The organism is Methylobacterium nodulans ORS 2060 (genome assembly GCF_000022085.1).
Classification (GTDB): domain Bacteria; phylum Pseudomonadota; class Alphaproteobacteria; order Rhizobiales; family Beijerinckiaceae; genus Methylobacterium; species Methylobacterium nodulans.
Genome location: NC_011894.1, coordinates 3,031,352 through 3,085,516, shown reverse-complemented (window position 1 = coordinate 3,085,516; position 54,165 = coordinate 3,031,352). Strand labels below are relative to the sequence as shown.

Sequence of the window (54,165 nt, the reverse complement as noted above, 5' to 3'; positions counted from 1 at the left end):
GCCGTGTCCCTGCGCGATCCCCTCCCGTCCGCCACGGTCGCCGGACGCATCCCGTGGTGGCCATGGAGTGGGGGGGCTGTTCGGCGCGATCTTCATCGGCCTGGCGATCTTCCTCGTGCCGCAGTTCGGGGCCGCGACGTTCATCGCGCTGCTCATCACCGGCCAGATGCTCGCGTCCGTGACGTTCGATCATTTCGGCTGGCTCAGCCTTGCCCAGCGGCCGATCGACGTGCCGCGCCTGGTCGGTGTTGCGCTGCTGATCGGCGGCGTGGTGCTGATCCAGCGCTGAACCATCATGCCGGTCAGCCGGCCTTCACCGCGCCGGTGCGCAGGATCGTGGTCAACTCCTCCTCAATCGCGGCGGGGAACCCCAGCGCTTGCAGCTTCGCCACAGTGTCCTCGACCGGGTAGGGGAAGGACCGCAGCGTGAAGGTGCCGTCCTGCCAGACGGCATAGCTCGCGCGGGGTTCCCCTGCGCGCGGCTGGCCGAGGCTGCCGGGGTTCAACACGGTCTGGTTCCCGAACCGGCCGAGGAATGGCATGTGGCTGTGGCCGACGAGCAGCACGTCGGCCGTCACGGCCTCCAGCTCGCTCCCCCGTCCTTCGGGCGCGCAACGCCCATACAGGGGGGGTCCGAGGGTGTCGCGTGCGTCAGGTGAAAGCGCACCCCTTCCCGCACCGCCTGGGCGTGGAGTGGCAGGTCGCGCAGATAGGCTTTCTGCCAGTCGCTCAGTATGGATGACGTGTGCCGGCGGGTCGTCTCAGCCAGGACGCGATAGCGCGCGCTCCACCGGCTGTCGTCGTCGTGGCCAACCGCGTGATCGTGGTTGCCCTGAACGATCAGCGACGCCTTCTCCCTGATCTCCTCGACCACCTCCCGCGATTGCGGGCCGTAGTTCACCAGATCTCCGAGCACCCAAAGCTCATCATACCCTTCCGGGAGTGCCTGCAAGGCGTCCAGGTTGCCGTGAATGTCGGAGATGATGACCAGCTTCATGCCTGTAATCTTTGCCTAAATTGCGATTGGTGAACATCATATTGTTCAGAACCTGCGGCCAGAGCTTAGGGTGATCACGTGTCCAGAAAACGACCGGACACTGTTGGCGAATTCCGGGGGGTGCTGGGTGTAGGCTGACCGTCCCGCTCGGAGGTCGCTCATGTCGCTCCGGCCGCACCACCCACTCCCACCGGTCCCTGAGGACACCGCCCGGGTGGCCCAAACCGCGTTCCGGCGCGGCAACCCCTACCTGCTCCTGCGCACGCGGCTCGGCACAATCTTCGCTGATGCCGCGTTCGCCGACCTCTATCCCGCACGCGGCCAGCCCGCCTACGCGCCCTGGCGCTTGGCCCTGGTCACGCTCTTGCAGTTTCGGGAGAGCATGAGCGATCGCCAAGCCGCCGAGGCGGTCCGGGCGCGGATTGACTGGAAGTACCTGCTGGGACTTGATCTGGCCGATCCCGGCTTCGACTACAGCGTCCTGTGCGAGTTCCGCGGTCGGCTGCTGCAGCACGAGGCCACCGGGCGGCTGCTGGCCCGCATCCTCGATGCCGCGCGCGACCAGGGCGTGCTCAAGGCGCGCGGGCGCCAGCGCACCGACAGCACCCACGTGCTCGCCGCGGTGCGCGACCTCAACCGGGTCGAGCTGTTGGCCGAGACGCTGCGGGCGGCTCTCAACGCGGTCGCGGCCCTCGCCCCCGACTGGCTGCGCCGTGTCGCCCCGCCCGACTGGCACGAGCGCTACGATCGCCGCATCGAGGATGCGCGACTGCCGGAGACCGGCCCCAAGCGCGAGGCCTACGTGCTGCAGGTCGGGGCGGACGGCTACCGCCTGCTCGACGCGCTGGATGGCGCGAGCGCGCCGCCACTCGCTGTCGCCTTGCCTGCCGTGGCCGTGCTGCGCCGGGTATGGGCGCGGCACTTCGAGCGCGCAGGGGACGGAAGTCCACCCGCCGGCACCAGCGTCCGGCTGCGCCCGGTGCAGGGACGCGGGCCCGGCGACCGGGTCGAGTCGCCCTACGACGTCGAGGCGCGGTTCCGGGCCAAGTCTGGAACGGAGTGGACCGGCTACATGGTCCACCTGACCGAGACCTGCGACCCCGACCTGCCTCGGTTGGTCGTTCACGCCGACACCACTCCGGCCAATGTGCATGAGGCGATGCGCACCGGCGTGATCCATGCCGCCCTGGCGGGCCTGGATCTGATCCCCTCCGAGCACCTGGTCGACGCGGCCTATATCAGCGCCGAGCATCTGGTCGCGGCGCACGAGCGGCACGGCATCGCCCTGATCGGCCCCGCGCGGTCGAACCAGAGTTGGCAGACGCGTGAGGAGGGGGCGTTCCACGTCACGGACTTCGCGGTCGACTGGGAGCGCTGTCGCGTGTGCTGCCCCGAGGGCCGCGAGAGTACGAGTTGGGGCACGTACAGGGACAAGGTGAGCGGACGCGCGTTCATACGCGCAGGCTTCAGCCCCGCCGTCTGCCGCGTGTGTCCAGCCAAGCCGCGGTGCACCCGGGCGGGGAGCCGCCGGCTCAGCCTGCATCCGCGTGCGGAGCACGAGGCGCTGGCGGCCGCGCGGATGCGGCAGGAGAGCGAGGAGGGCCGGCAGCTCTACGGGCAGCGACAAGGCATTGAGGCGACGATCGCGCAGGGCGTGCGGAGCTTCGGCTTGCGCCGAGCGCGCTATCGCGGACTGGCGAAGATGACCCTGCAGAGCGTGGCGACGGCGGCCGCTCTCAATCTTGATCGTCTCGCCGCTTGGTTCTCGCACCGCCCGCTGGCCCCCACGCGCACCTCACGCTTCGAGGCTCTCGCTGCATAGCGGCCGAATTCGCCAACAGTATCCGACCGGATACTGCTGCGGAAATAGGGTTGGCCGCTCGGTCCCGGGCCAGACTCAGCCGTCCCATTTCCTCCCCATGATGGTGCGCGCCCGCGCGCGGCCCATCTGTTAGCGAATTCCCACTGGCGCCCCACGAAGCACGCCGGCGCGGGGGCTTGATGCTCGTGATGCAGCCGCGCGAGACGCCAAGCCGGAGGGCCGCTGGAAACCGTTTGATGGACACGCCGGCCGAGGCTTGTTGAAGCCTCTCCCCGGCCCGCCTTTCTGTCCAGAAAATATGTCCGGAAGTCTATTGTCCGAAATACGGTCCAGCTGCACAGACCGGACATGCTGATCGGCTACGGGCGGGTCTCGACCAAAGACCAGAACCTCGACCTACAACGCATGCCCTCAAGCGGGCGGACGGTGTGCTCGTGCGCAAATTGCTCACGATTGCCGACGCTAGAGAAGAGGCGTAGCCTGCTGCTCAAGCAGCCGCGCATCCGAGGCGTCGGCCTGCACGGACGCCCCTCACGGCTGCACGATCCGGCACCGGAGAGTTTGTCATGTCGATCGCACCGACGCTCCAACGATATCTGGCCGACCAAAATGTCGCTTTCGACGTGGTCGACCACAGGCCGACCATGTCGGCGATGCGCACCGCCGAGGCGGCCCATATTCCGGGCGACCATCTCGCTAAAGGTGTCGTGCTGCGGAACGGCGGCGATTACATGCTCGCCGTTCTTCCCGCCTCCCATCACATCAGCCTGCCTGATCTCAGAGCGCAGCTTGGCGAAGATATAACCCTGGCTAGCGAGGACGAGATTGGGCAGGTGTTCCGCGATTGCGCCTCGGGTGCAGTGCCGGCTCTCGGGACCTGTTATGGGTTAAAGACCATCATCGATGATAAGCTCGCGGGGCAGCCCGAAATCTACTTTGAAGCCGGCGATCACGCCACGCTGATCCACATGAACCAGGCGGACTTTGCACGCCTCACTGCTGCCGCGCGCCATGGGCGCTTCAGCGTCCATTAGGACCGAGAGACGATGCGATTGCGCCGCGCAAGCTTGATGGCGCGGCCGGGCCGCGTGGCCATCCGCCCAAGCGCCATTCATCCCGTGCAGAGACCGCGCCGACGCGACCTCTGCGACACGGTCTGGGATTGCCCGGTTTTCGTGGTTCTTCCGCACTTTGCGTGGATCAGGCAGCGATGAGGATGCGGCTACGGAGGAGTGCGAAGCTGGCGCGACCGTACATGGTGCGCTTGAGCATCTTCAGCCGACTGATCTGCCCTTCCGCCTGAGCATTGCTCCAGGACGTCGTCAGCGCCGCCCGAACGGCCGCCCCATCCTGCGCCAAACCGGCCGCGAAGGTCTCCAGCGCAGCGACACCGCAGTTCCGGGTTTCGAGCAGCCATCTGTCGAGCTCGCTGGCAGGGTCCGCCGGCCGGTCGCCGCCCAGGCCACAGGCACGCACGAGCATCGTGAACCGCCGCGCCAGATCGGCGATCCGTGCGGCTTCAGGATCCTGCCGGATGCGGGCGAGGTCAGCCGCGGCGCGGGGCTGCAGTGTCGCGAGGGGCTGCACCAGGATCCAGGCCAGTTGCTTGGGTGAGGCGATGGGTGAGGGTCTGATCGCCTCAGTGCTCGTCGAGGCGGGCTGCGACAGCCATTTGCGAGCCGTGCGCCGCTCGGCGACGAAGCGGTGCACCTGCCGATGGGTTCCCGCGAAGCCCTGGCGGCGGATCTCGCGCCAGAGCGCCATAGCGTTCTCGCAGCCCTCGGCCATGCGCTGCTCCAGATGGGCGAGGTAGGGATCGAGGCGAGAGGGATTGGGTCTGCGGATCGCGCGCTCCGGGAAGCTCTCGGCCTGGGCGTACTTGCGCACGGTCGCTCGCGCCAGACCCGTGGCGCGGCCGATCGCCAGGAGGGTCTCGCCAGCGAGATGGCGTCGGCGCACGTCCTCATAGGCCGCCAGCCGGCGGGCGCGGCTGTCGAGGCTGACGGCAATCTCGGCTGCGCTGCGGCGATAGGCGCGCGGGCGCTCCCCTGGCTGTCGTCCGTCACCACTCGCAAGAGGAGGGAGCTGTCGCAGCCGGCCATGGACGCGGCCAAGCCAGCGTTCGAGAACCTGGCGCAGGTTGAGGAGCAGGTGCCATCGGTCGGCGACCTGGAGGGCGGCCGGCGCGCCCGCGGTGGCCGCTCGGGCGTACTCGGTCGAGCGGTCGCGGGCGACGATCTGGATGCTGGGATGGCGACGCAGCCATGCGGCAACGGTCGCCCCTGAGCGGTCGGGCAGCAGGTCGATCGGGCATCGCCGTTCGAGGTCGACGAGAAGCGTGCCGTAGCTCCGACCTTTGCGGATGGCCCAGTCGTCGATGCCCACGGCGCGCGGCGCGTTCGCTCTCGGCAACGGGAGGCGGTGCACGAGGCGCAGGATCGTGTCGGGGCTGGTTTGCATCCCCAGGTGGCCGGTCAGGCGCGCGCCGGCCTCGCCGCCGACTGCAAGCCCGATCCGGGTCTGGGCCTGAGCGAGGCGGCGGGTCCGGCGCGCTCGCGGCGGTATCAGCCGCGGAAGAGGCTCGGCGAACGTGCGGCGGCGGCAAGCGGGATGATGGCAGTAGAAGCGTCGGATACGCAGGCGCAGCGTCACAGGCTGGCCCATGCTCGGCAGATCGGCCGGACGGCGATCATAGCGGCTGTGAACGGCGGAACTGGGCGTGCCACAGGTCGGACATCGACCATGACAACGGCGGCCATGGGCGATGACGACAAGGTGATCGGTGTGGCGAAAGACCCGCTCGATCGTGCAGCCCGGCAGGGATGAGGACAGGATCATCCGCCTCGTGAATCAGCCTGCGCTTCCCGCGTCACCGCGACCGTTCCACGCAAAGTGCGGAAGAACCACCAATCCGGGGCAATCCCAGTCCTCGCCTTTGCAGTTGCGCGCCGCTGGCCGGATGTGCTCTCGAACGGGGCCTGTCGCAAACTCGATCGCGCCGGCATTCACGGGTCGTGAGGCACACCCACCGAGCTTGCCGGCTCCGTCCCGGAGCCGGCCCATGATCCTGAACGCTCTCGTCCTTAAGCAGAAGCGCAAGCCCGCGGCGACTTCAAGGGCCGGCACGTCGAGGCCACCCTGATCGTGCAGGCCGTCTCCTGGTCCCTGCGCTATGCCCTCAGCTATCGCGAGATCGAGGAGATGCTGCTCGAGCGCGGCTTGGAGGTCGACCACTCCACCCTCAACCGCTGGGTGCTTGCCTACGCGCCTGCCATCGAGCGTCGGCTGCGCATGTTCCGCAAGCCGCATTGTGGATCAGTGCGCGTCGACGAAACGTACAAAGACAGAAGAGACAGAGCAGCCCAAATAGCAATGGCGCAGCAAGCTGCTTTGGCGAGGCAGCAAGCCGGCCAGCAATGCTAACGCCTACCAGTCAGCGAGCGGGAAAGGCCACCTCAGCCGGGTCTTCATCTGGCCGTGCGGGTCGGGTTTACAGCCCCGCATGCCCACGATCATGGTGATGCTGATCGCCTCCTCGAAGGACGACAGGTTGGGCTTGCGGATCTGGATCCAGGACTCCGGCAGTTTCTCCGCGCACCAGTCCAGGAAGGTCCCCGCGGTGTCGCCCGCCGGCCACTCGCAGCCGGTCAGGTACTCCATCAGGCTCACGCGGTGCGTCACCTTGATCGCCAGCCCAGGCCACCTGCGCGGATGCCCGTGGCGGGCGTCGTCGCGCAGTTCACGGATCACCAAGCGGACGCATGCCATGGCCGCGAGTTGGCTCGCCGCCCCTTGCGATTCGGTTATCCGGCTTCCCCTGGACGACGGATTCGGCGCGGCGTGAAATCCGCGTCGAGGGCGAGCGCGCCCGGCAGCAGGCGCCGGACGGCGCCCGCCTCCCGCGGCGCTCGGAGCAGGGCCGCGCTCCCATCCGGGGTGAGGGCCTCCAGGATCCCGAGCGCGCGGTGCCGCCCGGCCGCGTCGAGGAGGCCGACGAGGAGCCCCGCCGGCCAATCGGGGCGCGGTTCCTCCGCCCCGGCCACGCGCAGCGGAACGGCATCGGCGAAGTAGCGCCCGAACGCCACGCGGCGGGCCTCCCGCCGCTCGCCCGCGGGCTTGCGCCGCGCCTGCGGCGGCACCGCGAGCCGGATTGTCGCGCAGCCGAGATCCGGGGCTGGCTCCAGCCCCAGTACCAGCACGAGGTCGGGGGCGAGCGCAGCGAGCTTGCGGGCCTTGAGGACGCGCCCCGGCCCCGCCACGAGGCCGCTGGTGTTGACGAGGACGAGGTCCGTGGCCGCGGCGTCGGCGAGGATGGCCGCGCCGGCGGCCAGGCGGCGGGAGACCGGGACCGGGTCGGTGTCGCCAACGAAGATTAGGCGCGCGAGGTCCGGCGCCGCGCCGGTGCCGGTGCCGAGCGTGACGCAGGCGGGCGGGCCGACGAGCTTCTGGCCCGGATCGGCATCGACGAGGGCTACGGAACGACCGGCCGCCAGGGCCGCGCGCCGCAGGGCGAGGCAGAGCATGCTCTTGCCGCTGTCGGCCGGTCCGAGCACGACGACGCGCCGCGCAGGTCCCGACGCGACCCGTGCTGCGGCCGTCCGCCAGTCCGCCGGGAGTTCGTCGGCCTCGCGCATCCTTCGACCTTCAAGCGTGCTGCCGCGCTGCGCGGGGGTGAGCAGGCAGGCGCGCCTGCGGCAGGAGATCCGGCCCCGGAAACCCTCGATCTGGGTCGAGGTTGCCCGGCCGGCCGCTCACGGACTGCTCGGTGTCGCAGAGCACGCTTCCGTGGCCGATCCGGTCTTCCTGGGTCGACCGGCGGCTCGCATGGCTCGCAGCGGATGGCGTGCCGCTGGTGGTGCCGATCGGGAAGGACGAACGCGAGATGCTGGTTGCGGCCGACCCCCATGACCTTTTCGGTGGCGGGCCACGCCCGCGGGCACCCACCGATGCGGGTCCACCTCGCCTACGTGGACGCGGGCAGCCTCGCGCTTCATCATCAGAACAAGGAAGACCTCACCGACAGTTCTCGGGGGCTCGGCGATGAGTTGCAAGATCAGACGTTAGCGGCAGAAATGCGCCACGAGCGAACATTCACGTCTCGATCGCAAAGCGTCGGCAATTAAGGCGTCAGCAGACATTCGGCCCATGGCACACCACTGGTTCACACAATGCGGCTGTTACAGTTTTCCATACCAGAGTCGCTATGACAGCCAGACTGCTCTGAAGCGGGCTCCCACAGGGCGTCATTTCGCTCTATATTCTTTCGCAAGCTTTACGATCTCTTCGCGATCGAAGGCGTTGATGTCGCCGATTAGATCGTTGGTGATCACATCTGCAGCCTTCACTGGTGTCTTGATTACGCCAAATTTTAACAGAAAATCAAGGTAATCTTGGTAATTTTTTTCGGAATTTTCTCCCCACATGGTGACGCCGCCAGCCTCCAGTCTCCAATTCTTGGCACGGGCCTCAAGGGTCTTTAGGTCATCCCGGATCGCCGCTGTCTCATCACGGCCAGTGCCACGAACCTGCGGGAACACCTCGTATGTGATGCGCAACGCGGCTTCAGGGTTAGCGAGCGCGAAAACCGTGCCCTTCGCGTAACCTTGCGCCAACGCGATGGCCTGAGCGCGGTGGCTCTTCAGGGTCTCATCGAGCGCAATCAGACCGTTTGAAGGGAACTTGGATATCGCGCGATTGTCCTCTTCAAGAAAGCGCAGCTTCGCGCCGGCATTCTCGGCGAGCGCATACTGCGTGTCGAACTGTGATAGCGCGTCGAGCTGGTTCGAGCGAAGCAACGCCGCCGTCTGGCCAGCCTCGCCGGCGACGACGATAGTGATGTCACGGTCGGGATCCATGCCGTTGTTCGCGGCGAGCGCACGGGCAATGATCACACCGCCTGACGCCATCGACGTTACGCCGATCTTCTTGCCCTTGAGATCCTTGAAGCTTCTGATCGGACTCGCTTCCGGCACGGCGATTCCGTAGATGTTGCCCTGGTAGGCCGTGTAATAGTTCTTTGCCTTGACGCCTTGCGCGTGGATGATGGCAAGTGGTTCGATCGAGGGAAGAGAGTAGGGCAGATCTCTTGTCGCGACCGTCCTCATGCAGTCCGTCGAGCCAGGAAGTGGGACGAGTTCCACCTTGAAACCCGCCTTGTCGAACCAGCCCATCTTCTGTGCCACGGCGAAGGGGGCTGCCGCCGATGAAATGGTGCGGGCGCACCAGCCCACCCTCACAACGGCCTGAGCGTGTGCCGCCGTTGCGCATGCCATCATGGCGATCGCTGCCACAATCGGACTACATCTCATAAATTTCCTCCCTTTGCAGATAGATGATCAGTGTCTTTCTTCTGATTTTCGTCCCAAAATAGCACGCGTCTTCGCGCGAAAACAATCATACTGTTAAATGCCAGTCCCATAACTGACAATATAAGCAGGACAGAAAACTGACCAGCCACATCAAGAGAGAAGTTCATGCTTTGAATGAGCATGCCGAGGCCAGCCTGAGCGCCGACGAACTCGGCGACGATTGCGCCGATCAGCGCGAAGATCATCGCGATCTCAAGCCCGGCGAAGATATATGGCATGGCGTTCGGCAGCTGCAGCATCCAGAAGATCTGCGTGCGCGTTGCGGCAAGCGAGCGCATGAGGTTAAGGCGGTCCTCCTCGGCCGAGCGCAGGCCGACGATCGTGTTCACCATGAGCGGGAAGAACGCGACCAGGGCGGCGTTCACAACTTTCGAGGTTAGACCGAGACCGAACCACACGATGATGAGTGGCGCGAGCGCCACCTTGGGCATCGCCTGGAACATCACGATGAAAGGGTAGAGGAAGTACTCGACCGTGCGGTTTAGGGCGACAACCGTGCCGAGGACGACCGCGAGCGCGACACCAAGAAAGAAGCCGAGCAGCGTCTCGTATAAGGTGACCCAGATGTGCTCGAGGTAAAGCGTCGAGGCGAAGCCGCGGTAGAGGGCCGTCAAGACGGCGCTCGGAGGCGGTAGGATGTAGGCCGGGATGGCGAGGGTCCACACAGCCGCCTCCCACCCGAGCAGGAACACCGTGATGGCAACGAGGCGCAGGCCTAAGCCGCCGAGGCCCCGCGTTGTCCAGGAAGCGCGCTTCATTCGATCCCTCCGCCCGCAGCGTTGAGGTCCTTGCGGATTTGCCTGACATACGCGCCGAACTTTTCCGTATTCATCACATCGAGCGAGCGCGGCCGCGGCAGATTGATGACCAGCTCATCCTGAATGCGGCCAGGCCTGGGTGACATGACCAGCACGCGGTCCGCTAGGAACACGGCCTCGGCGGTGGAGTGTGTGATGAAAACGACTGTCTTGCGCCGCTCAAGCCAGATGCGCTGCAACTCCACGTTCATGCTCTCACGGGTGAGCGCGTCAAGAGCGCCGAATGGCTCGTCCATGAGTAGCATCGCTGGGTCGTGCACCAGCGCGCGGACCAGGGCGACGCGCTGCTGCATGCCGCCTGACAGTTGCCAGGGATACCGATGCTCGAAGCCGGAGAGGCCGACGAGGTTGAGAAGCGACAGTGCGCGCTCACGGATCCGCGCCTTATCGAGGCCTTGGACATCGCCGGGCAGAACCGAGTTGCCGAGCACCGTGCGCCAGGGGAACAGCACGGGCGATTGGAACACTACGCCTATGTCCCGCCGCGGACCGCTGATCCGTGTTCCATTGAGATAGGCCTCGCCGTCGGACGCGGGCAGTAGGCCGGCAAGGATCTTCAGGAGGGTGGATTTGCCGCAGCCCGACGGGCCGACGATCGATATGAACTCGCCATCGCGAACAGTAAAGCTGATGTCCTGTAAGGCAACAACAGAGTCTGAGGCGCCTCCGAAGCGACGAGATAGATGGTGCGCGGCAATAATGTCGCGCACAACCGGCACTGCAGAAGCCTGGGTCGCTGACCGGTCCAGCATTATTCCTCCCTCAGCCGAACTGCCATCGGCCATTCTGGGCAGATTGTCTGCTTTTTGGGCAGAGTTTCAAGGTCGTGCAGTGAGTTGCTCTCCTGATCGTGTGAGTGGGTGGAATCTTCGCGGATGGGCGACAATGTGGGCGCCAATCCCCTGACGATCTGGAAAGAGTATGGCTGGCCAACCGCCGACCGGCGTACCAGCATTGTAGTCGGGCTCGGGAGACACCCTCTAGCCGTTGAGATCGGCCCCAGCGGCACTGTGGCATACCGTCCTCGACCGAAGCATCCACGGGACGTTGTGAGCTCCGACGTGCTGATGCTGTAGCCTCGTGGTTATGGCCTGCTTCTCGCCTCGGAGCGGACGATGAAGCGAGAACTCCCCAAAGTCTGCAAGGGGTCAGCCCCGGTCATTGCAGGCGAAGGCGTAGAAAGCTGCTGCCCGCCCATCGCCGCCCTTCCATAACCAAGCTGGTTGGGCTTCCACCCTGATCCGCCCCGCGTCCGGAGCCGGCAGGCCCGCCCGGCCCCGCCGCGGCGGGCCGACGGAAACGAGCACGCAGGCCGATCAGGGCACGACCCGCAGCACAATTTTGCCGCGCGGGCGCGAGCGGACTCCTTCCAGCATCTCGTGCGCGGTGCGCGCTCCAGCCAGCGGCAAGACGGCTCCGATCTGTGTGACGACGCGGCCCGCGATGACATCGGCCGCGATCCGGCCGAGGAGGTCTGTAGTCACGTCAACGAAGAAGAATTTGGCCGAAACACCGTGGCGCACGGCCAAAGTGTCATCGGGTTCAGATACCGCGGAGACCAAAATCCCTCCCGGCCGCAGAACCGGAAACGAGCGTGCCTGCATCTCCCCGCCAACCAGATCGATCACGGCATCGACAGCATGTACCTTGTCCTCGAAGCGTTCAGCGCGAGCGTTGACGACCTTCTCGGCACCCAGGCTTCGCAGGTAGGCCTGGTCGGCCCCGCTCGCTGTGGCGATCACCCGCGCCCCCGCTGCACGAGCGAATTGGACTGCGTAGGTGCCGACGTTGCCGGCCGCTCCGTGAATGAGCACCGTCTGGCCAGTGTCGATCCCGGCATGGTCGAAGAGCGCCTGCCACGCTGTGACGGCAACGACCGGCAAGGAAGCCGCATCCACGTGCCCGAGAGTTGCCGGCTTCTTCACCAGCATCGCGGCCGACGCGAGGGCGTACTCGGCGTAGGCCCCGGTGAAGCGCTTGTTCGTCACGCCAAAGACCGCGTCTCCTACGGCGAGACCCGAGACCCCTACGCCGAGTGCCGCAACACTGCCCGATAGATCGGAGCCGAGGGTCAGTGGCAAGGGCTGCGGCAGCAGGCTTCGCCCCGCGCGGATCCAAGCATCCCACGGGCCGACCCCGGCCGTGTGGACCTGCACGAGGACCTCACCCTCTCCAGGTTCAGGGCGCGGGACGTCCTCCAGAGTGATGACGCTTGGCGGCCCGAATTGGTGGACCCGGCAGGCCTTCATGATTTGCGACGGGCGACCTGAGGGGTGAGATTGGCTGAGAACGGGTGTCGTCATGGCGGGTCTCCTTGTGCGCGCTTTGGACGAAGTAGCGTTCGATGGCTCAATGAGCGCCTCCGGCTGCGAGGTGACCGGGCTTTCTCAGGAGCAGACTTGCTAGAAGCGCCACCACGAGAGCCGCACCAAGCAGGAAGAAGGTGTCCCCGAAGGCCATGACGTTGGCCTGCTGGCGCACCCGCAGGCCAACCGCGATGATGGCCTTGTGGCCAGCCAGAGCCGGGTCGGCGATGCCGTGGCCGAGGAAGTAGCGGGTCAGGCCTGCAAGGCGGGCGCGGGTCGCCTCCTCGAACAACGAGACCTGATGCGTCAGAACATTCGAGTGAAACTGCTCGCGCTTCTGCAGGAACGTCTGCAGGGCCGCGATGCCGATGGCGCCGCCGAGGTTGCGCATCATGTTGAACAGGGCCGAGGCCGAGGCTGCATTCTCCGTCTCGATGCCGGCGGTCGCGACGGCGGACAGCGGCGCGAACACCAAGGCTTGGCCGAGAGCCCGTACCACGTTGGGCCAGAAGAGCTGGTCGGCCGCCGTGTCAGCCGTCATGTGGATGTTCATGAAGTTCGAGGCGGCAAACAGCGCGAAGCCGATCCCGATGACGAGCCGCGCATCAAGGCGCTGCATCAGGCGCGGCACCAGTGGGATCAGTACGAGCTGCGGGAAGCCGGTCCAGGCCAGGACCAAGCCGATCTGCTCGGCATTGTAGCCCTGGATGCGCGAGAGATAGACCGGCAGGATGAAGACGGAGCCGTAGAGGGCAATCCCGAGCAAAAAGTTCGCCAAGATACCGAAGCCGAAGTTCCGGCGTGCGAGAAGGCGCAGGTTGAGGAGCGGCTTCGTGCTTGTCAGCTCAATCCAGACGAACAGTGAGAGCGAGATCGCCGCGATCACGGACAGCCGCACGATGAAGGGTGAGCCAAACCAGTCATCCTTATTGCCCTCTTCCAGCGCCGTCTGGAGCGCGGCCAAACCGATGGCCATGGTCACGATGCCCGGCCAATCGCCCCGGCGCAGCAGCGACAGTTGCATCGGCTTGGTCTCAAGCGAGAACCAGAGCATGCCGAGCATCACGCCGCCGGGTGCGAGATTGACGTAGAAGATGTACTTCCAGCTGTAGGTCTCGGTCAGGTAGCCGCCGACGGTCGGCCCGATCGCCGGCGCGAAGGTAGCCGAGACAGCGAACAGAGCGAGCCCGATCGGCTGCTTGGTCTTGGGCAGGAGCGTGATGATGATGGTGAAAGCCATCGGGATCAGCACGCCCCCTGAGAAGCCTTGCACCGCGCGCAGGACGATCATCTGCGAGAGGTTTGTCGCGAAGGCACAAGCCACAGAGAAGACGAGGAACAGCACCGCGTTGGCGAGGAGGTAGCGGCGCAGCGAGAACACCTGCGCGAGCCAGCCTGACAGCGGGATCACGATGATCTCGGCGACGAGGTAGGAGGTCGAGATCCAGCCACCATCGTCGGTCCCGGCGCCAATTGCACCCTGGATATCGGCGAGCGAGGCGTTGACGATCTGAATATTCAGGACCGCCATGAAGGCGCCAAGCGTCGCCCCGACCACAGCGGACCAGATCCTGATCACACTCTGAGCGCTTGCGCCGGGCCGGTCGACGGCAGTCTGCGAGGACGCAAGCGCGGCGGGGTGAGAAGTGTTGCTGAGCGCGGCCATGGAAAACTCCTGCCTCGTCGAATGACGAGAGGATGCAATGCCGCCCGTGCGGCAAGAATGCCGATTATTGGAGAAGGATCATCCGCTCCTGGTTGAAGGTGCCGGCCTCTCAGGGCCGGGACCACTCCGCTAGGGCGGTCTCTCGGGTGTCGATGGTCGGCTCGACCGACATGCCGGCGCGCAGCATTCCAGCTGTCTTACGATCATCCAGCACGATCTTGACGGGGATACGTTGGACGATCTTGGTGAAGTTGCCGGTGGCGTTGTCCGGCGGCAGCAGGGCGAACTCCAGGCCGCTCGCCGGCGACAGGCTATCGACGTGCCCCTTGAGCTTGCGTCCGGCGAACGTGTCGACCTCGACCTCGACAGGCTGACCGGGGCGAACGTCGGCCAGCTGCGTCTCCTTGTAGTTCGCCACCACATAGGCCGCGTCGAGCGGCACCACCGCCATGAGCTGTGTGCCGGCTTGGACGTATTGGCCAACTCGCAGAGTGCGTGAGCCGATCGTGCCGTCCACCGGCGCCACGATGATGGCGTAGGACAGATTAAGCTCCGCCTGGCGCGCAAGGGCTCTGGCACGATCACGCTGCGCCTCGGCCCGGCCGATCTCGGTAGCCAGGACCTCGATCTGCTGTTGCGCGGCGAGCTTGGCGGCTCGGTCGCGGCGCAACTGCGCCGTCTTTTCACTCAAGCCGGCCTCGGTGGCCTGTGCCCGCTGAAGGGTGCCAGCGCCGGTTCGAACGAGGGCTTGATATCGCTCGGCCTCCTCGCTGGCGAACTTGAGCGACGCCTGTGTCAGGGCGATCTGCGCATCCTGCTGGTCGACGACAGCTTTCTGCAGGGCGATCTGCGCACCGAGGTTGCGGATCGTGGCCTCGGCCGCCTCGACCTCAGCCTGCACCTGGGCGAGCGCCGCCCGGAAGTCGCGGTCATCGATACGGGCGAGGACCTGCCCGGCCTTGACCGGCTGGTTATCAGCCACGAGGACTTCGGCGATGTAGCCGGGTACCTTGGGGGCGACCGTGGTATAGTCTGCCTTCACATAGGCATCATCGGTCGAGACGAGGTACTGTCCGCGCACCCAGTAATCGTAGCCGAAGTCCGCGCCGGCAGCCGTGCCGCCGAGGAGGGCAAGCGCGAGCGCGACGCGCTTGAGCGTACGCCGACCTGGGTGGACCCGGTTCGGCGGAGCTTCAGCCGGGGAATTCTCGGCGGCCTCGATCGCGGAGCGGAAGGTTTCGGTGCGCGGCATCTCCGACATGGCTTCCTCCTGGCACGCGAGGTGCGCCGCGTGTTGATCGGCGCCCTCGCCACATGTCGAACAGAGTGCGATCCGCGAGCTCCGATGATAATCCTGGAACCGCGACAATCACCGTCAACCAGGAGCGGACAATGCCGATGCTCCCGTGGACCGACTGACGAGCCTCACCGTGTTCGGGCGGGTGGTGGAAGCTGGCGGCTTCTCGGCCGCCGCACGCCGGCTCAACATGTCGGTGACTATGGTCAGCAAGCATGTCCAGGCCCTCGAAGACCGCCTCGGGGCGCGGCTCCTCAATCGCACGACGCGCAAGGTCAGCCTGACGGAGGTCGGGCAGGCCTACTATGAGCGCTCAAGCCAGATCCTGGCGGAGCTCGACGAGGCCGACCGAATCGCCAGCGCACTGCACGCAACCCCGCGCGGCCGGCTCCGACTGCATACGGCGGGGCACATCTCCCGTTTCATGGCTCCTGTCCTGCGTGAGTACCTTGCCCGCTATCCCGCCGTGACTGTCGACCTGACCGTGGGCGACCGCATGGTCGACCTGATCGAGGACGGGTACGACCTTGCGATCCGCACGACGCCCCCGCCGGACTCGGGCCTCATCGTCCGCCGCCTCACGCCCTGGCGGCACGTCCTGACCTGCGCACCGAACTACCTCGACGCGCACCCGGCTCCTTTCCAGCCTGGCGACCTGGCTCACCACAACTGCCTCCGCTACGCCTTCTACCCGTACGGCGACGAGTGGCACTTCGAGAGTTCCGACGGCGGGCCAACGGCAGTGAAGGTCACCGGCAACATGGTCAGCAACAGCGCCGACCTCCTGCGCCTGCTCGCCCTCGACGGCAGCGGAGTCTTCCTGGCACCGACCTTCCTCGTCGGCGAGGATGTGGAGGCTGGCAGTTTGGTGCGGCTCCTGCCTGAGTACAAGCCGGTCGAGTTCGCGATCAACGCGATCTACCCGCACCGTCGCCATCTCTCGACCAAGGTGCGCAGCTTCCTCGACCTCTTGTCCGAGCGCTTCGCCGAGCACCGTCACTGGGTGGACGCTGCTCCGGCAAACTCCTGATCGGCCAGCCGGCGGAGCGGCAGCCGAGAACGGTTAGGGGTCGGGTGCTGTCAGCGGATGGTCTCGCCGCGTGGCGGTCAAGTTCCTCGTCTTGGAGGCGTTGGCCGCTAAGAATCTGTACGCGAAATAAATACTTACCAACTCATGTTGGTGACCACTGCAGCATTGTGATATGTCAATAATTATCTTCGGCATCTAGGATCATTTCTTTATCGCCATAGCCTGGGCTGCAACCTCCCGGTCACCGTCCATCGGCCCCTTCGAACCTAACTTGTTGACTTTTCAGCGAATTTATTCGCGTACAGCTTCTGAGCTCGAGTTTGGCCCTTTTTGGTCAGTCGTTGATCCAGAAGAGCGGCGTTGAGGCGATGTAGTCGAGGGCTTGGTCGAGGGGCGTGGTGGCGATGCCGAACGGCCCTGCGGCGCCCCAGCGTGCCCCGTTCCACCACGGCACCTGAACCGTGTCGGCCTCGCCGGTGGGCGTGAGCCGGGCGAGGGGAGCGCCGGTGCGCTCGCTCAGCAGCGCGTAGCCGTGGCCCGCCTTGTGCACGGCGACGCCCCCGCCGCGGGCCTGGTGGAACGCCTCAAGGCGCGCCTGCAGAGGATCGGGTCTGGCTGGCATGAGGAAGCCCTTGCACGCGACGCCGGGTTGAGGGCGCCAACGACACCATCGTGAGCTCGCCATGGCAAGGTTAGCCCCCTCCGATGCCGCAAACCCTGCCGCCGCGGTCGTCCCGGCTGTCCTGTCCACCTGGATGGCACCCTTGGCGGCCTGTTTCCCGTGCCCGACCTTCGCCAACCTCATGGTGCTCGTCGCCGGGGCCGTGCTCGCGCCCGGGCGGCGGACCGTGACCGCGGCGCTCAGCCGCCTGGGCCTGCGCGAGGGCGTGACGGTCAGCACCTATCATCGCGTACTCAGCCGCAGGCGCTGGCGCGCCCAGGCGACAGCACGCGGCCTGCTCGGGCTGCTGACCGCGGCGTTCGCGCCGAGCGGGCCGGTGGTGGTCGGCATCGACGAGACCATCGAGCGGCGCTGGGGCGCCAGGATCAAGGCGCGCGGGATCGATCGCGATCCTGTGCGCTCCAGCCATGGCCACTTCGTCAAGGCGTCGGGCCTGCGCTGGATCAGCCGGATGCTGCTCGCCCCGCTGCCGTTCGCCCAACGGGTCTGGGCGCTGCCCTTCCTCACTGCTCTGGCCCCTTCCGAGCGCTCCGCCAAGGCGCAGGGGCGCCGCCACAAGCAGCTCACCGACTGGGCGCGCCAGCTGCTGCTCCTGCTCGCGCGCTGGCTGCCCGGCCGGAAGCTCATCGTGGTTGCCGAGACGAGCTACGCGGCCATCGCGCTGCTCACGGCGGTGGGCCGTCGCCTGACCCTGATCACGCGGCTGCGGCTCGACGCGCGCCTGTTTGATCCGCCCCCGCCGCGCCGGACCGGGACGACGGGCCGCCCGCGCGTGTCGGGCGCCCGTCAGCCGACGCTGCTGCAGCGCTTGGCCAACGCGAAGGCGACCTGCGCAGCCAGGTGCTCGACGACCGCGGGCGCGAGATCGGCCTCGACCTCGGGAAAGCAGATGTGCTCGCGCCAGAAGGCGAGCTGGCAGGCGAGGCCGAGCTTGCCTTGATCGGGGTGGTCGACGGTGAGCGTGAGGTCCGCGGGCGAGCGCGTCCAGCGCTCGGCCAGTTCGTGCGTCGACCACACCCCTCGCGAATAAGACGGGCTAGATGCCCCTTTCCTGACTATTAGGCGCCCGCTGGCCGGCTTTCGTGCACGCAGGCTGCCGGGCGCCCCCAGCTAAGGTGTAGAAAACGCCGCTGGCGGCGCTTCCAATCGCTTTACGGCGGCACTGTCACTGTCATCATGACGGCGCTCCAGGACGGAGGCCGCCATGATCCGCGCGCTCGTCTTCTCGAATTCTTTCTTCATCCTGCTCACCGGGCTCGTCATCGCCGTCTAGCGAGTGGGACGAGCTTCAGTCCGAGACGACGATGATCACGAAGCGGCCGGTGATCGGGTCGAGAACGCGTACCTAGGCCATGAGGGCGCCCCTGCGGTTGCGCCCAAGTCAGCGCAGCTGAGATCTTGACCCTTTCGCGGCCGCTGGCGCCAGAGGCCGCCGTTGTTCCCACTCTCCACGACAACAGACGGAATGCCCTTTCCCGGGCTTTGGGCGGGCTCTGGACGGCTGCTAAGCTTTGCGGGCTACCCCCCCCCCCTTGGCGGCCAAGGCTGATCGGCCGCCGACGCGGTCCTGATGGGCTCCAGCGGCAGCGCGGGGCCGCACACAGGACAGCTTCGTTCCAGCATGCAGCTGTAGGTGCTCGCCCATGGCCACCATCGCAGACCTCCGCACGGCCAAGCGCCTGACTGACGAGCAGGTCGACGCCGCCGTGATGGGCTACCTTGCCCACCCCTCGTCTGGGCCCCGCCAGATCGCCGCTGGTCTGACCCTCGACATCGACGCGGCCGTAGCCGCCTGCCGCCAAGCCGCGGAGGCCATGCGGCGCAAGGACGTCACCGTTGCACGGCGACGGGTGGCCGTCCGGACCGCGATCCTGCTGGCGAGGACGGGATGAGGCTCCGGTCTCACACACGACAGAGAGCCGCTCCATTCGCATAAGGCGCGGTATGGGACGAGAAGAGCTGGCCACGGCAGGACCGGGTGGGCTAGGGCAATGCCGAGTCTCACCGGATCAAGCGGCGTACACCGCAGCATGGCATAACGCAGATGCCCCGCCGCGATGGTCCGCGGCGGCGCACGCCCTCGATGGGCATCTCCTCCCAAGACTTCGGGCCGCTCCGCAAGGACGGCTTTTCCTTTTGCCCTACTGGCTGGATCGCCTCTTGCTCGCGCGAGGCGACGCGCTACGCGTAAGCCGGTTTATGGGAGCTGCTGTCAAATGCGGTGTGAGGGCTCCCGGACGAAGATGGTCACAGGCACGCCTTCGGCAGCAATCTTCTGTTTCCAACGTGTGATACCGCCGCATGTAGGTTTTGACTCGTTCTTGGTTTTCAGCGGCTTCTCGGCGTGATTCGCTGCCCCCTCTGAACCGTGGAGGAGCAGGTGACCCGTGCGGTGGCATTCCAGACCGACATCGCCAGTGCGGCTGAGCTGCGGCAGTTGGCCAAGAGGGAACCGCGCCGGCGCACGGCCCAGCGCATGCTGGCGCTGGCCAACGCCCTCGACGGGATGAGCCGGGCCGAGGCCGCCCGCGCGGCCGGGATCGATCCTTCGACAAGCTCAGGATGAGAGGCAATCCCTCTGCAACGCGGCCAAGCGCTTCAACGCCGAAGGCTTGGCCGGCCTGATCGACCACCCGCCCGGCCGCCGGCCGGAGCGCCTGACGGACGGCGAGCAGGCGGTGCTGGTCCACCACATCCTGCGCGGGCCCGATCCGGATCGCGGCGAGCCGTCCAGCTGGACCCTGCCGGACCTGTGCCGCTTCATCGAGGCCCGTTTCGGCAAGACGATGCTGCCCCAGTCGATGTCGCGTCTGGTGGTGCGCAGCCGTGCAACCGCCCGGACTCTCTTTATGAGGTGCATCACGGAACGCGTCGGTAGACGCGTACACAACAGGCGCCTGATCGGCTCGACTCGTAGCCGTGGGAAGCCAAACTGATGATTAAGATCGATCAGCCTGCAATGGCACTGAACTCACATGACGTGCCTCAGCCTTGGTACAAGATGGAGAACACGCGCATTGTCACGCCGGATGTGGGCGCGCGCGATCTCCTGAACAACGTTGCTTCCGTGCTGGCCGACTTCCGCAGCCGGTTCCCAGGCAGGCGGCGCACTCTGGTGATCAATTGCCATGGTGCGATGGATCAGCCGCTTCTCGACATCGGCAAGGGTATTCGCAAGGCGGATGCTGTCCACTTCGGACTGATTGCACCCTACGTAGACGAAATTCTTATTGCTGCCTGTTTTGCGGGTAGCCACCTCGACTTCATGGGCGCTATTGCAAAAAACGCCAAGGCCACAGTGAAAGCTGGCGTTCAAAAGCAATATACAAATTATTCCGACAGCAAGGACAAGCCTTGCCTTGCTTACTTTCCTCCTGGTTTCATTGATGATTGGGACGGCCCGCTCATGACATTCAACGGGTTCGGCAGCCTAGCGAATATTGAAAATGCTGGGCCTTAACGTCTCAGGACGAACGCGTGGCTGCCCAATATGGTGAACCAGGAGCAAGGAGTGCGCGCGAGGGCGGCCGATTCGCATAAGACCGGCGTATGGAACCAGGTGAGTAACGCAGCATCAGGTCTATGCGGGTATAGGACGCTTACCGCTATGTGCAAAGCCAAGCGGCAGTTGTGCATTAGCAAAGAGAGACAGAGAGAGTTTCTCATTTTTCGATCTCAGAAGTGGAAGTATTTACTTTTCATGCTGTGTTTCGGAAAGTACAACTGGCCGTGCAACAGCAATTATTCCGTTATCGTGGAAGGCGCGTTGCACAGCAGCAAGCGCGGCTTTGCGTATCCCAAATTGATGACCGGCGCGGGCCTTGAACTTGCCACGAATGACAAGTGTGCCATCCTCAACTGCGGCAATACCCTGACTCTTAAATGTTTCCAGAAGATCCATCTTAAATTCCGGATTGTCTGCGAGTTCTTGCCCGATCTGCTTAAAGAGTTTACGCACTTTTTCGACGTCTGTGTCGAAGGCGACCCGGAAGGCCAGTTTTTCAATGACCCAATCGCGGCTGTAATTCTGCACCTTTCCAATCTGACCATAGGGGATTGTGGCGAGCGCTCCTCTCGGGTGTCGAAGCGAGACTGAGCGGATCGATATCTTCTCTATCCTTCCTTTGGCACCAGCGGTCTCGATGTATTCGCCCAAGCGGAAGGCGTCATCGGCAAGGAAGAACAGGCCCGAGACCACATCCTTGACCAGGGACTGTGAGCCGAAGCCGATCGCGAGACCGAAAACCGACAGTCCGGTCACCAGGGGCCACACGTTGATCCCCAGCGCCAGGAGGATCGACAACGCCGCGAGCGCGGCGAGCCCCGCCTTCGCCGCCCCGGCCACGAGGGGCAGGAGCGTGCCGAGCCGCGAGCGCGGAGCCTGCTCGACCTCGTCGCCGACGTGTCCTCCTTGCGAGGCTCTCTCCTCGGTCAGGAGGCGGTCAGAGGCCACACCGATCAGGTTCCAGAGGTAGGCGGTCGCGAGCATGATGGCCGCAATCCCCAGAGTGGCCTGGGCCAGCGTCCCGAGCCGAATGCCGAACCCCGAGGCGGCGGGTGCCCCCCACATGGCGATGAGAGCTGCACCGATCAGCGCGGCGAGCGCGAGGCGAGCGGTGCGGCGAGCCGCGACGGAGGCCGCCGGCACCGCGTCAGCCCTGAAGCCCCGCTCGGCCCAGACCGCGATCAGCCCGTCGACGTGGGGCCACATCAGCACGAGGGTCAGCGTGACCAGGGTTGCGAGCGCCGGCAGGGGTTGACCAAGTGTGCGTGCCACTTGCAACACGACGACGGTTACGACGACGATGCTGACAGCGATCGCCGGCCAGCGGCGGGCGAGGAACCGCCGCCCGTGGGTTCGGGGGCGCGGGCCGGCGAGCGCGGCCGCGAGGGGTCTGCGTGAACGACCGTAGGCGGTGATGATCAGACCGGCGGTCGGCAATGCGACGAACGCCGTTCCGACGAGATCCCGCAGGCCGCTTCCGGCGCCCCAAGCTGCCAGGGTCGTCAGGACGGCAATGCCGCCGAGCGCCCATGCCACCGCCGCCGCGAGCCCGCTGGCGAGTGGGGAGAGGCGCTTGCGCGGCAAGGGGGGTGGCGCCGCGACCACCACCATGACCCGGATCAGCGTCGAGGCGAGCGCGGCCAGCGGGACGACGAGCGCCCACGCGCGGAAGGTGCGATGCGCGGCCTCGGCCTCGCCGGAGACGAAGTAGGCTGCGATGAGACCCGCCCCCAGTGCGGAGGCGGCCGTGAGAAGGGAGCGGGTGATCCACCTGTCGCGCCCCTCAATCGCCACACCGAGAGTGCGGGCTGCCACCAAGTGAGCCGCGAGGCCCGTGACCAAGACAGCGACGACGCCGGCCAGCAGCCTCGCCGGAGACCAGCCGGCGGCGGTGAGAGCGGACCCGACAACGTCGAGGTCGGCACCGGTCGCGCCGACCCGCGTGAGCCGCTCCCGCAGCCCCGCCGAGAACACTGCCACGACGTGCTCCAGCGGCTCGATCACCTCCTCGGACCAGTCAGCGGAGTTCGGGGAGGCACTCGCCAGACCATCCCTCGCGGTCAGGATGACGATCAGGAAGCCGAGTTGAACGGCCTTGGCTGTCCTCAAAACATCAGTCGGGTGTGAGCAGTTTCGATCGAACACAGCAGGGGGTGTCCCGTCTTCGAAGCTGGGACAGCTTCGAAGCTTACTTGACCAGGGCAGCGGGCGAAAGTTGCTAAGCAGGCATGGACGCTGGAGCTCATCGGGACACGCCCAGGGTTCACGCACGAGGCATGCTGCCAGCTGAGCAGTATGGCCTTCCCTTGACATACAGGCCGCCCGATGCCGCGAACTACTCTGCCAAGTCCTCGGTCAGATGTGCCAGTTCTCTTGGCGTGCCAGCCTATACTGTCGCTGGCACACTCGTGACGAGTCTTGCCAGCTCTCATGCATGAACCCTGGAGACACGCCCTACTCGACAGATCCTGAAATGGCCTGTTTAGAAAACGACGGGAAACCTTCCACGCGAATTGCGCCCTGCCAGGCGCTCCAGCCCCTCAGCCGTCTGTGTGAGGAAACCCTGTCAGGAAATCAAAGGTCTGGAAAACGCTCGCAACCGGACGTTCCCGACACGCGCCGCGAACGTCAGCAAGGGGTCAGCCCCAGCCATTGCAGGAAGGCGTAGAGGGCCTCTATCCACCCCTTGCGGCCCCTTCATGGCCAAGGCGATTGGATTTTGATCTTGATGCGCCCCGCGCCCCGCGCCAGCAAGCCCGCCCGGCGCCGCCGCGCCGGGCTTCTTCGTTTCAGCGCTTCTCATCCGGCCACGGCACGTCTCGCCCGACCACCTTGTGGTGCGCCGGCAGCGGGCCGGACGCCCTCATGCCCCAGCCGGTCTCGGCATGGATCTGAGCATAGTGGGCCAGGATGTCCCGGCGGACCTCCGGTCGGCGCGCCCCGCAGCGGGAGCAGCGCAGGCGGAAGGCGAAGCGATCCGAGGACAGATCATCCGGGAATCGATCCGTCGCGATGACAGCGCGGTGCCCGCAGCCGATGCGCCGGCAGTAGACCTCGACCGTGGTGATGCCCTCGGCGCACAACAGGCCTGCCACCCCACCCCTATGGGTCCAGACCCCAACCGCGCGGGCTTTGTCGCTCCCAGGGTGCTGCCCGACGCTTGATTGGCCAAAATTGGGGTCAGACGTTGCGCCATATCTGGCAGCACCACTTGACCTTGCACCAAATTGGCATTCTATTATTTCGGTTTTCACATGAGACTAGCGGATCAGAGCTTCCTCGTGATCACGCAATGATAACCGCTGCACAACGCGGAGGAAAAGATGGTGAATCTCAGCAGGCACCTTCAAAGGCGGATTGAGTTCATCAGGGACACAGCGGAGGAAGAGGTTCACGAGGTTATAGTAACAATAAAAAGTCCAGATGCGGACGACGATGATTTTACCACAGGGCTGTTGGAGACCCTTCAGCGGCGTGGCGTCTCAAACTCCGCGCGAGATCTACTTCCAGTATCTAGAAGATTTTTGAGCGATGCGAACAGCGACACGCCAAGGAAAAGAAATGCTGCCCTGGAGCAATTGAAGAATGAAGACCGCAGTTTGATTGCGTACCTAGCGCAAGCAGCCCCCAACCTTACTGGCGCGGCTATGGGAGCGCTTACCTCTGCTCCCTTTGCGGCGGCCCTCCAGAAAGTGGTAAGGCCTGCCGTCAATATGATTGCCAATTCAGACATTGTCCAGAATGCGGCGAAATTAGTTACAAATATGCCAGGACAGGAGCCTGCCTCCCAGCCCGTCGGCTTCTGGACATCTTCTAGCGTCCTCCTGAAAGTGCAAGATCAAGGCCTGCAGAGGCTGGTCGAGGACCTAGTTAGCTTTAACATGCCAATTCAGGATGTCTTCCCGAACCAGCGTTTATCGCTTCCACCCGTGGCGACCCCGAAGAGCGTCCCTGGTACTGTAGAGGATAATAGAATCAGTGCTTGGGGATTGCGCTCCATCGGTGCGCTATCATCCTGGGGTGCATTCGGCTGCCGTGGCCAGAATATCCTAGTAGGTCTCCTCGATACCGGCGTGGACCCGAATCATCCAGATCTGAAGGGCAAAATTGCTCACTGGGCTGAATTCGATGAGCAAGGACGGGTGGTGCCGGGCTCAGTTCCACATGACACGGACAAGCATGGCACGCACTGCGCTAGCACAATCTGCGGGGGGGACAAGAGCGGTCGCTGGATCGGTGTGGCTCCGAAAGCGAAACTTGCGGCCGGAATTGTCCTAAATGGGAGCAGGGGCGGCACACTCGCCCAAATTCTTGCTGGCATAGACTGGGCTGTAGAGCGCCAAGTAGACGTCATTAGCATGTCACTTGGCAGCGTCGAGCTCACGGCGGAGGTTCCGCCGCCTTACACCAGGGCACTAAGCAGGGCGCTCCGGCTCGGCATTCCTGTCGTTACCGCCATAGGGAATTCAGGCAGTCAGACCACAGGTGCCCCTGGCAATGATATTTTAGCACTCGCAGTTGGCGCCACAGACCACATGGACCGGGCAGCAGGATTTAGCGGCGGTCGCACTGTCGTAATCCGGGATTCTCAATTCTTTCCGGCCAACCAGTTGCCGATCATTTACTCAAAACCGGAAGTGTCGGCCCCTGGTGTTGCTGTTTACTCGTCAGTGCCGGGTGGCAAGTGGGAATATCTAAACGGCACATCCATGGCGGCGCCCCATGTTGCAGGGGCGATCGCCCTTCTTCTTAGCGGGACAAAGATTAAGCAAAAGGTTCCGTCCTTCCAGCGTGCCGGTCTAATCCAGGACTTACTAACAGGATCCGCCGAGGAACTAGGAGAATCCGGGCAGAATCACAGATTTGGCTTCGGTCGAATCGACGTATTGAGGGCACTAGGTTTCGCCCGCGATTTGGGGTACTGTTGAGTGGTAAAGGGAGAATTTTCGCAATCGATCTTGACGGTATGATGAAAGCCTAAGAGTCCGTTGGGAAAGGGTGGCCAAGAGAAAATGCGGGATGATAGAGCATGTCTGCTCGTCTCGAATGGATGAATGGCCCCTCCTTGGTCTGGACCGCTGCAAATCGGCCGCGCTATGATCGTCGCAGCCAGAGATACCCGAGTGATATGACGAACGACGAGTGGCTCACCCTGGAGCCACTGCTTCCTGTCGCGGAGGGGATCGGGCGGCCCCGGACCTATCCTATTCGGGACATCATGAACGGCATCCGCTACGTGCAGCGGTACGGCATTCCCTGGGATGCCATGCCAAAGGATCTGCCGCCCGCCAGTCTCTGCTACGATTACTGGCGGTTGCTCACCGATGGCGGCCACATGGACCGGATCAACCATCATCTCGTGATGAGGGATCGTGAGAAGTCCGGGAAAGAAGCCAGTCCAACGCTGGCGATTGTGGATGCCCAGGCGGTGAAGTGTGACGCCCCGCAAGGCGAGCGCGGGTACGATGCGGCGAAACAAGTGCTGGGGCGCAAGCGGCATCTGGCGGTCGACAGCGACGGACGCCTGCTTGCGGTGATGATCACTCCGGCCAACGTTCAGGATCAAGAGGGCGGGATCCCGCTCGTCAAGCGCTTGGTTCGTCTCTGTCCCTGGATCAAGACAATCGTGGTGGACGGTGGGTACAAGGCCCGTTTCATTGAGGCGGTTCAGGCTGGCACGAGCCGTGTCGTGGAAGTGGTCGTACGGCCGCAATTTGGGAAGGGCTTTGTGCTTCTGCCGAAACGATGGCGGATTGAGCAAAGCATCGGCGCTCTCACGGTGTCGCGCCGTCTCAAGCTGGATTACGATACGCTGCTTCACATCTCGGCGGCGGCTATGCTTTTCGCCTCTATAACTCGGCTTCTCGCGTCAATCACTATGAAATGACCCTTTCCCAACGGACTCTAAGGCGTATAAGTGTCATTCTAGACGCAAATACCTCGTCTCCTAAAGGAGGGTAGGCAATCAACCGATCGCGCCATCCATAATGGAGTTTGCTAACGTGTCTGGGTTCAATGAACCAAAGCACGGACTGAACAAAATCCGTTCGACAACTCTCCGCCGAGAGGTGATGAACGAGAGCGGGTCGCCTTTGGTTGCCGTGGTCGAGGTTAGCCTACCTAATCCGAAGCTGGAACCAGTGATACCCAGGTCGAGCGGAGACGTTCGCGTCTCTCGCTTCCAGCTTGTCGGGCCAGAGCCGGATCCCGAAGAGGTCAACCGACGCGTCAACGATGTGCGGCGTGCGATCGAGGAGATCACCGGCAAGCCACCAGAAAACTTCCTCGCGTCCTCGGGAAGCTTTGTTATTGAGGCGAATGGAAAACAGCTCCTACGCGTGGCTGATCTGCCAAATGTTGCTGCGATCTGGCCAAACAAAAGTCAGTGAAGTCAAGCAGCTATGCATGTAGCGCATGTAGCTTCGGATTAGACTCTGGACCCGTAAGGGTGGAGCGGATGGTCGCGATATAGCACACACCGCAGCTTGCATGTTCTGATTTTGTTCTATCATCGGCGCCTGCGCGAGTCTCGCGTGGATGGAGGGGAGCCGATGGCCGGTGCGGATGCCACCCTGCAGATCGTCTGGGCGTGCGACCACAAAGGGGAGATGCGGGCCTGGGCGCTGCCCTACGACAGCCAGTTCGAGGTTGCGGGGGATCAAATCGATGTGACCTACGATCCGGCGCGCAGTGGGCAGGTCTGGACGGCAGCGGTGATGCGAGGGAGTTGCGTCGTCTACCGCCTCACGGCCGCGGAGGTGCGGGCGCTCGTCGGCTGCTACGAGCTGCGGGACTGTCGGGGCAAGCGCTATCTGCGACGGTCCTGCTGCAGCATCCACCTCAGCCGCCCGACCGTCCCGACCGAGATGCCAAGGTCATCCGCGATGTCCGCCCGTGGCCGGTCCGCCAGGATCACCGCCGCCACGTCCGGCGCCCGCCACCAGCCGGCCGGGCGCAGCGATGGACCGAAGAGGGCAGCCCGCGCCTGCGAGGCGCCGCCGACCGAGCAGCCGTGACGCGCTGCGAAGGCCTCGATCGTGAGGTCCGCCAGATCTTCCGCCCGCGCCTCCCACCAGGCGGCGTGGTCGGCGATGTAGTGGTGGCCAAGCAGCCGCCGGATGCGCTTGATCGTGGACGCGCCGATCGGCAGGCCCAGCACCGCCACCATCAGCGCCGCCGTCCCCCGCCGCGGCTCCAGGCGCGCCTCGAGGGCGAGCACGCGGGCCGCACCGTGCTCATCGTAGGCGCGGCGTGGGTTGCGGCGACTCATAAGGTCTCGCCGCTCCACCTCATCCAGAAGTAAGTATCATCAGTCCCGGGACGAAAACTCAGAGAAACACTAACCTTGGATCTGCCCGTTTTAACAGGCGTCATTGTAGCACCAGGGCAGAATTCATTCAGCCAATCGTTGATTTGGTTATAGAGGCGGACGGGGAACGTCGGGTACTTAGGCATCGCAATGATCCTTAATCAATGGGCTCTAGATACCCTGCCGTACTCGGTGGCGTCAAAATCAATCTCGCCGTCATACCGGCCTCGCCAGCAGGATCGCGGTGCGCACCGCATTGCGCCGCTGCGCTTCGGGCACGCTCTGCTTTGCCAGCATCTCGACCTCATATGAGTTCGCTAAGTGCCCGTTTGAGAATGCGTGTGAACCACAATGGGTCGTAGGCTACCGTATCGCACGGCTACGACATCTTGTGCTCAAGCTGTATTCTCAAACAGTCTGTAAGACGGATACGGCATTTGTATATCAAATAGGCGGTCGTTTGGGTGTAATAAGAATTGTAACCGGAGCATTTTGGTCAACTTCGCCGAAAAACATACCGTACTCAGGGATTTCGCCTTCGGAGAACTCAGCTCCAACCACCCGGAGCGCCTCACTTGTTAGGAATGTGTCTTTGTTTTTGTTGTTTTTTTATGATACCTTGAAAAGATATGGCCGTTTATGCTTGGAAATCAGACATTTACAGTCCATCCTGATTTATCAGACAAAGATTTCATCTGGTTCGCAAAGTATGTTGACTCCGGATCGTTAGGTATGACAAGCATGTTTACGCGTGACGGTTTGCGAGAAAGCACTCTCGCTGCCTCAGAAAGTCGTTCATTGTCCAACTTGCGCCATGCGAAACTCTTTTCAAGTTTAAGCCGTTCGACAGCTTCGGTTTCGGCTTTCTCGTTTGCCCTCGCAGCGCTTTCGCGGGCGCTCTCGGCAGTAGCATTGGCTTGTGCTACCTTCTGAGCGGCCTCAGCCTTATACAATTCCAGGGCCCGATCCTTATCCCATCGGGAGATCAGACCAAAGATAAAAATCCCAGCCGTTGCGATAACAGCGAGTCCGGTCGATGCAAGATACGTCAGATTTGCCTTTCGTCTTAGCGTAGTGTTTTCCTCGCCGCGCTCAAACGCGTTGTTCAACCGCCATAGCTTCACACTTGCATACGCCGCTATGCCAGTGCAAACTAAATAAATCAGGTTGAATGCTATGAGCAGAACGTCCATAGAATTAGTCATGATCGCTGCATTCGCAGTTTTTGCTATTTGGATCTGCTTTACAATTCTTTGGGCGTTTTACGCTGGATCATCGAATGCCAAGAAAGATCGCAACGCTGGCGCTGCGCATAAGGCGGACGCGCCAAGGCACTGAGCCCGTTGTCATAACGATCGTGATCGGTGATCATTTCCCTCATCCATCGGGTGATTTGCATCTCCGATGGTGAACGAGGCCGGGTCGTTTCTACAAGCGCCCGGCCTTATCTGTTTGTGCAATTCTCGCGATAGTTGTGCGCCAGCTCCGCCCGAACTCCCACACCGGGATCCCGCGATACCGCCCCGGCTTGTGCCGCGGGATCGTCCAGAGGTGCTTCCGCATGAAGTCGGCCCGCACCTCCAGGACCGGGTAGGTGGACGGCAGCAGCACGCCCGACCAGTCGCCGCGGATCACTCCCGACTTGGGGTGGACCCCGAACAGGGTTGATCATATCCCAGCCGAGCCGGTCAGCTTCGGGCCCGAAATCGTCGACGAAGCGCCGGCAGTTCGCGAGCGTTTCGGCCCATTCGTCCGGCCGGAAGCCGGGGCATGGCGGGCTGGCCCGGTGACAGGCTGGCGAGCCCGCGGCTCCATTCGAGGACCGTGGGGGAGGGATCGGATAACGGGGAGCTTGTGCTCATGCCCTTTGCCGCGAGAGTGGCCCGATCGAGACCAGGACAGAGTGGAAACAGACCGCGGTAACACGCCTCAGAAATAGGATGAGAAAGCACCACCTAAGTCATTGAGAGATAAGTGGTGCCCAGGGGCGGAATCGAACCACCGACACTGCGATTTTCAGGAGCGTTGTATATCATTTGTTTTCAATATGTTAGCGCAAAGCGAAGCTGTCTAACCGACCTTTGAGAAGCTTGGGCTTTTCCGCCAGTTTGTCTAACCTACCCGTCGCATGACCGAGCCCGACTTTGACCTCTCCCCCACCGTCCTCGCATGGAGCCGCGGGCTCGCCAGCCTGTCGCCCGGACAGCCGCCGTGCCCTGGCTTCCGGCCCGAGGAGTGGGTCGAGACGCTCGCGAAACTGCCGGCGCTTCGTGGACGATTTCGGGCCACCGCACGCTCCTGACCGCTCTCAGGCGGGTATGGCTATCCGAGGCTTGCGTGATGACCGATGCGGCCGGTCGCGCACTTGCCTTCCGGATCACGGCCCGATCAGGTGCATGAACTGTCTCCCGCCATTCAGCCCCTGGACCAGCTGCCCAGCGTGCCGCTCTGGGTCGCGGTCGACCGCGGTTACACCAGCTATCGCTTTCGCCTGCACCTCTGGAGGTTAGAGGCACGCGCGGCCATCCCGCCGCAGCATCATGAGGCGCCGGTCGCCTGCCTCCGTAGGATCGACATTAACAGCAGCCGCGTCGACCGGCTCTGGGCGCGGCTCAAGGAGCGGCGAGCTATGGCCACCCGCTACGAGAAAACCGCCTCGAGCTTCCTTCGCGTGATTTGCCTCACTGCCACGATCGACTGGCTCAAGTGACGACAGGCCGCAGTCCGAGTTCAGGCAGTACAGGGTTTTCGAAGTGTCCGACCAACAAGCCGCAATTACTTCCAGCACGACAGCCCAGTCATCATCCGCTTCAATACCATCGACCCTCCGCGCTCCTGCCGAATCTTGATCAAAAAGGTTGATCTGGGAGTCGAGTTGGGCTCTGCTCGCCTGAAGCTCCTCACGCCATTTGGGAGGAGGCCATGCTTCGTACCCCGCTGTGCAAAACATTCGGGATCGAATGGCCGATCTTTACCGCCCCCATGGGACCTGTCACCGGGCCGGAACTGGCTGCGGCGGTAAGCCATGCCGGCGGTCTGGGCATCATGTCGTTTGGTGGGAACCCACCACCCGTGCTGCGCGAGAACATCCGTCGCCTGCGCTCCCTGACGGACAGGCCGTTTGGTATCAACGTTCTGCTGCGCGGGCCGCATCTACCGTTCCCAGTCGAGGCCGTCATTGACCTGTGCCTAGAAGAACAGGTCCCGGTGCTCTCCACCTTCTGGGGCGACCCGACGCCGTATGTTGCAAGAGCGCACGCGGCCGGCGTGAAGGTGATTCATCAGATAGGCTCGGTGGCCGATGCTCAACGGGCGGCCCAGGCCGGGGTCGATGCCATCGTCGCACAAGGTCTTGAAGCGGGTGGTCACGTCGCTGGGGAGGTCACCACGATGGCGCTCCTGCCACGCACCGTAGACGCGATCGCGCCGCGTCCTGTGATCGCAGCCGGCGGGATCGCAGACGCCCGGGGGCTCGTTGCCGCCCTGGCGCTCGGCGCACAGGCTATCATGATCGGCACACGGCTGATCGCCACGCCGGAGGCTTACGCGCATCCGGTGTACAAGCAGAAAATTTTAGCAGCCACAGAAGATCAGACCGTGCGTACGACCCTCTTCGGCCATGGCTGGCCGGACGCGCCCCACCGCACACTGCGCACCCCGTTTGTCGAACGCTGGTTACCCGAAGAGGCGCGTGGCAGCGAACAGCGACCTGATGAGCCCCGCATCGGCGAGACGCGGATTGGCGGCCAGCCCGTGCCGCTCCTGCGCTTCATGGGATTTCCTCCCACTCCCGATGCTTCCGGCGATATCGAGTCCATGGATTTCCTCGCAGGCCAGAGCGTCGGTCTCGTCCAGGAGATCAAGCCTGCTGCCGATGTCGTCCGTGAATTGGTGGAAGGCGCCCAGCGCCTCCTCTCCCAGTTAGCCGCCCGCGATTAAGCCACTCCGCCTCGAAGCAAAAGAGAGGCGGATCGGGAAAGTTCTGTTGGTCTGAGGTTGTACTTGACGGAATCCATGGACACGGCCCAACTGAGATCGCCCACTGCCAGGAAGGCAATGCTCTCCACGGATCCTCTTGAAAACGCTCTGATCAATTTCGCCACCAACACTCATGGCACGATCCCGCAAGGCTGACCACAGAGGCCGTAAATGCATTGCTGCCGCTGGGGTACCTGGGCCGGTGCGAGAGCACTGGACAGAGGTGAGGGCTAGAGCGCGCGGGGAGCGCCGCTCCGAGCAGGCCTTTTCGCACTTGTCAGTTGGTCGCCTCAGCAATCTGGGGCTGTTGATAAAGTCTCGGCTGCGATGGCGAGTGATCCTGCGGCCTGATTCACTTCGCCGAGGCTGCCGGAGAGCTGCGCATGCTCGGCCACAAGGAACGCGATCAGGGCGAGCTCTTCATTACGGGCTCGCTGCGCCAACTCCTCCCCGACGACCACATCCTGGTGCGCGTCGACCGCGTCCTCGATCTCGCATGGCTGCGGGCTGAGGTCGCCGACCTCTATTGCGCGGACAACGGTCGGCCCGGCATCGACCCGGAGGCCGCCTTGCGGCTGATGTTGGCTGGCTTCCTGCTCGGGATCGTGCACGACCGGCGCCTGTTGCGGGAGGCGCAGGTCAACCTCGCCATCCGCTGGTTCGCAGGCTACGGCCTGCACGAGGCGCTGCCGGACCACTCGACTCTGACGCGCATCCGCAGCCGCTGGGGGGCCGAGCGCTTCCAGCGCATCTTCCAGCGCACGGTGCAGGCCTGCGTGTCAGCTGGGATCGCCAAGGGCGAGGTCGTGCATGTCGACGCCTCACTGATCCGCGCCGACGTGAGCTGGGAGAGCCTCGTTGCCGAGCACGTGGAAGCCGTGGCCGAGAGCAACAGCGACGCGGCTGCACTCGCCGAGCGCAACGCGAAGCAGACCGGCCGCTATAAGAAGGTCTGCCCGACTGATCCCGATGCGACGATGGCCACGAACGCGCGCAATCGCCGCCTGGAACCTGCCTACAAGCAGCATGCGGTCGTCGATGACGTGCGCGGCGTGGTGCTCGACGTTGAGGTCACCACCGGTGAGCTGAACGAGGGGCAGGTCATCCTAGCGCGCCTGGATGCGACCGCCGCGACGACGGGACAGGCCATCGTCACCGCGACGGCGGACGCGGGCTACGCCTACGCCAAGGTCTACGGCGGGCTGGAGCGGCGCGGCATCGACCCACTCATCCCAACCAAGGCCGAGCCGATCCGCTCGGCCGTGCCGCTGCGCCGCTTCCGCTACGACGCACGCCACAACATCGTGACGTGCCCGCGCGGCAAAATCCTCACGCCTGGCAAGGTCCAGAAGCATGGCCGTTTCTTCGTGGCGCGCAGCCGTGACTGCCGATCCTGTTCGCTGGCGAAGCTCTGTCTTCCCCGCGGGCGCAGTGCCCGCGCGGTGATGATCAGCGCGGACTATCCGGCCCTGTTGCGGGCACGACGGCGGCGCGAACGCTGGTCGGCCGAGGACCAGCGCCTCTACCAGCGCCACCGTTGGCGGTCGGAAGGCTTCCACGGCGAGGCTAAGACGTGGCACGGGCTCGCGCGTGCCGTGCGTCGCGGGCTGGCGAACATGCGCATCCAAGCGTTCCTGACCGCAGCCGCGGTGAACCTGAAGCGCCTCGCGGCTTCGCTTTGGCGTGTCCTGCTCCACTTCTTGGGGCTGCTGGACCTCGTCCGCACGGGAGAAGAGCCCGCCCGGTCCGTTCGGCCGGCCCTCGCGCTGATTGCCATCGTCGGCCGCTGAACCACTGCTCGGTGCCGTCACATGCCGGGTTCTTCAACAGCCCCAATCTCCACAGGATGAGCAGTATGGCAGTCAAAACGCGCCACTTTTCGAAAGCTGAAATGGTAACAAGTGCTGACGCCTGCTGCCCGTCGCCGACCGCTAAGCCGCCTGTGCGCTCGGAGCCGGCGTGGGCGCGTCTATGGCGCGCAGATAGACGTCGAGCAGCGTCTCGTGCTCGTCGCGCTCGTCCTGGTCCTGCTTGCACAGCTTGATGATCTCCTTGAGGATCTTCACGTCCAGGCCGTCGCCCTTCGCCTCCAGGAAGATCTCCTTCTTGGCCTCGTTGAGCTCCTTGATCTCCTCTTCGAGCTTCTCGACCCGCTCAATGATGCTGCGAAAGCGGTTGCTAGGAATGCCAGCCGTCTCGCTCATAGTTGCTCCTTGCTACGGACGAGCAACGTCGGACATCGCGGTAAGCGAGGCGTTAAGCTGGTGCCGCTTGCTACCTGACGAACAGGTGCTGCTGGGCCTCCTCATGAGAGGGGCCCGCCGCGTTGTACCGCGCGGACTGGGTCATCCGATCAGCGAAACGCGGTGATCACGAAGGCTCGGATCCGGCCTTCGATAGCGCCACGGCCGAACCGGTTCGCCAAAGCCTCGGCCGCCTGCTCCGTTGCATCCTCTAGCCGAGAGGCATCGCGAGCTTCGATCTCATTTCGCAGCGGTGTCCCTTGGCAGTAGGCAACCGCAACGTCACGCGGCGCGAGGGCCGTGCTCCGCCCCTCCACGATGTCGACAGAGATGTCCTTAAAGTGCGTCGTCTTCAGATCCTCGCTGATGCGGTCCACATCGTGATAACCATGCGGGGTGCGGGCCAGGAAGCAAGGAGGGCTGTCCGGGAAGAGTCGTGACAACGACTCCGTGACCGTTTCGGCGAATTCGTTTGCTGAAATCTGGTCCCATATGTTGAAGAGGAAGCGCCCCCCTGGCCTCAGAACCCGGTAGGTTTCCCTGTAGCCCTGAGCTTTGTCAGGGAAGAACATGACGCCGAATTGGCAGACCACAACGTCGAAGCTCTGTTCCTCAAACGGCAGCGCCAAGGCGTCAGCCTGCCCCCATGTTACGCGATCATCGCGCAAGCGCTGCGCTGCATAATCAATCATTGGCTGATTGAGATCGGTTGCGACGACGTGAGCAGACGCGGAAAGTTGTAACGCCATCGCTCGTGTGAGGGCGCCGGTTCCTGCGGCAATTTCCAACACATCCTGCGGATCAAGCTTGGACAGCCGCTTGGCGAGATCCAGTGCGTAATACGCGAAAATGAGTGGGACTAGGAATTGGTCGTAGATCTGAGGGATTGATCCGGCGAACAGCTTGTCGGGTGCAGTCATCGGACCACTCGTCGCACATCACAGATTGTAGCACATAATACCACAACCGCTCATCGTTAGGAAGCGAAGTGGAGCCCGGGCCCACAGGTATGATGTCTGTTTGGGTCCGTTCAGGCTGCTTTCGGCAATTCGCGAGCACTAAGTCACCGACGCGAGCAACCCAAAAGGCAGCGCCGCAACCCCATCGCTTTCCGGCGGACTGGCCTTTCCCGATCTCGCGCTGCGCCTCCGCTGCTCCGCCTGCGGCTCCCGGGAGGTCGGGGTGATGCGCGACATGCTGGCCCACTATGCTCAGATCCATGCGCCCCTTCAGCCGTGGTTCGACAAGACGTGGAAGCCCGGTGATTTCGAGCTTGTGAACTAGGCCCCGCGGTTCAGCGGTTCGGCTCCACGAAGAATGTGGTTCGAACTGTCCCATTTTGGCCCGGAATATGACAGTGCAGGTTGGTGCAGGAAGAAAACGACTGCAGTGTTGCGGCCCGCACAATTACATCCGCACCAGGGTTTGCAGAATAGCAATGATCCCAACATAGGGCCCGAATAGCAGGATGAAGGGTACAAACTTCAGGACGACACTGATGTAAAGCAGAAAAGCCAAGGCGCCCCAGCCAATGGGTCTGCCCTTTTCGCGTAAGAATTGCTCGCGCTGAACAGGGTCGAACAGGCGCGCTCGACTGGCTGCACGGGAGGCCCGCACAGCAGCCGACATCATGATCCGATCGGCTCCCAACCCCACAGCCAAATGTAGTCCGAGACAAAGGAGCACGGACAGGATCACGAACCAGGGGCTCACATAGTAAGCGCGGCTTCCCGGATCGGAGAGCTGGGCTATTCCGAGCGCAATCCACAAGGCGCAGAGGATTAGCAGAAGCGTGATCCACCGGCGACGTCGCAGCGCCCACAGCCATGGCAAGGCACCGGCGAAGGGGTCAAGCCACACCGGCCATTCACCTCGGCTCCGGAGGGACTGGTAGGCCGACAAATATTGGGGCGTAGCCTCAAAGAAGGCGCGAGCATCGCGCTCATCCAGAAACTCGATCACTTCGGGACCGCTCTCGCTTCCCGGCCACTGGCGCTTGGGGTCGCTTGCAAAGAGCGCCTCGCGGATTAGCGTGAGAAAAGCGGCACCATGCCGTGGCCCAAGCACGGCGTGGATGACGGAGTCGTCGTGACACCAATCGAATACGGTCGCGGCTTGAACCACCAACGGGCAAAGCCGGTTAAAGTAGTCCTGAGACATTGGCCCGGTCTCAGGCTGCCCCTTCCGGCCCAGCAGCTCAACCACCTTGGCCTCGACCTCCTGGCGTGGGCCTTGGGGCAGAGTGCTCGCTTCCTGCAGAACCGCGGAGTAGGCCACCGCATCGACAGCTTCCCATGACGATCCAGCGATCGAGCCCAAGCGTCTTGCGAGTTCCTGAGCCTTCTCCCAGTGGCCTGCTGCGGCCTCGAGTTCCGCGAACCCATTGATCCGAATGGAGACCGCCGGACCGCCTTCGTGGGGGGCCGCCTCCGGTCCATCCTCGTCAATGCCGGTGAGCGGCTCTGTTGAAATCATCGCTTCGGGTGCAAGCGGGGCTTCGACTTGCCGGAGCCCTGACGCTTGACGAAGCGCACTGTCACGCGCCTCACGGAGGCGCTGAAAGCCGTTCGGATCAGCATCTGGCCGGACTGCCTTCACCTTGCGCGCGTAAGCCCGCCGGATCGCTCCGATATCGGAAGTCGGCTCAAGCCCGAGGACTGTCCACGCGTCCGACATGGAGATCACACGAGCCGAAACGTCGTTCGCTCGATCCGATCGAGTTCGGCGCTGAACTCGGTGCGGATCCGGTCGTGATCGCGGATCGCGGGATCGTTGATCTCGCGCGCAAAGCGGCTCATCAGCATGGCGACTATCTCGCGCTGCTCCCCTAATAGCTCCTCGTAGAGAGCCTCGGCGCGGGCAAGCAGGGCACGGCTAGGTGCCTGCTCGCGAGGGGGCACCTTGATCTGCGACAGGGCCGCAAACCTTTGATCCAGCTCGGCTTCGGACAGGTTTGCGGCGTTTCGGAAGACACGCCGCTCCCGCGCGCCGGTCGAAAGCGCAACGACCTCCACCTCAAGTGCGCCGTTGATGTCGTAGGTAAAGCGGACCTCGATCTTCTCCTTGCCGGCAGGCCCGGCCGGGATCGGGATTTGAAGCTCGCCGATCAGGACATTGTGATCGGGCTGGCGGCTCTCCCCTTGATACACCCGCAGCGTGATAGCGGTTTGATCGTCATCCACGGTGGTCAGCAGCTGAGAGCGGCTGATCGGCACGGCCGAATTGCGCTCGATGATGGGCAACATCACCTGGGCCGCGTCTCGCGTCCGGGGCGTCTCTATGACGGAAGTTCCCAGCGTAAACGGGCACACGTCCGTCATGACGATGTCTTCCAGAGCCTGGTCCCGGACCTTCAGGCCAGCTTGAACAGCCGCGCCCAGAGCGACCGTGGTGTCCGGGTCTATCTGCACCAGCGGCAACTGCCCGAAAAGACGCGCCAACATTGTGCGGATCATTGGCATCCGCGTCGCGCCCCCGACGAGCACGATGGCATCGATCTCCCTCAGCTTCATCCCGGAGTCTCCGATTGCCCGCTCCAGCGGAGCCCGAAGGCGAAGGAATAGTGGTCGGGAGACGTCCTCGAAGCGCTCACGAGTGATCTCGCCCTCCAGCAGTTGACCCCTAACCCGCAGCTGGTACTCCGCACGCTGAGCCGAACTCAGGGCTTGCTTGAGCTGCTCCGCGGTTCGCAAGAGCCGCGCTGCATCACTTCGTGGCAAGGTTGCGCTGCCCAACCGATGTCGGTCGGCGATCACGTCCATGAGTGCGCGCGTGAAGTCGTCACCGCCCAAAAAGGTGTTCCCCGCGGTGGCCCTGACCTCCATGACGCCTTCGAAGCTTTCGAGCAGCGAAACATCGAATGTCCCACCGCCGAGATCAAAGACGAGGAACAGCCCTTCGCGTCGGGAGTGAAGGCCATAGGCCAGCGCCGCTGCCGTGGGCTCGTTGACGAGGCGCTCGACCTTCAGTCCTGCGAGCCGGGCCGCATCCAGGGTCGCCTTCCGCTGAATATCGTTGAAGTAGGCCGGCACCGAAATAATCGCTTCGGAGATAGGCTCCCCGAGCTGCGCCTCGGCATCAGCCTTCAGGCTCCTGAGAACCAAAGCAGAGAGCTCCTCAGGCCGGAAGAGGCTGCCTCGGCCAAGCCGAACCTGTCGAGACGACCCCATCCAGCGCTTGAAGGACGAGATCGTTCGCTCTGGAAAGGCTACGAGGCGGTCCCGCGCGGCCTCGCCGACTAAGATGGCATTATCTTCGTCCAATCCGACGATGGACGGGGTCAGATGTCGGCCGAGGGCATTGGGGATGAGCTGCGGTCCGTCCACCGTCCAAGCGGCTGTAACCGAGTTGGTCGTGCCAAGATCAATGCCAATGACAGACACGTCAGATCCCCTGTCCTGGGACGACAGATCCTAGCCTGTTTCCACATAGCTGTCGCTCCCGCCGGGACTGATGACGAGAACTCGGCGTGTGAAGGATCAGGGCGTGTCGCCCACAGCATGCCTAAAGAGGCTGTACGCGATTGAATCCCTTGCTGGGCCTGGGTTTGGGCGACGAGCCGCCGCGAGATGATGGAGATCGTGGCACTCCAGACGTGCGCAAGGAGGTTTGGCTGGCGGTCGTACACGATGGTGAGCCGGCGATAGCGGCTCAATCAAGCAAACAGGCGCTCGACCACCCATCTGATCCCTCACGGCAAGAACTGTCCTTCCCGTGTGCCGCCGGGCGAGACGGAGACGTGGATGCCGTGCACGGGCGCTGCCGCGGCAAAGGGCGCCCCTATGAAGCCGCCGTCGCCGAGCGGCTCACCCTGAAAGCCGAGCGCGGCTAGTTGCGGCAGCACCGACAGGGTGCCGGCCCGGTCATCCACGTTGGCAGGCCGCAGCTCGAGGTCGAGCAGCGAGCCGTGCTTGTCGCAGACGGCCACCAGCTTCACCCCCCTGACCAGCTTACCGCCGTCGATGCCCCGGGCCCAAGCACTCGGGGCCGAGCGCAGGGAGCGGCTGTCAGCCACCAGCGCCGAGGGCAGAACCGCGTCGCTGCAAGCCCGCCGCCAGTCGAGGGCGAGGCGCTGGCGGTGCCACAGCCCGAGCCGGGTCCAGCGGGCAAAGGCGCTGTGCAGAGTGGTGAAGGGCACACCCGAGCGCCAGCCCGCGAGGCGCCCCTGCGGGCCGCCGAAGCTCAGGGTCCAGATTAGCCTGATCAGGCGTCAGCGCAGGGCGAGATCCGGCTTGCGCCCGCGGCGGTGCACGCCGATCCGCTCACGATCCATGGCGTCCAGTTCGGCCTCGACGGCACAGACGAAGACGTTGATGTCGGCCAGGGCGTCCCAGCCGTCGCCGCGGCAGGACCGGCGAATGCGTCGGGCGGAGGGCGCGGGCAGATCGGCGGCGCTCGGAGGGCTGGTGCGAGACATGGGCCCGATATGGTGAGACCGCGTCCCAGCTATGTCCCTCTACGGATCGGAGCGGGTCCTATCGCCCAGACTCATTTCGCGTACAGGCTCTAAAGCGCTGGAATGTGTGTTCGATAGCATTGCAGGTGCGATGGAGAGCTGTCGATAAACCAGACAGTCCCGACAAGCCACTACCTACACAGCTGCAACGAGCTTAGCGTTGGTGGCAGCACGCCGTATTTCCAAATATAAGCCGCCTCTCAACTCTGCGTTGAGCCTTTTTGGGGTAGATTAGCTCGGCAGACGATTGAGCTGGACGGCACTTAGAAACGAGCGCATACTCGGTTACTAGGTGTTCAAAACCAAGCTCATAATCGGCGACAAACTTGAGTATTGGCGGAAACTAATCCTCGCGGCGCTCGCTGATGGCAGCGCTGTTTCGGCGGGTCCGATGCCAAGGAAGGAGCCGTCCATGCGTGTCCCCCATAGATATCCCCTCGCCCTGGTGCTCCTCGCCAGCGCTTTGACTGTGTTTCCCGCTCATGCAGATCCGAGGGGCGGAGGCGGCATGGGCGGAGGAGGAACGGGTATGCGAGGCGGTGGAGGAGCTGGTGTCGGAGGCGGAGTGTCCGTCGGCAGAAGCGAGAGCACGACCTCTGGAAAGAAAATCCTCACGATAGATGAATACGAAACAGAATCGAATCGAATTTATCAAAAAATCCTTGAGAAAAATAGAGGTCGAGGCATTGACCTGAGCGTTATTGCGGGTGCTGCAACCGATATTATGAATAAGAGGTATCGACTGGCCAAGCCAGAGAAATACGATAATGACGCAGCATTTGAGAGAGGCCGGATACAGAATCGAGAAATGAGGAGAATCAACTCTAGGGGTCAATCTTCTCAATCCTCAGCCACTAATGACCCTTATAGACTCAAAAAAAGTGGACTCACCCAACAAGAACATGACTTACTTTATAACCGTGGAGCAAAACCAACCGGAGACGAATGGTGATAAACACTCCCCACCACTGAAGCCGCGGTCCTGGCACATCGTTGGATAGCTAAGGACCGCGGAAATGCTCCTCTCGTGAGAGGCAGCAAGCCTTTCTCTTGCTGAGAAGTTGTCGCGGCGAGCGGTCGCTTAGTCGTCATCGTGATGGACGGCATGCCCGGCAGATGATGGCGTGATGGCTGCAGTCGGGCGCCTCGCAGGTTGCGGGTTACGCAGGCAGATCTCGTGGATGCAGGCTCACCCGGTGATCAGCCCTTCCCACCCCGAATGGCCTTCAACTCACTCAAGGCCGGCGGCAGATCAGGCGGCAAAGGTGGGCCAATGAGATCCGGGAAGTCGGCATGGCAGCGCGGCGCATACTGGTTTCCGCGCACCTTGTCCGGCGGCGGGTACGGGCAGTCGGCCGCGATGCCCCGGTCAGGGCACTTTCATCTTCACCGTATGGTCAGGGCGCAGCTCATCCAACGCATCGCGGAATTGAACCCGCATCTCCGGCCCGGCGTGGCTGAAGCCGTCGTGCGCACGATCCTGGACCGCATGGGCGAGGCTCTCGTGCAAGAGGAGCGCATCGCACTGCGCGGCTTTGGCACGTTCAAGACGAACGCCAGAGGCGCCCGGGGCCACAATCCGCGCACGGGTGAAGCGGTAGCGGTTCCGGCTAGGCGCGACGTGAGGTTCAGGGCATCGACCGAGATGCTGCACCGACTGAACGACAAAGTGGGTGGCGCAGCTCATCCAGAGGCCGTGTCGGGAGCCGACCGCAGGTTGCGTGCGACCTGCTGAAGGCTGTAGCGCCTCTTGCGTGCGTGAGGCCGGCCCATTCGCATAAGCGCGGGTACGGAAGGCGTTATGGTGCCTCCGGGCAGTCCTCTAAAGTCCTCCGCGCCGGTCCGGGCAGGGCGCCATTGAAGGCCCAGCGAAGGGCCGGATCATGCGCCAGCCAGTCAGCATCATGCAGGTCCTCGTATCCGGCGAGCCGCCCGAAGATCGCCTGGCGAACCTGGGCAGTCAGCGTTTCGCGGCTATTCTGGCCCGTCCTGATGTCGGTGAAGGCTTCTCCGGCCAGGTCTGTCAGGCCAAGGGCATCATCAAGATCCCGAAAGGTCAGCAGACCAGCATCGGATGTCACTCTCGAACCGTGGAATTCCAGCTTCAGGCGGGGATTGAACATGACCCTGAGAGCGGCATCGTTTTCTTCACCCGCTGCACTGTCCATCTCCAGCCCAGCTGGTACCGACTACTCCCTTGAAAGATAAACCAAATCCAGGCTTCCAGGTCATCACAACATGTGCGCATTTGGGAGATGCGGGTTGAGGAGGGCTTCCGGTCAATCGCTCAACGCACTCGGTCCCAACAACGTTCCGCTACCAAACAATTTAGATCACCGCCTCCTCCCGCTCATCTGGCGACCAGACGCTCGCCGTCCCGGGACGCAGCCCGAAAACGTGGCTCGCGAGGGTCCGTTCGATAACGGGATCGTCGGTGAGCGCCGTCGGGAGCGGCAGCTCGACGATGCGGTGTCGGCCGAAGTCGAAGGGTTCTCCGGGAGCCACCGAGACCGGCTCGATCGCCTCCGCGAAGCCGCGCTCGGCGAGCGCGAGCGCGCGGTAGTGGCAGAACGGATTGTTGCCGCGCCGGCCGAACAGGACGTGCGACGTCCAGGTGCAGCCGCCACGGCAGCGGGTCGCATGCGGACAGGTCCAGCAGAAGCCCCAGAGATCCTCCGCCGCGGCGATCGGTCGGTTGGGTGTTCGCTTCGCCCAGAGCTGCGCGAGGGAGTGGTCCCTCACATTCCCCATCGTGTAGTCCGCACTGGGCAGCGACGGGCAGCCCTTCAGGCGCCCGTCGGCTTCAATGCCGAGTGAAGCCACGCCGGCATCGCAGCCCGCCCACGCGTGCCCACCCTCGGCGCCGTACCGCAGCGTCTCGGCAAGGGGGCCGAAGTAGCCGATGTTGTTGGCCGGGAAGAAGGCGATGCCGGCCGGGTCGAGCCGCTCGCGCTTAATCGCCGCGAGAAGCGGAAACAGGTGCAGCAGATGATAGGGCTGGAGCATCAGCGCACGGCGGTCCGCCGCCCGCCCCATCGCTGCCGTCAGGATCACCATCCAGCTTCGCGCTCCGATCTCGACAAGGAGGTCGGCCACGCCGGGCAGTTCCGGCATCGTCAGCCGGTTGATCTGGGTGTTGACCGACAGGTCGATGCCACTGGAAGCGATGCGCCGGCCCGCGGTCACGGCTGCTTGCCAGGATCCCGCCGATCCGCGGACGGAGTCGTGGGTCTGCTCCAGCCCGTCGATCGAGAGCGAGATCTTGCCGACCCCTGCGGCAACCGCGCGGGCGATGCGCGCCCTCGTCATCTGGCGGGCGCCTGTCACGATGCTGCAGAGCATGCCACGCCGGGTGATCGCGGCGGCGATCCGATCCCAGTCCTCGCGCAGGTAGAACTCGCCGCCGATCAGGGTGACCTCGCGCAGCCCCAGGTCGGCGAGTTGGGCGACGACGTCGAGCGCCGCGTCGGTGCTGAGTTCATCCCGACGCGCTCGCCCAGCCCGCGAGCCGCAGTGTCGGCAGCCGAGGTCACAGCGCAGCGTGATCTCCCAGACGGCGTGGCTCGGCGGAGCAGACCCGCCCGGTCGCCAGCGGGCGAGACTGCGTGGGTCGCCGTCATAGGTCGGTTCGTCCGAGGGCCGGTGCAACGCCTGGCCTCAGGGTCGGCGGAGGCCGGGCGGAGGGCCGTACACAGGGACGGGGGGCGTCTGCCGCGCCCCCGCATTGTCCGGCTTCTTCACGGATGGTGACGGCTGCATCCCCGGGGGGTGACCATCGACGGGTGCCGGGTTGCGCGACTTGTCGAGCGACGGCTCCGCCGTTGGACCTTGGCTCACCTCTTCCGACGCCGCCAATCGTGCCGAGATCTCCACTGTGCGCCATCGCCCGATGAGCTGTTCGATCTCGGCGTCGCTCAATCGATCACCCAGGTTCAGGGAGGCGGAATCGATCCCAGCTTCGGTGAGGACAGCGCGCGGGTCTGCTGCAAAGCGCGCGCGCAGGACGGGCTGGTCGCTCAGACGTTTGACCAGCTGCGAGACCGACGGTGTGTGTTGCGCAGGCGTCGCGGCCTTCGGCACCTCCGAAGCAGCAATGGACACCGTCGTCGGTGCGAGCAGGGCGAGAAGTTTCCGGATGATGCGCGCAATGATCCGCATCCGGGTTCTCCCGAGGAGTACCACGTCGGCTCGCAGAGGCATCCGCGAGACAGTGGATTTCGATCCGCTTCCACCATCATCCTGCCATGGGCGGATCGAGTCGTCGAGGATGGCTCCCCATTTGCAGGACAACAGCGCGCGAGTACATGTTATACCAACCGCCATAAACTATGACACGTACGCCCATTCGCATGACGTGGTGGATCGGATCAGATTGGGGGCCTCGGAGAAGTTGTTCCATGCCTCGCAACAGGCCTCGACAATAGCCTCGTAGGAAGCATAGATCCGGTTGGCGAGCTTGTTCTGACGCAAATACTGCCAGATGGTCGGCCAGGTTCAGTTCGGATGAGTAGGGCGGCAGTGTCAGGAGGGTGATATTCTCCGGCACCACGAGCGTGCGGCTGATGTGCCAGCCAGCACCACTGAGGACCAGATCCGCGTGGGCTCCGGGAGCCACCATTCGAGCGATCTCGGCCAGATGAGCAGTCATGGCCCGTGTGTCGAAGCGCGGCATTACCAGCCCGGCGGCCACCGCTCGGGCCACGCAGACCGCGCCAGACAGATACGCAAAGGTGGAGCGGGTGACCCAAACGGCGGCCGAGCCAAGAATGTCGCTCCGCTCGGCTTGCGAGCCCCTCTTCAGGTCGCTCCGCGTGTCGATTGTCACTCCGCGCGCTGATTGGAACGTAGAATGTGCTGATTTTAGAGCTATAATTTAGCTGCTGATGCCCGGCCATCGGGGGCGGAGCGGAGCCATGCATCAAGCTCATGTATTGATGCTTGTTTTAGGGTTGCTTGGTCTGGCAACCCCAACAGCTTATGCATTGGATGCAACTGACTACTATAATCGCGGAGATGCCTTCCGGAGCAAGGGCGAGTACGACCGGGCGATTGCAGACTACGATCAGGCTTTGCGCCTCGATCCTAAGTCCGCAGTCGCGTACACCCATCGCGGCCTGGCGTTCTACCGCAAGGGCGAGTACGACCGGGCGATTGCAGACTACGATCAGGCCCTGCGCCTCGATCCTAAGTACGCAAATATCTACATCAATCGCGGGTTAGCGTTCTACCGCAAGGGCGAGTACGACCGGGCGATCGCAGACTACGATCAGGCCCTGCGCCTCGATCTCAGGGACGCGGTCGTCTACACCAATCGCGGAGATGCCTTCCGGAGCAAGGGCGAGTACGACCGAGCGATCGCAGACTATGACCAAGCCTTGCGGTTCAATCCCAAGTACGCATATGCCTACAGAAATCGCGGGGACGCCTTCCAGAGCAAGGGTGAGTACGACCGGGCAATCGCCGACTACGATCACGCTCTGCGGCTCAATCCTGAGGACGCAGCCGCATACACCCATCGCGGGTTAGCCTTCCAAAGCAAGAGCGAGTACGACCGGGCAATTGCAGACTACGATCAGGCTCTGCGCTTCGATCCTAAGTACGCAAATATCTACATCAATCGCGGCTATGCCTTCCGGAGCAAGGGCGAGTACAACCGGGCAATCGCGGACTTCGATCAGGCCCTGCGGCTCGATCCAAAGTCCGTAATCGCCTACACCGGGCGTGGGGATGCCTTCCGGAGCAAAGGTGAGAACGACCGAGCGATCGCAGACTACGACCAAGCCTTGCGGTTCAATCCCAAGTACGCATATGCCTACAGAAATCGCGGGGATGCCTTCCGGAACAAGGGTGAATACGACCGGGCAATCGCCGACTACGATCACGCTCTGCGCCTCGATCCCAAGTCCGCAACTGCCTACAACAATCGCGGGTTAGCCTTTCAAAACAAGGGCGAGTACGACCGGGCAATCGCGGACTACGATCAGGCGCTGCGGCTCGATCCTAAGGACGCGGCGGCGTACACCAATCGCGGAGCAGCTTTCTACCGCAAGGGCGAGCACGACCGGGCGATCGCGGATTACGACGAGGCCCTGCGGCTCGATCCCAAGTCCGCAGCGGCCTACAACGGTCGCGGGGCTGCCCTCAACAAGAAGGGCGAGTACGACCGGGCGATCGCAGACCTCGACCAAGCCCTCCGACTCAAGCCCGGGTTCGCCAACCCGTATTGCCATCGCGGCACGGCCTTCCGGCACAAAGGCGATCTCGACCGCGCGCTTGCGGAGCTGAATGAAGCCGTGCGCCTCAATCCCAAATACGCGGACGCCTACCAGGAACGCGGGGTGACGTTCCAGGCCCGGGGCGAGTCGGACCGGGCTCTGGCGGATCTCGCTGAGGCTGTGCGGCTGAAGCCTGAGCTTGAGGCAGACGCAACCTTCCTCAAGGTGCGCGGTGAGGCACAAGCGGCTCTGGCCAGCCGGCCTGCAGCCGCCGCGGTGGTGGCGGCGGTCCAGACCCCGCCGGTTGTCCACGCGCCTGCCGTGTCGGCCGTCACCCCGCTGGCCGAGACCCGGGTCGCGCTCGTGATCGGCAACAGCGCCTATGCGGCTGTCGCGCCGCTCGACAACCCGGCGCGAGACGCCACCGCAATCGCCCGCTCCTTGCGGGACACCGGCTTCAAGACTGTTCAGCTCAAGAACGATCTTCGCTACGAGGATCTGCGGCGAGCCCTGAACAGCTTCTCGGCCGAAGCGGACAAGGCCGACTGGGCCGTCGTCTACTACGCGGGGCACGGCATCGAGGTCGGCGGCGTCAACTATCTCGTGCCGATCGATGCCCGCTTGAAGACGGACCGGGCCGTGCAGTTCGAGGCAATACCGCTCGATCAAGTCCTGGGCAGCATCGAGGGCGCGCGCAGGCTGCGCCTGGTCATCCTGGATGCCTGCCGCGATAATCCGTTCCTGCAGCAGATGACGCGGACGATCGCGGCGCGTTCGGTCGGGCGAGGTCTGGCGAAGGTCGAGCCGGAGACGAGCGGCACGCTGGTGGCGTTCGCAGCCAAGCACGGCCAGGTGGCGCTGGATGGGCAGGATGGTCAGGTTAATAGTCCGTTCGCGGCAGCGCTGATCAAGAACATTGCCAAGCCTGGCATCGAAATCCGCAAGCTGTTCGGGCTGGTGCATGATGATGTGCTGGCGGGCACGGGTCGCAAGCAGGAGCCGTTCGTTTATGGCGCCCTCGGAGGCGAGGATTACTTCTTCAGAACGCGTTGAACGTGGCTGACGCTGACCTGAAAGCCTGAGCTCGATTTGACCAATTTCGAACAGCCTGGCGAAGGCGTTCCCTTGGCGCTCTGCCGCATGAGCGGGTTTTCGTCGTCTCGCCCAACACTCGGGATATTGAGAAAGCCCGCAGGCGTGAAGGCGGACCCTCCCGCATCGAGTAACATCTTACGCTCGGCGCTGCATGCCGGGAATGCGCGCCATGCTGGCCCACTATACTCGGATCCGTACCAAGACCGGCTGGGGCATGGGATAGGCCGGCCCCTGCCGAAGCACTACCAAGTGGCGGGGTGGGATGTGCTGCGGCCGCACAACGAGCCCTGAAACGAAAAAGCCCCGCCGCGGCGGTGTGCCGGGCAGGGCGAAAGGCAAAGCCTCGCTATCAGCAGCTATAGATAAACACATCCTCCGCGTGGGGCGCATCTCTTCTTAGGGGGTAGGCGATCTTCCGCGCGCGGGATCTACGGGCAGAAAAGCCCACCGCAGGACCGGGCAGGCTACGGCGATGACCGAGTCTCATCAGATCAAGCGGCGCACCTCGCAGCATGGCACAACGCAGATGCCCCGCCGCGTTGGCATCGCAGCGGGGCATGCTCCTCCCTAGACCTCGGGCCGCTCCGCAAGGGCGGCCTTCCTTTGCCTTACTGGATTGCCTCTCGCGCGCGTGAGGCGACGCGCTACTGTAAGGCAGGGCTTGGCGCTCCAGCCCGACCAAGCGGGGCCGCTTCAGCCTGGCTCAGGCCCTCCAGAGCATTGGCGATCGCCAGCATGCGCGTGGCGGTGCGCCGGTTGCGCTCGCGGCGCGCCAGGCGCCGCAGGTCGTCGCTACTCACCAGATCGCGCCGGATCATCAGGGCTGCGCCCATCGCGTCCTCCCGCCAGCCGCGGGCAGCAGGGAATCACAACCACGCTTCAGCCCACAACCGGGAGAGTCCCTTCATCCGCTCGCCGGTATAAATCATTAACAATGTTTGTTGATGAGAAATATTTCAACATGCAAACGCGGGGAGCAGCTGCATGCTAAAAACCCGGGAGGAATTGGTTGGCCATGAAGCCCCATCTGAATCCAGACACCGTGCAATGTATGACGCCGCGCGGCGGCCTGCAGGCGGCCGAATATGAAGATCGCGGCTATGGCTATCTAAATATTGTGAGAAATTCAGTCTGCTATATTGATAGTGCGACCGGGGATTGTCTTACCAGTTTCTCGTATCCCAGCCATCGGGATGCCGAGCTACAGCTGAGCTTTCTCAGGCAGGCATGTCAGGACGCAAAACGCCGCCGGTCCTCATTCGATCTCGTGCAGCCTGGGGCGGAGTTTTCAAAACAGAGGCCGGCGATGAGCGAGCCAAAGAACGAAAAGCCGGCTCCAGAGATGAATAAGGTCGAGAGTGTCTTCTTCCAGTTCGCCCATGTCCTTTTCAACGGGATGGTGTCGGCCGACAGCCTCCAGGGTCAAGCCCCTCTTGCCCCCAAGCCCTGGCAGATCCTGGACATCAGCTTTCCCCGCCCGATCGTCCGGATGACCTTCTTCTCGGAGCGGCGGGCCCGCGCCACCTGCGAGACCATGAACGCCAAGGCCCGCCGGGAGCGGTTCAAGGTGGCGTGGATGGGCGCTTGAGCCCTCTGAACCGTCCGAAGTGAAAGACAGCCGGCGCGGCCTGCGCCACACAGAGGCCGTGGCGCTGCCCGTCTCTCCTTGTCAGGGACAGCGCCATCAGCGGGCCGGGTGCGAGCTACGGGCGCCCGGCCCGCTGCCATCCCCAAGCACGCGCGTCGTCCTCCAGCGTCGGCATGCCCGACACCCCCACCATCGGCGAGTTCTACGAGGCCCAGCAGGTCACCGACGAGGGGTTCGATGCGGCCGTCCGCGACGACCTGAACGACCCCACGCCCGGCATGCGGCTGATCGCGGATGGTGAAGGTGTCGAGACACGCTCCGCCGAAATCCCATACGGCGCGCCAGTTGTGTGCAGTGCTGGTCTTGACGCGGGTCCTCATAGACGTGTTTTGCACTTCACCGCTGGGGGCAGTGAAATGGCGGGCGGCTGGGCTAATCGCGAGAAGACCCGCGACCGAGTGAAAGCGGTGGCTGCAGCCCGGGCGCTCGCCCGCTCCGGGGCGCATGCAGATCACACCACCATTCTTGCAGCCCTGCGGGCGAACGGCATCCTCGACAGAGCGCCGAGCTGGTTCGGCAACCCCGCCTTCCTCCTGCAACTCGATCGAATGTGCGCCATGGCCTGCGAAGGGGCGCGACGGCGGACGGCGTAGGCTGGCGCAAGCGCCGCGCAATGTGCGGGTCCTACGTCTCCGTCCATGAGGCGCCGCAATTCCCGTAGGGCATACGACGAGCACGGCCGGGAGATCCCGCCGGCCCGCTGCCGGCGCACTACAAGGTGGTCGGCCGGGTCGTGCCGTGGCCGGATGAGGGCTAGGCCACGTCGGACGCTCAGAAGCTGCTCGCGATCTCCCTGATGCGTTGGGCACGCTGGTAGGGCGCCATCGTGCGGAGCTCGCGGCCATGAATGAGCGCCCCTTTCTGACGCCCTTCGACCCACAGGCCGTCTGGGACGAGGCAGACGCGAGCTGGCTTGCCTTGAGCATTCAGCTCCGCCACGGCGCGTCCGCCGGCTGCGAGCGCTTCGAGCATCTCCGAGCCGGAGATCGGGCGATCACTGCTGGCGAGCATTTCGTCTCTCTCTTGCTGGCAGCCGCTTGTTGCGCTGCAGCATGACAACGATATTGCAAAGCCTGGAGCCTGGATCAAGTTTGGCTGATCCGCCCGTCCGAGCCCCGAAACGACAAAGCCCGCCGCGGCGGGGTGCCGGGCGGGCTCGGTGAGGACGGCGGATCAGCGCCGGAGGTTAGTTCAACCGGACATCCCTGATGCGATCGGCGAGTGACCGGATCGCATCCACCGTCTGCCGGCGCTCTTCGTGGATCTCCTCCCGGTGCCGCTTCCGCATCGCCATTTCGGCTTCGCGGACGAGCGTGCATCGATCGTAGGAGGCGGCGACCGCATGAAGCCCATCGATCAGCTCTCGTGCCGTCCGCTCGCCCATCACCATGCCGCCGATCTGCGCCAATCCCTCGCCTCCAACCGAGGGCGGAGCAATGTGCGGTTTCTCGGCCCGCGCCTTCAGCCAACCGAACATTGCCAGGATAATGCCTCCCGCCGCGCCGGGGCCGGCGAAGGCCAGCAGGTAATCGAACAACTCCTTCGCCTCTGGCGACATCAGCGCCCCCGCATCGAGAAAGAGCCTGCCTTCTGCATGTCGTAGCCGGCCGCAGCGAGGCACCATCCCTCGAACCCGAAGAATACGATGTAGAAGTACACCCCCGGCGGAAGGCCCAGACCCGACTTGCGCGCCGCTGCGAACTGCAGGATGCACAGGGACAACCAGAAGAAGCCGGACGCGTAGGAGCCCAATGCGCGCAGGATGGGTGACCGCCTCCACCAGCCGTTTACTGCGAGCCCGAGGCAGCGCAAGCAGCCGATCAGGATGGCAAGAGCCCCCCACGTGGTCTCGCGCATGATGAGCCCGAGCATCTGGTACGAGGAGATCTCGAACAACTCGCCGGGCTGGAGGATGGCGCAGCCCCACGCGATGGCGCAGCACGCCAGCAGCCATTCCGTCGAGCGGGTCTTGTTGAGGGAGGTCATCCCGACATTGCTGGTGGGCATGCTGGCCTCCTGGCTCCTTCGATCGCTGTCAGCGCTTCACCACGCTCGGCAGGATGGCGCTGAGCTGCGCATCCTTCTGCTGGCTGGAGCGCGAGGAGCCGAGCCAGAAGGCGATGGCGGTGCCGAGCGCCAGATTGGCCGCGCCATAGGCTTGGCTCAGCAGCTGGTAGACCCGCTCGGGGATCTCGCCCTGGATGAAGTAGAGCGCGCTGGTCAGCAGCGCCCAGGCGATGAGGATCGCGAGCGTGACGATTGCCGGCATCGCGGCGGTCCAGTGACTGGCCTGCGCCAGCCCGAGCTGCATCTGGCGAGCGTTCGCGAGGTCTTCCAGCTCGGCCAGCTGGAGCTTTGCGGCGGCCTCGATCTCGGCCAGCTTCAGCTGCGCGCCGGCCGGATCGGCCTGCACCGCCTGGCTAATCGCCTGCGGGGTGGCTGGCACGCCGAGGGCCGCGCCGATCGCGGCCGCCGCGCTCTTGCCCACCGCGGTGCCGATGCCGCCGCCGAGCGGCCCGCCCAGCGTGGTGCCGAGGAGCGTGCCGAGAGAGGGCAGCCCGACCTGCGCGAGCTGCCCGGCCAACTGAAGCCAATCCATGGGAGGAGGTCTCCACCCCTCTCCTGTTTCTGAGAGGGGGCGTGCGCGCGGCGGGCCCGGCCGGCTCGGGGTGAACTGTCTGGAATTTCCGAAAGGTTGATCAGGCAGCCTTGCCGCCGAACAGGCTCTTGAGCCACGCGCCCAGGCCGCCGGTCTGCACCATGGCAGGCTTCGGGGGCTGGGTCCCGACCGGCGGCAGGGTCGTCGAGGTCGCGATGACCGGTGCCTTGAGCAGGGCGAGCGCCTCCGTCCGGACGCCGGCCACCCGCTTGGCCCAGCCCTTCCCGAAGGTGGGCCAGCCCTTCAACGAGCGCAGGAAGGTCAGGCGGCTGTCGCACAGCGCGGTGACGAGCCAGCGCTGATCCATCCGCGCGACCGCCACCAGGGTCAGGCGCACGGTGAGGTCGACGAGGTCGGAGCGCATCACCGCACCTCCGCCGCCATCGCGACCCCGACCGGCCCCATCACGGTCCCGGGCCGCCGCATCACCGGCCAGTGCGCCCGCACCGGGACCGCGCTGCGCGACCGGACCAGCTCCGCCGCCCGGCTCTGGCGGATGGTCACCTCCTCGCCGCGCTCCAGGGCCTCCAGGATGGCCGGGATCTGCGCGGCGTGCCGGCCGCAGATCTCGGCCAGGAGCGCGAGCCGATAATGGTCCTGGCTCGCAGCGCCCAAGGCGGCGGCGCCGTCGCGCAGCCCGCGCCTGACGGCGTCGTTGCGGCCGACGTAGCACGCGGCCAACTCGGCCGTGGCCCTCATCTTCCGCTCGGCCTCGGCGGCGTCCGCGCGCCTGCATCGCGAGCGTCGGCCAGTCCCAGCTGCGCAGGTCGGCGATGCCCGGATCGATCATCGCGCCACCCTCCCGGCGGCAAGCGCGGCCATCAGGCTGCGGATTTCGGCCTGCCCGCTGTCGGGCAGCGCGCGGTAGGCCTGCAGCAGCTCGCACTCCTCACGGGACGGCTCGATCGCCGCGGCATCCGCGAGTAGGTCGCGGACATCGACCTGCAGCGCGGCCGCGAGGCGCGGCAGCACCTCGCGCGGCACCCGGCGGCCCCGCTCGAACCGGGAGATCGCCCCGGGCCCGCAGCCGATGGCCCGTGCGAGCTCGGATTGAAGGAAGCCCAGCCTGCGGCGGCGGCGCTGGATGCGCTCGCCGAGCGAGCGCGGAGCCACGGCCGTGGTCATGACGATGGACTGCATCAGGCGTCCTCGGGCTGAAGGTGGCGGTCGTCGGCGCGCGCGTCGGCGTCGTCGAGGAGGCGGTCGAGCTCCGCAGCGATGGGCTGGAGGCCGTCGCGCTGGCGGTCGGTCAGGCGCTCGCGCCAATCCTCGAAGGCCTCGCGGCCGGCCCGGGCCTTCTCGCGGGCGACGGCGAACAGCTTCGGTTCGCTCGCTTCAGGCTGGCTCGACGGAGGCGCGAGGGCCGGTGAGGGCGTCCCCCCCCGCGCCCACGCCGCGAGCTTCTGCCCGCACGCCTCGTCGATGGGCTGACCCTGCGGGAAGAAGCCCCGGTGCTGCTCCTGCACCTTGTGCGGCAAGTCGAAGCGCGGCTTGCCGGGCGTGTCCGGCGAGAGTGTGAAGCTCGCCGTCATCTCGTACATGAACCGCTTCTCGCAGATCGGCATCCAGCCGAGCGGGCGGACCTGTGCACCACGAGACCGCGCGCGCCGTCCTCGTCTCGACGGACGGCGACCGCGAGAAGGCGGTTTGGATCCCGAAATCCGCCTGCGAGATCGAGCCGGACGCGGGGAAGGCCACGCACACCCTCACGCTCCCCGAGCGGGTCGCCGTCGAGAAGGGGCTGGTCTGATGGTCGATCGTCCCATCATCTTCAGCGCGCCGATGATCCGCACCCTCATCGAGGGCCGGAAGACGCAGACGCGGCGCCTCTGCAAACCCATGAACAAATGGGTGCATCAGGAGGGCCGGGAGATCCGCCTGCATCAAGGGCAGTGGTGCCATTTCCTGCAGGACGCCGAACTGCCTATCGAGCGGCTCCGCTTGCCCTGGCAGGTCGGAGACCGCCTCTGGGTCCGGGAGACCTGGGCTGTCGGCAACATCTACGACGGCATCCCGCCGCGCAGCATCAACCCGGGTGGCAAGCCGAATTGGTGCGGCGTCCGGTATGCCGCAACCGATGAGCATCTTGGGATCAAGGATCGCTCGCCGATCCACATGCCCCGCTGGGCCTCCCGCCTCAGCCTGATCGTCACCGAGGTCCGCGTCGAGCGGCTGCAGGACATCAGCGAGGAGGACGCCATTGCGGAGGGTATGACGCTCCCCGAAGGGCTGCGGTGGGGCAACGACCCGATCAGTGCCTACCGTGCTCTCTGGGGAGAGCTGCATGGCCCTGATTCCTGGGCGGCCAACCCATGGTGCGCCGCGATCACCTTTTCCGTCCACCGCACCAACATCGACGCCCTCGCCGCAGCGAGGGCCGCATGATCCGCCAGGAGATCCGCCACTTCCACGTCTGCTGCGGCGCGGGCGGCGGGGCCAAGGGCTTCAACCGCGGGCAGGCCCGGGTCGGCGCCGTCGTGGCCGCGCCGCGCTGCATCGGCGCCGTCGACGTCGACCCGGCCGGCATCGCGGACTTCGACCGCGTCGCGGGCGTGCGCGGCACCGTCCTCGACCTGTTCACCCGGGAGCAGTTCGTCGCGTTCCACGGCCGACAGCCGGGGCCGGGCTGGCGCGAGGCCGTGCCCGACGACTTCCGGCGCGCCGCACACGGCGAGCGCCCGCACGTCGTGTTCATGTCGACGCCCTGCAAGGGCTTCTCGGGCCTGCTCTCGGACAAGATCTCCGGCACGGCCCGGTACCAGGCGCTCAACGGCCTGACCCTGCGCGCGGTGTGGCTCACCCTCGAGGCCTGGGCCGGCGATCCCCCTGAGTTCATCCTGTTCGAGAACGTGCCGCGGATCGCCACCCGCGGGCGCTGGCTGCTCGACCAGATCGGGGCGCTGCTCGCCGCCTATGGCTACGTCTTTGCCGAGACGACGCACGACTGCGGCGTGATCGGCGGGCTGGCCCAGAGCCGGAAGCGCTTCCTCCTGGTGGCGCGGCACCAGGCCAAGGTGCCGCCCTTCCTGTACGAGCCGCCGCAGCGGCGGTTGCGCGGCGTCGGCGAGGTGC

Annotated in this window: 58 protein-coding genes and 3 pseudogenes (2 of these 61 only partly in view); 25 read left to right on the top strand and 36 right to left on the bottom strand. The window is 64.5% G+C overall.

The genetic code is table 11. From position 1 onward, the window contains the following. Positions 1-289: pseudogene (locus MNOD_RS14250) on the top strand (DMT family transporter) (it extends 78 nt beyond the left edge of the window). Positions 290-302: 13 nt separating this feature from the next. Here MNOD_RS14250 and MNOD_RS49960 read toward each other — a convergent pair. Together MNOD_RS49960 and MNOD_RS49955 are read right to left on the bottom strand one after the other, a co-directional pair. Beyond that, a complete protein-coding gene (locus MNOD_RS49960) occupies positions 303-578 on the bottom strand; it encodes a metallophosphoesterase family protein (protein ID WP_063748566.1) in 276 nt (91 codons plus the stop codon). Further along, the gene (locus MNOD_RS49955) at positions 575-997 is read right to left on the bottom strand and encodes a metallophosphoesterase family protein (protein WP_063748565.1); all 423 of its coding nucleotides are present in this window, start codon (positions 995-997) and stop codon (positions 575-577) included. The genes MNOD_RS49960 and MNOD_RS49955 overlap by 4 nt, the downstream gene beginning before the upstream one ends. 160 nt (positions 998-1,157) lie before the next feature. On the opposite strand from MNOD_RS49955, the gene MNOD_RS14240 reads away from it, so the two are divergent. Together MNOD_RS14240 and MNOD_RS14235 are read left to right on the top strand one after the other, a co-directional pair. Beyond that, positions 1,158-2,819 carry an IS1182-like element ISMno10 family transposase gene (locus tag MNOD_RS14240; RefSeq protein WP_012631283.1) on the top strand — a complete coding sequence of 554 codons (1,662 nt, stop codon included), beginning with the start codon at positions 1,158-1,160 and terminating at the stop codon, positions 2,817-2,819. A 566-nt stretch (positions 2,820-3,385) separates the two neighbouring features. Continuing rightward, on the top strand, positions 3,386-3,853 hold the full coding sequence (locus MNOD_RS14235) for an aminoacyl-tRNA deacylase (protein ID WP_015929612.1): 468 nt from the start codon (positions 3,386-3,388) through the stop codon (positions 3,851-3,853). Positions 3,854-4,019: 166 nt separating this feature from the next. Here the strand turns inward: MNOD_RS14235 and MNOD_RS14230 are convergent, their stop codons facing one another. Further along, on the bottom strand, positions 4,020-5,657 hold the full coding sequence (locus MNOD_RS14230) for an ISL3-like element ISMno5 family transposase (RefSeq protein ID WP_012631076.1): 1,638 nt from the start codon (positions 5,655-5,657) through the stop codon (positions 4,020-4,022). Between the two features lie 223 nt (positions 5,658-5,880). On the opposite strand from MNOD_RS14230, the pseudogene MNOD_RS14225 reads away from it, so the two are divergent. Beyond that, a pseudogene (locus MNOD_RS14225) lies at positions 5,881-6,158 on the top strand (IS6 family transposase); the annotation flags it as partial. An 87-nt stretch (positions 6,159-6,245) separates the two neighbouring features. On the opposite strand, the gene MNOD_RS14220 reads toward MNOD_RS14225, so the two are convergent. Together MNOD_RS14220 and MNOD_RS14215 are read right to left on the bottom strand one after the other, a co-directional pair. Beyond that, on the bottom strand, positions 6,246-6,569 hold the full coding sequence (locus tag MNOD_RS14220) for a hypothetical protein (protein WP_244424731.1): 324 nt from the start codon (positions 6,567-6,569) through the stop codon (positions 6,246-6,248). 53 nt (positions 6,570-6,622) lie between these two features. Further along, a complete protein-coding gene (locus tag MNOD_RS14215; RefSeq protein ID WP_015929609.1) occupies positions 6,623-7,453 on the bottom strand; it encodes a Clp1/GlmU family protein in 831 nt (276 codons plus the stop codon). 270 nt (positions 7,454-7,723) lie between these two features. Between MNOD_RS14215 and MNOD_RS14210 the strand changes: the two genes are divergently transcribed. Further along, complete coding sequence (locus tag MNOD_RS14210; protein WP_043748716.1) at positions 7,724-7,942, top strand: hypothetical protein; 219 nt, start codon at positions 7,724-7,726, stop codon at positions 7,940-7,942. Between the two features lie 120 nt (positions 7,943-8,062). Here MNOD_RS14210 and MNOD_RS14205 read toward each other — a convergent pair whose 3' ends face one another. From MNOD_RS14205 to MNOD_RS14180, 6 genes are all read right to left on the bottom strand, one after another. Further along, positions 8,063-9,109: an ABC transporter substrate-binding protein gene (locus MNOD_RS14205; protein ID WP_244424730.1), complete on the bottom strand. Its 1,047-nt coding sequence runs from the start codon at positions 9,107-9,109 to the stop codon at positions 8,063-8,065. Positions 9,110-9,123: 14 nt separating this feature from the next. Then, positions 9,124-9,945, bottom strand: a complete 822-nt coding sequence (locus MNOD_RS14200) for an ABC transporter permease (protein ID WP_015929607.1) — start codon at positions 9,943-9,945, stop codon at positions 9,124-9,126. Beyond that, positions 9,942-10,757: an ABC transporter ATP-binding protein gene (locus tag MNOD_RS14195; RefSeq protein ID WP_015929606.1), complete on the bottom strand. Its 816-nt coding sequence runs from the start codon at positions 10,755-10,757 to the stop codon at positions 9,942-9,944. Before MNOD_RS14195 ends, MNOD_RS14200 begins: the two co-directional genes overlap by 4 nt. 564 nt (positions 10,758-11,321) lie before the next feature. After that, complete coding sequence (locus tag MNOD_RS14190) at positions 11,322-12,308, bottom strand: NADP-dependent oxidoreductase (protein ID WP_015929604.1); 987 nt, start codon at positions 12,306-12,308, stop codon at positions 11,322-11,324. A gap of 46 nt (positions 12,309-12,354) precedes the next feature. Beyond that, positions 12,355-13,977 (bottom strand): MDR family MFS transporter, encoded by a 1,623-nt coding sequence (locus MNOD_RS14185; RefSeq protein WP_015929603.1) that lies wholly within the window; start codon positions 13,975-13,977, stop codon positions 12,355-12,357. A 109-nt stretch (positions 13,978-14,086) separates the two neighbouring features. Beyond that, positions 14,087-15,238: an HlyD family secretion protein gene (locus MNOD_RS14180; RefSeq protein ID WP_015929602.1), complete on the bottom strand. Its 1,152-nt coding sequence runs from the start codon at positions 15,236-15,238 to the stop codon at positions 14,087-14,089. A gap of 145 nt (positions 15,239-15,383) precedes the next feature. Here MNOD_RS14180 and MNOD_RS14175 point away from each other — a divergent pair, with 145 nt between their 5' ends. Next, complete coding sequence (locus tag MNOD_RS14175) at positions 15,384-16,304, top strand: LysR family transcriptional regulator (protein ID WP_015929601.1); 921 nt, start codon at positions 15,384-15,386, stop codon at positions 16,302-16,304. A 334-nt stretch (positions 16,305-16,638) separates the two neighbouring features. Here the strand turns inward: MNOD_RS14175 and MNOD_RS48040 are convergent, their stop codons facing one another. Beyond that, positions 16,639-16,926 (bottom strand): hypothetical protein, encoded by a 288-nt coding sequence (locus tag MNOD_RS48040; RefSeq protein ID WP_043748711.1) that lies wholly within the window; start codon positions 16,924-16,926, stop codon positions 16,639-16,641. A gap of 142 nt (positions 16,927-17,068) precedes the next feature. Between MNOD_RS48040 and MNOD_RS49020 the strand changes: the two genes are divergently transcribed. The 5 genes from MNOD_RS49020 (at position 17,069) to MNOD_RS14145 (ending at position 20,446) form a co-directional block, all read left to right on the top strand. Further along, positions 17,069-17,926, top strand: coding sequence for an IS701 family transposase (locus MNOD_RS49020; RefSeq protein ID WP_063748564.1), 858 nt, complete (start codon positions 17,069-17,071; stop codon positions 17,924-17,926). Between the two features lie 703 nt (positions 17,927-18,629). Next, positions 18,630-18,878, top strand: a complete 249-nt coding sequence (locus MNOD_RS14160) for a hypothetical protein (RefSeq protein ID WP_015929599.1) — start codon at positions 18,630-18,632, stop codon at positions 18,876-18,878. Positions 18,879-19,366: 488 nt separating this feature from the next. Continuing rightward, complete coding sequence (locus MNOD_RS14155) at positions 19,367-19,552, top strand: hypothetical protein (RefSeq protein WP_043751208.1); 186 nt, start codon at positions 19,367-19,369, stop codon at positions 19,550-19,552. Positions 19,553-19,598: 46 nt separating this feature from the next. Beyond that, positions 19,599-19,922, top strand: coding sequence for a COG3415 family protein (locus MNOD_RS14150; RefSeq protein ID WP_043748707.1), 324 nt, complete (start codon positions 19,599-19,601; stop codon positions 19,920-19,922). Further along, positions 19,922-20,446 carry a hypothetical protein gene (locus tag MNOD_RS14145; RefSeq protein WP_015929598.1) on the top strand — a complete coding sequence of 175 codons (525 nt, stop codon included), beginning with the start codon at positions 19,922-19,924 and terminating at the stop codon, positions 20,444-20,446. The genes MNOD_RS14150 and MNOD_RS14145 overlap by 1 nt, the downstream gene beginning before the upstream one ends. Positions 20,447-20,677: 231 nt before the next feature. On the opposite strand, the gene MNOD_RS14140 is transcribed toward MNOD_RS14145, so the two are convergent. Next, the gene (locus tag MNOD_RS14140) at positions 20,678-22,636 is read right to left on the bottom strand and encodes a mechanosensitive ion channel domain-containing protein (protein WP_015929597.1); all 1,959 of its coding nucleotides are present in this window, start codon (positions 22,634-22,636) and stop codon (positions 20,678-20,680) included. A gap of 644 nt (positions 22,637-23,280) precedes the next feature. Next, complete coding sequence (locus MNOD_RS14135) at positions 23,281-23,586, bottom strand: hypothetical protein (RefSeq protein WP_015929596.1); 306 nt, start codon at positions 23,584-23,586, stop codon at positions 23,281-23,283. Positions 23,587-23,814: 228 nt separating this feature from the next. Here MNOD_RS14135 and MNOD_RS43205 point away from each other — a divergent pair, with 228 nt between their 5' ends. The 3 genes from MNOD_RS43205 to MNOD_RS46505 all read left to right on the top strand — a co-directional run bounded on the left by MNOD_RS43205 (position 23,815) and on the right by MNOD_RS46505 (position 26,880). After that, a complete protein-coding gene (locus MNOD_RS43205; RefSeq protein ID WP_015929595.1) occupies positions 23,815-25,419 on the top strand; it encodes a S8 family serine peptidase in 1,605 nt (534 codons plus the stop codon). Positions 25,420-25,520: 101 nt separating this feature from the next. Next, a complete protein-coding gene (locus MNOD_RS14130; RefSeq protein ID WP_015927380.1) occupies positions 25,521-26,378 on the top strand; it encodes an IS5-like element ISMno12 family transposase in 858 nt (285 codons plus the stop codon). Between the two features lie 184 nt (positions 26,379-26,562). Beyond that, on the top strand, positions 26,563-26,880 hold the full coding sequence (locus tag MNOD_RS46505) for a hypothetical protein (RefSeq protein WP_157091463.1): 318 nt from the start codon (positions 26,563-26,565) through the stop codon (positions 26,878-26,880). Between the two features lie 419 nt (positions 26,881-27,299). On the opposite strand, the gene MNOD_RS46500 is transcribed toward MNOD_RS46505, so the two are convergent. From MNOD_RS46500 to MNOD_RS49950, 3 genes are all read right to left on the bottom strand, one after another. After that, a complete protein-coding gene (locus MNOD_RS46500; RefSeq protein ID WP_015929594.1) occupies positions 27,300-27,761 on the bottom strand; it encodes a hypothetical protein in 462 nt (153 codons plus the stop codon). 689 nt (positions 27,762-28,450) lie between these two features. Beyond that, entirely contained in the window at positions 28,451-28,993 is a 543-nt protein-coding gene (locus MNOD_RS46495) for a hypothetical protein (RefSeq protein ID WP_157091462.1), read from the bottom strand. Between the two features lie 50 nt (positions 28,994-29,043). Beyond that, on the bottom strand, positions 29,044-29,172 hold the full coding sequence (locus tag MNOD_RS49950) for a hypothetical protein (protein WP_280113458.1): 129 nt from the start codon (positions 29,170-29,172) through the stop codon (positions 29,044-29,046). Positions 29,173-30,147: 975 nt separating this feature from the next. Here MNOD_RS49950 and MNOD_RS14115 point away from each other — a divergent pair. The 3 genes from MNOD_RS14115 (at position 30,148) to MNOD_RS14105 (ending at position 33,568) form a co-directional block, all read left to right on the top strand. After that, positions 30,148-30,510, top strand: a complete 363-nt coding sequence (locus tag MNOD_RS14115) for an IS5 family transposase (protein WP_015929591.1) — start codon at positions 30,148-30,150, stop codon at positions 30,508-30,510. Positions 30,511-30,722: 212 nt separating this feature from the next. After that, positions 30,723-31,739, top strand: a complete 1,017-nt coding sequence (locus MNOD_RS14110) for an NAD(P)H-dependent flavin oxidoreductase (RefSeq protein ID WP_015929590.1) — start codon at positions 30,723-30,725, stop codon at positions 31,737-31,739. Between the two features lie 422 nt (positions 31,740-32,161). Continuing rightward, a complete protein-coding gene (locus MNOD_RS14105) occupies positions 32,162-33,568 on the top strand; it encodes an IS1182-like element ISMno17 family transposase (RefSeq protein ID WP_015929589.1) in 1,407 nt (468 codons plus the stop codon). Between the two features lie 141 nt (positions 33,569-33,709). Here the strand turns inward: MNOD_RS14105 and MNOD_RS14100 are convergent, their stop codons facing one another. The 6 genes from MNOD_RS14100 to MNOD_RS14075 all read right to left on the bottom strand — a co-directional run bounded on the left by MNOD_RS14100 (position 33,710) and on the right by MNOD_RS14075 (position 39,437). Continuing rightward, entirely contained in the window at positions 33,710-33,982 is a 273-nt protein-coding gene (locus MNOD_RS14100; RefSeq protein WP_015929588.1) for a DUF2312 domain-containing protein, read from the bottom strand. Positions 33,983-34,131: 149 nt separating this feature from the next. Next, positions 34,132-34,941 carry a class I SAM-dependent methyltransferase gene (locus MNOD_RS14095; protein ID WP_015929587.1) on the bottom strand — a complete coding sequence of 270 codons (810 nt, stop codon included), beginning with the start codon at positions 34,939-34,941 and terminating at the stop codon, positions 34,132-34,134. Positions 34,942-35,428: 487 nt separating this feature from the next. Then, positions 35,429-36,697 carry a J domain-containing protein gene (locus MNOD_RS14090; RefSeq protein ID WP_157091461.1) on the bottom strand — a complete coding sequence of 423 codons (1,269 nt, stop codon included), beginning with the start codon at positions 36,695-36,697 and terminating at the stop codon, positions 35,429-35,431. A 5-nt stretch (positions 36,698-36,702) separates the two neighbouring features. Further along, positions 36,703-38,403 carry a molecular chaperone HscC gene (locus tag MNOD_RS14085; RefSeq protein ID WP_015929583.1) on the bottom strand — a complete coding sequence of 567 codons (1,701 nt, stop codon included), beginning with the start codon at positions 38,401-38,403 and terminating at the stop codon, positions 36,703-36,705. 308 nt (positions 38,404-38,711) lie between these two features. Continuing rightward, positions 38,712-39,158, bottom strand: coding sequence for a transposase (locus MNOD_RS14080; RefSeq protein ID WP_244424729.1), 447 nt, complete (start codon positions 39,156-39,158; stop codon positions 38,712-38,714). Between the two features lie 72 nt (positions 39,159-39,230). Continuing rightward, positions 39,231-39,437 (bottom strand): hypothetical protein, encoded by a 207-nt coding sequence (locus MNOD_RS14075; protein ID WP_015929582.1) that lies wholly within the window; start codon positions 39,435-39,437, stop codon positions 39,231-39,233. 331 nt (positions 39,438-39,768) lie between these two features. Here MNOD_RS14075 and MNOD_RS46490 point away from each other — a divergent pair, with 331 nt between their 5' ends. Together MNOD_RS46490 and MNOD_RS14070 are read left to right on the top strand one after the other, a co-directional pair. Continuing rightward, on the top strand, positions 39,769-40,428 hold the full coding sequence (locus MNOD_RS46490; protein WP_157091460.1) for a hypothetical protein: 660 nt from the start codon (positions 39,769-39,771) through the stop codon (positions 40,426-40,428). A 267-nt stretch (positions 40,429-40,695) separates the two neighbouring features. Then, positions 40,696-41,211 carry an HU family DNA-binding protein gene (locus tag MNOD_RS14070; protein WP_341874491.1) on the top strand — a complete coding sequence of 172 codons (516 nt, stop codon included), beginning with the start codon at positions 40,696-40,698 and terminating at the stop codon, positions 41,209-41,211. Positions 41,212-41,329: 118 nt separating this feature from the next. Here MNOD_RS14070 and MNOD_RS43190 read toward each other — a convergent pair. The 4 genes and pseudogenes from MNOD_RS43190 to MNOD_RS50615 form a co-directional block, all read right to left on the bottom strand. Then, positions 41,330-41,644: pseudogene (locus tag MNOD_RS43190) on the bottom strand (transposase); the annotation flags it as partial. Between the two features lie 160 nt (positions 41,645-41,804). Next, positions 41,805-43,124, bottom strand: a complete 1,320-nt coding sequence (locus MNOD_RS14060; protein WP_015929579.1) for a radical SAM/SPASM domain-containing protein — start codon at positions 43,122-43,124, stop codon at positions 41,805-41,807. A gap of 9 nt (positions 43,125-43,133) precedes the next feature. Then, positions 43,134-43,634 (bottom strand): hypothetical protein, encoded by a 501-nt coding sequence (locus MNOD_RS14055; protein ID WP_015929578.1) that lies wholly within the window; start codon positions 43,632-43,634, stop codon positions 43,134-43,136. Positions 43,635-43,710: 76 nt separating this feature from the next. Then, positions 43,711-44,301 (bottom strand): hypothetical protein, encoded by a 591-nt coding sequence (locus MNOD_RS50615; RefSeq protein WP_157091459.1) that lies wholly within the window; start codon positions 44,299-44,301, stop codon positions 43,711-43,713. Positions 44,302-44,389: 88 nt separating this feature from the next. Here MNOD_RS50615 and MNOD_RS14050 point away from each other — a divergent pair, with 88 nt between their 5' ends. Then, positions 44,390-46,744, top strand: coding sequence for a tetratricopeptide repeat protein (locus MNOD_RS14050; RefSeq protein ID WP_015929577.1), 2,355 nt, complete (start codon positions 44,390-44,392; stop codon positions 46,742-46,744). 686 nt (positions 46,745-47,430) lie between these two features. On the opposite strand, the gene MNOD_RS48035 is transcribed toward MNOD_RS14050, so the two are convergent. Continuing rightward, entirely contained in the window at positions 47,431-47,619 is a 189-nt protein-coding gene (locus MNOD_RS48035) for a hypothetical protein (protein ID WP_015929576.1), read from the bottom strand. A gap of 182 nt (positions 47,620-47,801) precedes the next feature. On the opposite strand from MNOD_RS48035, the gene MNOD_RS49010 reads away from it, so the two are divergent. Both MNOD_RS49010 and MNOD_RS49005 read left to right on the top strand, forming a co-directional pair. Then, positions 47,802-48,374: a hypothetical protein gene (locus MNOD_RS49010; protein ID WP_244424727.1), complete on the top strand. Its 573-nt coding sequence runs from the start codon at positions 47,802-47,804 to the stop codon at positions 48,372-48,374. 173 nt (positions 48,375-48,547) lie between these two features. Further along, positions 48,548-49,027: a hypothetical protein gene (locus MNOD_RS49005; RefSeq protein ID WP_015929574.1), complete on the top strand. Its 480-nt coding sequence runs from the start codon at positions 48,548-48,550 to the stop codon at positions 49,025-49,027. Between the two features lie 178 nt (positions 49,028-49,205). Here the strand turns inward: MNOD_RS49005 and MNOD_RS14030 are convergent, their stop codons facing one another. The 8 genes from MNOD_RS14030 to MNOD_RS13995 all read right to left on the bottom strand — a co-directional run bounded on the left by MNOD_RS14030 (position 49,206) and on the right by MNOD_RS13995 (position 52,634). Then, positions 49,206-49,445 carry a hypothetical protein gene (locus MNOD_RS14030; RefSeq protein ID WP_015929573.1) on the bottom strand — a complete coding sequence of 80 codons (240 nt, stop codon included), beginning with the start codon at positions 49,443-49,445 and terminating at the stop codon, positions 49,206-49,208. Positions 49,446-49,620: 175 nt separating this feature from the next. Beyond that, entirely contained in the window at positions 49,621-49,971 is a 351-nt protein-coding gene (locus tag MNOD_RS14025) for a hypothetical protein (RefSeq protein ID WP_244424726.1), read from the bottom strand. 20 nt (positions 49,972-49,991) lie between these two features. Continuing rightward, positions 49,992-50,441 (bottom strand): hypothetical protein, encoded by a 450-nt coding sequence (locus tag MNOD_RS14020; RefSeq protein ID WP_015929571.1) that lies wholly within the window; start codon positions 50,439-50,441, stop codon positions 49,992-49,994. Between the two features lie 28 nt (positions 50,442-50,469). After that, positions 50,470-51,033, bottom strand: coding sequence for a hypothetical protein (locus MNOD_RS14015; RefSeq protein ID WP_015929570.1), 564 nt, complete (start codon positions 51,031-51,033; stop codon positions 50,470-50,472). 100 nt (positions 51,034-51,133) lie between these two features. After that, a complete protein-coding gene (locus MNOD_RS14010; protein WP_015929569.1) occupies positions 51,134-51,457 on the bottom strand; it encodes a lysozyme family protein in 324 nt (107 codons plus the stop codon). Then, the gene (locus MNOD_RS14005; protein ID WP_015929568.1) at positions 51,457-51,792 is read right to left on the bottom strand and encodes a hypothetical protein; all 336 of its coding nucleotides are present in this window, start codon (positions 51,790-51,792) and stop codon (positions 51,457-51,459) included. The genes MNOD_RS14010 and MNOD_RS14005 overlap by 1 nt, the downstream gene beginning before the upstream one ends. Before the next feature lie 87 nt (positions 51,793-51,879). Further along, positions 51,880-52,233, bottom strand: coding sequence for a helix-turn-helix domain-containing protein (locus MNOD_RS14000; RefSeq protein ID WP_015929567.1), 354 nt, complete (start codon positions 52,231-52,233; stop codon positions 51,880-51,882). Next, a complete protein-coding gene (locus tag MNOD_RS13995) occupies positions 52,233-52,634 on the bottom strand; it encodes a hypothetical protein (RefSeq protein WP_043748692.1) in 402 nt (133 codons plus the stop codon). Before MNOD_RS13995 ends, MNOD_RS14000 begins: the two co-directional genes overlap by 1 nt. 44 nt (positions 52,635-52,678) lie before the next feature. Between MNOD_RS13995 and MNOD_RS48030 the strand changes: the two genes are divergently transcribed. The 3 genes in view from MNOD_RS48030 to MNOD_RS49000 are tightly spaced (each overlapping or abutting the next) and all read left to right on the top strand, a layout consistent with a single transcriptional unit that may run on beyond the window. Then, entirely contained in the window at positions 52,679-52,843 is a 165-nt protein-coding gene (locus MNOD_RS48030) for a hypothetical protein (protein ID WP_015929565.1), read from the top strand. Beyond that, the gene (locus tag MNOD_RS13990; protein ID WP_015929564.1) at positions 52,843-53,478 is read left to right on the top strand and encodes an ASCH domain-containing protein; all 636 of its coding nucleotides are present in this window, start codon (positions 52,843-52,845) and stop codon (positions 53,476-53,478) included. Before MNOD_RS48030 ends, MNOD_RS13990 begins: the two co-directional genes overlap by 1 nt. Next, on the top strand, positions 53,475-54,165 hold the beginning of the coding sequence (locus MNOD_RS49000) for a DNA cytosine methyltransferase (RefSeq protein ID WP_015929563.1). It continues 1,388 nt past the right edge of the window; only the first 691 of its 2,079 coding nucleotides appear in the window; the start codon lies at positions 53,475-53,477; its stop codon lies beyond the right edge, outside the window. Before MNOD_RS13990 ends, MNOD_RS49000 begins: the two co-directional genes overlap by 4 nt.

Bases quoted from the DNA above. Each gene is read 5' to 3' on its own strand.
- MNOD_RS49955 (WP_063748565.1), bottom strand. From the start codon at position 997: ATGAAGCTGGTCATCATCTCCGACATTCACGGCAACCTGGACGCCTTG.
- MNOD_RS14240 (WP_012631283.1), top strand. From the start codon at position 1,158: ATGTCGCTCCGGCCGCACCACCCACTCCCACCGGTCCCTGAGGACACC.
- MNOD_RS14235 (WP_015929612.1), top strand. From the start codon at position 3,386: ATGTCGATCGCACCGACGCTCCAACGATATCTGGCCGACCAAAATGTC.
- MNOD_RS14230 (WP_012631076.1), bottom strand. From the start codon at position 5,657: ATGATCCTGTCCTCATCCCTGCCGGGCTGCACGATCGAGCGGGTCTTT.
- MNOD_RS14215 (WP_015929609.1), bottom strand. From the start codon at position 7,453: ATGCGCGAGGCCGACGAACTCCCGGCGGACTGGCGGACGGCCGCAGCA.
- MNOD_RS14210 (WP_043748716.1), top strand. From the start codon at position 7,724: ATGACCTTTTCGGTGGCGGGCCACGCCCGCGGGCACCCACCGATGCGG.
- MNOD_RS14200 (WP_015929607.1), bottom strand. From the start codon at position 9,945: ATGAAGCGCGCTTCCTGGACAACGCGGGGCCTCGGCGGCTTAGGCCTG.
- MNOD_RS14195 (WP_015929606.1), bottom strand. From the start codon at position 10,757: ATGCTGGACCGGTCAGCGACCCAGGCTTCTGCAGTGCCGGTTGTGCGC.
- MNOD_RS14190 (WP_015929604.1), bottom strand. From the start codon at position 12,308: ATGACGACACCCGTTCTCAGCCAATCTCACCCCTCAGGTCGCCCGTCG.
- MNOD_RS14185 (WP_015929603.1), bottom strand. From the start codon at position 13,977: ATGGCCGCGCTCAGCAACACTTCTCACCCCGCCGCGCTTGCGTCCTCG.
- MNOD_RS14180 (WP_015929602.1), bottom strand. From the start codon at position 15,238: ATGTCGGAGATGCCGCGCACCGAAACCTTCCGCTCCGCGATCGAGGCC.
- MNOD_RS48040 (WP_043748711.1), bottom strand. From the start codon at position 16,926: ATGCCAGCCAGACCCGATCCTCTGCAGGCGCGCCTTGAGGCGTTCCAC.
- MNOD_RS14160 (WP_015929599.1), top strand. From the start codon at position 18,630: ATGGCCACCATCGCAGACCTCCGCACGGCCAAGCGCCTGACTGACGAG.
- MNOD_RS14145 (WP_015929598.1), top strand. From the start codon at position 19,922: ATGATTAAGATCGATCAGCCTGCAATGGCACTGAACTCACATGACGTG.
- MNOD_RS43205 (WP_015929595.1), top strand. From the start codon at position 23,815: ATGGTGAATCTCAGCAGGCACCTTCAAAGGCGGATTGAGTTCATCAGG.
- MNOD_RS14130 (WP_015927380.1), top strand. From the start codon at position 25,521: ATGTCTGCTCGTCTCGAATGGATGAATGGCCCCTCCTTGGTCTGGACC.
- MNOD_RS46505 (WP_157091463.1), top strand. From the start codon at position 26,563: ATGAACGAGAGCGGGTCGCCTTTGGTTGCCGTGGTCGAGGTTAGCCTA.
- MNOD_RS46500 (WP_015929594.1), bottom strand. From the start codon at position 27,761: ATGAGTCGCCGCAACCCACGCCGCGCCTACGATGAGCACGGTGCGGCC.
- MNOD_RS46495 (WP_157091462.1), bottom strand. From the start codon at position 28,993: ATGGACGTTCTGCTCATAGCATTCAACCTGATTTATTTAGTTTGCACT.
- MNOD_RS49950 (WP_280113458.1), bottom strand. From the start codon at position 29,172: ATGATCACCGATCACGATCGTTATGACAACGGGCTCAGTGCCTTGGCG.
- MNOD_RS14115 (WP_015929591.1), top strand. From the start codon at position 30,148: ATGCGGCCGGTCGCGCACTTGCCTTCCGGATCACGGCCCGATCAGGTG.
- MNOD_RS14110 (WP_015929590.1), top strand. From the start codon at position 30,723: ATGCTTCGTACCCCGCTGTGCAAAACATTCGGGATCGAATGGCCGATC.
- MNOD_RS14105 (WP_015929589.1), top strand. From the start codon at position 32,162: ATGCTCGGCCACAAGGAACGCGATCAGGGCGAGCTCTTCATTACGGGC.
- MNOD_RS14100 (WP_015929588.1), bottom strand. From the start codon at position 33,982: ATGAGCGAGACGGCTGGCATTCCTAGCAACCGCTTTCGCAGCATCATT.
- MNOD_RS14095 (WP_015929587.1), bottom strand. From the start codon at position 34,941: ATGACTGCACCCGACAAGCTGTTCGCCGGATCAATCCCTCAGATCTAC.
- MNOD_RS14090 (WP_157091461.1), bottom strand. From the start codon at position 36,697: ATGTCGGACGCGTGGACAGTCCTCGGGCTTGAGCCGACTTCCGATATC.
- MNOD_RS14075 (WP_015929582.1), bottom strand. From the start codon at position 39,437: ATGTCTCGCACCAGCCCTCCGAGCGCCGCCGATCTGCCCGCGCCCTCC.
- MNOD_RS14070 (WP_341874491.1), top strand. From the start codon at position 40,696: ATGGCCTTCAACTCACTCAAGGCCGGCGGCAGATCAGGCGGCAAAGGT.
- MNOD_RS14055 (WP_015929578.1), bottom strand. From the start codon at position 43,634: ATGCGGATCATTGCGCGCATCATCCGGAAACTTCTCGCCCTGCTCGCA.
- MNOD_RS14050 (WP_015929577.1), top strand. From the start codon at position 44,390: ATGCATCAAGCTCATGTATTGATGCTTGTTTTAGGGTTGCTTGGTCTG.
- MNOD_RS48035 (WP_015929576.1), bottom strand. From the start codon at position 47,619: ATGGGCGCAGCCCTGATGATCCGGCGCGATCTGGTGAGTAGCGACGAC.
- MNOD_RS49010 (WP_244424727.1), top strand. From the start codon at position 47,802: ATGAAGCCCCATCTGAATCCAGACACCGTGCAATGTATGACGCCGCGC.
- MNOD_RS49005 (WP_015929574.1), top strand. From the start codon at position 48,548: ATGCCCGACACCCCCACCATCGGCGAGTTCTACGAGGCCCAGCAGGTC.
- MNOD_RS14030 (WP_015929573.1), bottom strand. From the start codon at position 49,445: ATGCTCGCCAGCAGTGATCGCCCGATCTCCGGCTCGGAGATGCTCGAA.
- MNOD_RS14020 (WP_015929571.1), bottom strand. From the start codon at position 50,441: ATGCCCACCAGCAATGTCGGGATGACCTCCCTCAACAAGACCCGCTCG.
- MNOD_RS14015 (WP_015929570.1), bottom strand. From the start codon at position 51,033: ATGGATTGGCTTCAGTTGGCCGGGCAGCTCGCGCAGGTCGGGCTGCCC.
- MNOD_RS14010 (WP_015929569.1), bottom strand. From the start codon at position 51,457: ATGCGCTCCGACCTCGTCGACCTCACCGTGCGCCTGACCCTGGTGGCG.
- MNOD_RS14005 (WP_015929568.1), bottom strand. From the start codon at position 51,792: ATGAGGGCCACGGCCGAGTTGGCCGCGTGCTACGTCGGCCGCAACGAC.
- MNOD_RS14000 (WP_015929567.1), bottom strand. From the start codon at position 52,233: ATGCAGTCCATCGTCATGACCACGGCCGTGGCTCCGCGCTCGCTCGGC.
- MNOD_RS13995 (WP_043748692.1), bottom strand. From the start codon at position 52,634: ATGTACGAGATGACGGCGAGCTTCACACTCTCGCCGGACACGCCCGGC.
- MNOD_RS13990 (WP_015929564.1), top strand. From the start codon at position 52,843: ATGGTCGATCGTCCCATCATCTTCAGCGCGCCGATGATCCGCACCCTC.